Genomic DNA, 55,242 nt, shown 5'->3' on the forward strand with positions numbered 1-55,242 from the left:
TCGAAAATCTCTTTTCTACTCAACCGCTTGCCGCTCCGATCAATCTTCATCTCTCGTCAGCGGGAGGCGAATCATACAGCGTTCAAAACCGCTGTCAACCACCTCTTTCACCGCTTCCGATCAATCCGACCGAAGCCACCAGCAGGGCTCAACCACCAACCTGCCAGCCCGGCGCATTCTACTCGAATCCGCCACCAACGCAACCCTGAATCTCAAAGCAACTTGTTGATTTACAAGAACTTTTAGCAGAGGACCGCGCCAGAAGTGGTGCGCATTATAGGGGGCTGAAAGTGTGCGTCAAGCGCTTTATTGCGCTCATGGCTCAACCACAAGCCGTGGCCATGGGCGGATCTCTCTTGCGGAGTTTCATTCGCGCCGTAAACCCATCGGCTTTACACTTGCCAACTTTGTTATTGCTTTGGCCCTGCTATGTCAGAACTCGACTTCGAACAGCTGGATCTTCTCCTTTTTCCTACCTGGCTCGTTCCGGTCGAGCCAGCGGGCGTAGTTCTCCGGGAGCATGGCCTGGGTATTCGCGACGGACGCATCGTCTTGATCGCTCCGCGGCCGGAGGCAAACAAGCATGCAGCAAGGTGCGTTCTGGAGCTGCCCGACATGCTTCTCGCACCGGGGCTGATCAACGCGCATGGGCATGCTGCGATGACCTTGTTTCGCGGACTAGCTGACGATCTTCCGCTCAAGAGTTGGCTGCACGATCACATCTGGCCTGCCGAAAATCGCTGGGTTGACGAAGCTTTCATTCAGACCGGTACGGAACTGGCAATTGCCGAGCAACTGCTAGGCGGTATCACCTGCATTTCGGACATGTATTTCTTCCCAGAAGTAGCCAGTGAAGTCATACATAGATGTGGGATGCGAGCCCAGATCGCCGTTCCGATAATGGATTTCGCCGTTCCGGGAGCCCGCGACGCAGGCGAAGCGTTACGCAAGGGCGTCGCGCTTTTCGACGATCTCAAGCACCATCCAAGGATCAGCATTGCGTTCGGTCCGCATGCCCCCTATTCAGTCGGCGACGACAGTCTTGAAAAAATGCGCATCCTGGTTGCGGAGACGGATGCAGGCATCCATATGCACCTGCACGAAACCGCGTCGGAGATACATGAAGCGTTGCAGCGTCATGGCGAGCGCCCACTGGCTCGCCTGGCGAAACGACAGCTTCTAGGACCCCGCTTCCAAGCCGTACACATGACGCAGATCGACGACGAAGACCTTGCGCTCCTCGTCGAGAATAATTGCAGCGTAATCCACTGCCCCGAATCGAATCTGAAGCTGGCAAGTGGTTTCTGTCCCGTGGAACGGCTTTGGGCCGCCGGCGTCAATGTGGCGATCGGCACGGACGGCGCAGCAAGCAACAACGATCTCGATCTGCTGGGCGAAACCCGAACCGCGGCGCTTCTTGCCAAAGCCGTCGCCGGATCGGCCAGCGCGCTGGACGCGCATCGCGCCTTGCGCATGGCGACCTTGAATGGCGCTCGAGCGTTGGGTCTGGACGAGCATACGGGTTCGCTGGAGGTTGGTAAGTTTGCGGATCTGGTGGCATTTGATCTTTCCGGCCTGGCACAGCAACCCGTTTACGACCCGGTGTCACAGCTTATATATACCTGTGGCCGGGACTGCGTTCGCCATGTCTGGGTAGCAGGAAAGCAACTGCTCATCGATCGCCGATTGACCCGCATCGATCAGGACGAACTGATGGCGAGCGTGCGTAAGTGGGGCACGAAGATACGCAACGGAAAAAAGCTCTGACTCTTTCTACAGGACGCTGCACCACTGCGACAAACTGCCCCACGAGAGAGAACATTACCTCTCTCCTTTATCGGACTGAGGCTGGCAACATGGGCAATTGCAGCTCAAGCTTCACCTCAAGATCTTAAACGGAACAGACCATGAGCAACGTCGACAACGCCGAAATCGCCAAATTCGAAGCACTCGCCCATCGCTGGTGGGATCGTGAAAGCGAATTCAAGCCGCTGCACGAAATCAATCCACTACGCGTCAACTGGATCGACGAGCACGTCGCCTTGGCCGGCAAGAAAGTGCTCGATGTCGGTTGCGGCGGAGGGATTCTCAGCGAAGCGATGGCTCAGCGCGGCGCCCAGGTTACGGGTATCGACATGGGCGAAGCACCGCTTTCCGTGGCGCGCCTGCACCTGCTGGAGTCGGGACTGGAGATCGATTACCGGCAAATCACTGCCGAAGACATGGCTACGCAATGCCCCGAACAGTTTGATGTCGTAACCTGCCTGGAGATGCTGGAACACGTGCCGGACCCGGCCTCGGTAATTCGCGCCTGCTGCGCGCTGGTCAAACCCGGTGGCCAAGTGTTTTTCTCAACCATCAACCGCAACCCGAAAGCCTATGCGCTCGCTATCGTCGGGGCGGAATACCTGCTGCAACTGCTGCCGCGCGGCACGCACGATTTCAAGAAATTCATCCGGCCGTCGGAGCTGGGCGCCTGGAGCCGCGATGCCGGCTTGGCAGTCAAGGATATCGTCGGCCTCACCTACAATCCGCTAACCAAGTTCTACAAGCTGTCGGCGGATGTCGATGTCAATTATATGGTTCAGACCATCAAGGAGGCTTGATGCGCCTGCGCGCCGTTTTATTCGATATGGACGGAACGCTGCTCGATACCGCCCCTGACTTCATCGCCGTTGCCCAAGCCATGCGACTAGCGCGCGGCCTGACTCCGGTCGCGGATCAGCAGATACGCGATGTGGTTTCTGGCGGCGCCCGGGCGATGGTACTGAGTGCATTCGACGTCGACCCCATGTCAGACGAGTTCGAAACGCTGCGTCTGGAGTTTCTCGAGCGCTACCAATCGCATTGCGCGGTGTACAGCCGCCTGTATGACGGGATGGAGCAACTGCTTCAGGACATCGAGCAAGCGAAGCTCATCTGGGGCGTGGTGACTAACAAGCCGTTGCGTTTTGCCGAACCGATCATGCAGCAGCTCGGGCTCGCTTCGCGCTCCTCGGTGCTGGTCTGTCCCGACCATGTCAGTCGCAGCAAGCCTGATCCAGAGCCGATGCTGCTCGCTTGCAGGAAGCTGCAGCTCGACCCGTCTACCGTGCTCTTCGTCGGCGACGATCTGCGCGATATCGAATCGGGGCGCGCCGCCGGAAGCAAGACTGCCGCGGTGCGTTACGGCTACATCCACCCGGACGACAACCCAGGCCTGTGGGGGGCCGACGTGGTGGTGGACAACCCGCTTGAACTGCGCTCCGTGCTTGACCGGGCACTGTGCAGCTGCTGAGCCGTTAGCGCTTTGCGTCCAGACTTCTGAAACAAGAGAGACTTTTCATGTTTGACTACACCGCCCGCCCCGACCTTCTCGCGGGCCGAATCATCATGGTGACCGGCGCTGGCCGGGGGATCGGCGAAGCGGCCGCGAAGGCTTACGCTGCTCATGGCGCCACGGTGTTGCTGCTGGGCAAGAACGAAGACAATCTCAACCGCGTCTACGACGACATCGAGGCAGCGGGTTACCCACGTCCGGCAGTCATTCCGTTCAACCTCGAGACGGCATTGCCGCACCAGTACGACGAACTCGCCGCAATGATCGAGCGAGAGTTCGGTCGTCTGGACGGCCTGCTGCACAACGCTGCCATTGTCGGTCCTCGTACACCGCTGGAGCAGCTCTCAGGCGACAATTTCATGCGCGTGATGCAGGTGAACGTGAACGCAATGTTCATGCTCACCAGCACGCTGCTGCCGCTGCTCAGGCTATCGGCGGATGCGTCGGTCATCTTCACTTCCAGCAGCGTCGGTCGTAAGGGCCGCGCATACTGGGGCGCTTACGCAGTATCGAAGTTCGCTACTGAAGGGCTGATGCAGGTTCTGGCCGACGAACTCGATGGCACCGCCTCAATTCGCGCAAACAGCGTGAACCCGGGCGCCACACGCACCGATATGCGCGCCAAGGCCTACCCAGGGGAGAATCCGCTGGTCAATCCGCTACCACAGGACATCATGCCGGTCTATCTGTATCTCATGGGTCCCGATAGCGCAGGCATCAACGGCCAAGCATTGAACGCCCAATAACCGAAGCCGCAAAGAGAAACGGGGTGCACCGCATGCGGGCACCCCGTTTTTTGTTAGCGAAGAAGGGAAAATCACTCGCCGGGCCTCGCCACCGCTAGGTGATGCAAGGCTCGGCGGTGCGTTCACGAGCTACGCAGCTGCTCGTCGGCGAGGAAATCCTCCTCCAGCAGCGCATCCTGCATGCCGGCGCCGCCTTCATTTCCTTGTGGCTGGGTGACGGCACGCTTGCTACGCAGCTTGCCGAACTGATGGCTCAGCGCGTTGCCTAGCTTATCGATCGCACCGTCGATGGCCAGCTCCAGCGACTCGGCCTTGTGGGTCACGGAAATCGGCTGCTGCCCTTTCGGGCGTGCCTCGATCTGGCAGCGTTTGTCATGCGCGCCGGCTTTCTCGCCGTTTTCGTCGTTGAGATGCACGACGATTCGGGTCAGTTCGTCGTCGAAACGCTCCAGCTTGCTGGCGACACTGGCACTCACCCAGTCGACTAACCGGGCACTGCCTTCGATGTGGTTATCGCTATGAACCTGGATTTGCATACGTCGTCCTTACTTCCGCTTCGTGAAGGCCATCTTTTCAGATGGCTTGAGACAAGCTATGCCACCGTTGCCGTTTTTAAGCAACGGGGAAATCAGCGCAGCCGTGAAAAGAGCCTGATGACTGCCGACACGGCTCTGCCGTTTAGCAGCGCGATACGGGCAATTACCCGATGATTGGCAAGCGTTCGTCGCCGGCCCCGCTTCTGGAGGGGCCGCATCGAAAAACCAGCCAAACCACGCATCGTTTTCAGGCCGCCTCGGGAAATAACCGTAAGCCGTGATCAAGACATTGATCTACCAGCCATTTTCCATGCGCAAGGGAAAGACGCTGGGCCTTGTCCAGCTCCGCCATGAAGGCGTGCTCGACGGGCAGGGACATGCGGCGGGTAGCATGACCCGACGGGTCGCTGATTCGGCAACCGCCGGCCCAAGGCGTCGGCGAACCGGGATACTCCATCACATCGGCAATGATGTGATAGCCACGGTAGGTGCATTGCATCGTGCTCATGATCGGTACCTCGCAGTCTCGAAGGCATCCATCAGGACGATACGACTGTTCGACAGCAACAAAAGCCCCGCTGGAGTACCAAGCATCCATCCGGCATGCAATCCGAGAACGGATCCTAGTGGATGTGTTCGACAGGCTGCGCGCCTCACCACGGCAATGCAATGTGCGACCGACGAAGGGCGCCTCAGCCATCCAGCGACGGGCCAATCAATTCCGCCAGCTGGTCATAAACGCCCGGACCGGCCACCAGATAAGGATTGCCATCGAGCAAGCCATCGTTGCGAAAGAAGTCGTTGATCCGTCCGCCAGCTTCCGTCACAAGCACAAGGCCGGCGACGCAGTCCCAACTTTTGAGCTGCGTTTCGTAGTAGCCGATCAAGCGCCCGGCGGCGACATAGGCCGTCATCAGCGCACCGGAACCGTTGCGGATGAACATGCCGCCCTCCTCCAGCAGCTTTTGCAGGAAGGGGATGAAATGCTCCTTGCCGCGCGGATGAAAGGTTCCGGTCCCCGTCAACCCCTCACGCACATGTCGCGCCTGACTGACAGCGAGCGGCGTGTCATTGACGAAGGCACCGCTGCCCTTGCAACCGTGGAACAGCTCGCGGTGATTCGGATCGGCGATGGCACCGAGGTACGGCTCGCCGTCGACCAGCAGGCCGACGGACACACACCAGTTATGCAGCCCATTGACGAAGCAGGCGGTGCCATCGATAGGATCGATGACCCAGACGCAGCGTGCATTGAGATCGGCGGAGCCACTCTCCTCGCCGAGAAAGCCATCCTCGGGGAAATGCTCGCTCAGCTGCGCACGAATGAAGGCTTCGATCTGCTTGTCGGCAATGCTGACCACGTCCTGTCGGTCATCCCCCTTGTGCTCTACCGTTAGATCGTTGCGTTGCTGATAGAACTCCATGCCCATTTGCGCTGCCTGCTGTGCCACGCTTTTCGCCCAGGCATAACGCGCCTCGATATCGAGCGTGGTGCCGGTGGAAGAAGCCATCGCAAAATCCTCAGAAGCCGAAGTGAAGGCGGGATTCTAAAGACAGGCAGCGCTCGGGCCTACCGCATCCCAGATATTTCAAGTAGCCCTTATAAGCAACATTTGAATATGTAGCCAATTAGGGCTACTTTCTGACAGGTAGCGTATGTACACAACGGAGCGACTCGTGAACCTGAAGGCTGTCCTGACCGGAGATCTCATCGACTCACGCTCGATGCGCGCCCCCAACGTATTCATCGCTCAGCTGAAGATTTTGCTCAGCGAACTCGGCGAGCACTTTGACGCCCAGGTCGAAACCTTCCGCGGCGATGGCTTTCAGGTTGTCATGCGCCATGCGCAGGACGTGTTCGACTGCGCGGTGGCGATACGCGCCGGCCTGCTTGCCGCCAGCGCGCCAGGCGAGCGCTGGGATGCGCGGCTGGCCTTGGGCATCAGCCAGGACAACACCGCGGCGCAGCCCTACAGCGAAGCCTTCGTTCTCTCCGGCAGGGGGTTGGATGGCATGAAAAAAGAGACGTTCTGCATCTTCAGCGACGAGCCCGAGCTCCAGCGCTGCTCCGAGTTGCCGACCGCGTTTCTCGCCGCACTGATTGATCGCTGGACCCCCGTGGAAGCGCAGACCTATTTCCTGCATCTGGTCCAAGGTCGCGACCACCAGAGCATCGCCGAGCAGCTGGGCAAATCCCGCGTGACGGTGACCAAGGCCCTGCAACGCGCCGACGCGCGCCTGGTGGATCGCTATCTAGCCTGCACTCGCGGCTGGGTCGAGGAGCTGCAGCATGCCTGACTCGACGACGCTGCTGCTGGCGCTACTGCTCGGACACGTCGCCGTGGATTTCCTGCTGCCACTGCGCCAGCGTATTCGGACTCACACGCCAGGGCGCAGCCCGGCGCTCTATCTTCTGGCATTTGCCCAAGGACTCGCGGCGCTGGTGATATTCGCCCTGCTGCGCGGCGGACTGGCGTTCGCCTGCGGTGCGGCCCTGGTATTGGCGTCGGGTCGCCTGCTGACCGCCGGCTGGGCGGCCAGCCGAGGTCCTCGCACTGCCGCCACGCTCCTTCTGGAACATGGCGTGCAGGTGGTACTGGTGCTAGCGCTCTGGCTATCCAGCGAACGACTGTGGACTTCGTTCCCGACCTTCCTGCAGGCGCAGGCCAGCGCCCATCACCTGTCGATCCTGCTGACCTATCTGGTGGCCTTCAAACCAGCCTCGGCGTTAATCGGCGCCCTGCTCAAGCCCTGGCAGGAGCGCCTAGGCACTGACGATTCACTGGTCAACGGCGGCGCGTTCGTTGGCTATCTGGAACGTGGCCTGATCGTGACCTTCGTGCTGCTGGACCAATGGCAGGCGATCGGCTTTTTGCTGACGGCCAAGAGCATCCTGCGCTTCAACGAATTGAAGGGCCGCAACAACCGCCAGCGCAGCGAATACGTACTTCTGGGTACGCTGTTGAGCTTTTCGCTGAGTATCGCGCTGGGGCTGGCCGTAGCGCTTACACAGGATGCATAAGCGTGCCGGAGGTCACGGCGCGTTGTGTTCGTGCAGGCGCACGTTGAGCTCATCGACGATCGGCGCCCACTCGGCGTCCTCCAGCAATTCGCCCTTGAGGAATGCCGCTTGCGACTCGTTCCAGAACGGCGCCTCGGACACCTTCACCTCGTTGGGCAGCGGCGCATGCTGGGCGATGAACGCGTCGATACTGGCCGGATCGGAGTCCAGCCCCAGTTGTTCGAACAGGGTACCGAGGTTTTTATTGGGCAGTTCCATGAAATTCTCCGCATCTATGGCGCAGGCGATCATGCGCGCGCCGTTGCAGATAAGAGGCCGTCGCAAGCGATGCAGTTCCACCACGTTTCCCCGGCACGATGGCATAGCGCACTCCACGACCGCCCTCCTCCCTGCCTCCAGCTACAGCGCCGACAGCGCGCGGTATTCGTCCTGAGCGAGCTGATCGGTCATGCCGCTGACAAGGTCCTGCAGCAGACGGCTGCGGTAGTAGAACTCCCACAGCGGAAAGTCCGGCGAAGCCTGCGGCACATCCTTCAGCGCCTCGTGATAGGCCTTGACCAGCTGATCGGGCAGGCGACGGGCAAGCATCTGCAGTTGCGGCTCGCGCCGACAGTCGCCGGCGGCCAGCGCACGGAAGGTCGCCGGCGCAACCCGTAGCAACGCGCCATAGTCATCCAACAGTCCCTGGAGAATGCGATAGCCCTGCAGTTGCAGTGTTTCCACTTCGCGATGGCAGAACACCCGCTCCATCGCTACATCCTTGAATGTCTGCACGATGGCGTTGGGCAAGCTGCGATCCTCCAGCAACGCCCGATCCAGCGTGCCGTGGAAGATCGCCTCGATGTTGTCGATGAACTGCCGCGCGGCGTGCTGCACCAGCGGGTGAATCATGGTCACCCGCAGCCAGATGAAGAACTCGCCGGTCTTGTTGATCGGCTCGCGCCCGGCGCGCTCCAGTGCGTAGCCAACCATGCTGCGAAAGCTGCGCTCGGCACCGGGAATCGGCTCATCCAGCGCGCCATGCTCGGCGAACTTGACCAGCAGCAGCTGCGCCAACTGCTCGATAGTGAAGATGCCCTTCTCCACCGAATCCTCGATATCGGCCAGGCAGTAGGCGATGTCATCGGCGGCCTCCATGATGTAGGCAAGCGGATGGCGGCTACCGGGCTGCAAGTCGAGCACCTGCTGCAGTTGCTCGATGAACGGCTGCTCCGACAGGTAGAAACCGGGCTTTTTCTGCAGATAGGCGCCGGGACTGCCTTGCGCCGGCCGCTCGGCATACGCGGCACGCACGTACTTGAGCAGTCCGGCGGTCTGGGTATAGGTCAGATTCAACCGCAACAGGCTCACCACCAGACGGATCGCCTGCGCGTTACCCTCGAAGCGCTTGAGATCGGCCAGCATGCGCGCGCGCAGCTCGGCATCGCCTTGCCCAAGCGGTACCGCGGCGCCAAACAGCTCGTCGAGATGACGCGCGAACCATTCGCCGATCGCGAATTCGCCGAAATGGCCAAAGGGCGGGTTGCCGATGTCGTGCATCAGACAGGCCATCTCCACCAGGCTCTGCAAAACGTTTTCGATGCCGTCCAGACCGTAGTCCGACGCTCTGGCACCCAGCTGCTTGTACAGTGTGCGGACGATGAACCGGCCGGTCTGCTGCACCTCCAGCGAATGCGTGAGGCGGCTGCGCACCGCGGCGTTGCGTTCCAGCGGGAAGACCTGCGTCTTCTGCTGCAGCCGGCGCACAGCGGCGGAATTGATGATACGGCCGCGATCGCTTTCCAGCTGGTCGAGGATTGCGCCAATGTCGCCGTCGCTCGCCTTCATGCCGGCCTCGACCCTGCCGTAGGGACGCTGGCGGGAAATCTTTTCCTTGAAATCAACCGGCATAGCTCGCACTCGCGCAACGGAAAGCGCCGAGCCTAACGCGCCGTCGCCGCGATACCAAGCGTGGGCCTGGCATCCGCGCACGCGCTCTGCTATCCAGTCGCCCACATCGACAGGAGGCCCCATGAAACGAGCGGATTTCCATCAGCAGAACGCAGCACGCGCCAAAGCCGAAGCACAGCGACTGCTCGACCAGCGCGCTACGCTGGGTGCGCAATGGCTCGCCTGGGTCGCGACCGAGCTTTATCGGCTCAGTCCCGCCGAATATGCCTCAATGGTCCGTCGCGAACTCGAGCGGCTCAGCCGCGAATCCGAGAATGAGCGCAGCCACCCGTCTCGCTGAGCAGGCTGCCTGACGACAGCGGGTCCATACTATTTGGGCGGGCAGGCACGGCTCGATCATTTCGCCCCCATCCCGCCGAATCGAAGTACCCCGCCACTTACCATCCGAGGTGAACATCATGAGCAAGGGTATGGATGCGAAGAAGCAGGCCAAGAAGAAGCCGCTGAAAAGCGCTCAGGAAAAACGCCTGGCCAAGCGCGCTAAAAAGAGCGATTCCACGCTCCTGGGTAGCCACACCGCAACCCACTAGGCGATATCCCCGCCGACCACGCCCCGCACGATGCGGGGCGTTTGGCTTCGGCAATCAGCCGTGCGGGCGCGCTCCGACCGGACGCATGAGCCCGAACAACCGCGCGCCGCCGACATTAACCAGCAACCCCAGCATGACCAGCAGGGCACCGGTCATCTGCAGCGCATCGAGGCGCTCGTCGAGCAACAGCGCCGACGACGACAGCCCCACCACCGGCACCAGCAGCGAGAACGGCGCCACCTGGCTCGCCGGATAGCGCGACAACAGTCGGCTCCACAGGCTGTAGCCGAGAATGGTCGCGCCGAACGACAGATAGGCCAGCACCAGCAAAGACTTCAGGCCGAAGCCTTGCAGCGCGGCCTCGATGGCTACCGGCCCCTCCAGCCACCACGACAGCCCCAGAAACGGCAACGGCGGCACCAGGCTGCCCCACACCACCAGGCCGACCAGATTCACATCACCGATCTTGCGCGTCACGACGTTGCCCAGCGCCCACATCGACGCAGCGCCGATGGTCAGCATGAAGCCGGCGAGCGTCATTCCCTGTCCGCTCTGCGCGCCGATCAGCGCCAGCCCGCCGGCGGCAACCAACAATCCGAACAGGTTGACCGCGCGCACCCGCTCGCGGAGCAGCAGTGCGGCAAAGAACAGCGTGAAGAACGCCTGCGACTGCAGAACCAGCGAAGCCAGCCCGGCGGGCATGCCTACCTTCATCGCCGAGAACAGGAACGCGAACTGCCCCAGTGAAATGGTCAGGCCATAAGCCAACAACCAGCGCAACGGCACCCGCGGCGGCCTGATGAAGAAAACCGCCGGCAGCGCCGCCAGCAGGAAGCGCAACGCCCCGAGCAGCATGGGCGGCACGTCTTGCAAACCCACCATGATGACGACGAAGTTCAGACCCCAGACCACAATCACGACCAGGGCGAGCAGCAAATCTCTCGGCGACATGACATCCACCCCGCATCGAGTAAAGAAGCATTAGAACCCCCTGTCCGGCAGCACCTCTCCGTACAGTAACCAGGCATTTCGTCGATACAGTTCGCCGCCATTCGCTGTACACAGATGCCGCCGGGACGGCGACCAGCTAGAATTCGTCGCTCGAACGACCTCACACGAGACAGGCTATGGGCGCACAGTGGAAAGCGAAACATAAGGAAGCGGCAGCGAACGCCAAAGGACGGATCTTCGGCAAACTGTCGAAGGAAATCATGATAGCCGCCCGCAGCGGCGCCGACCCTGACATGAACCCTCGTCTACGCCTGGTGGTCGAGCAGGCCAAGAAGGCCTCCATGCCCAAAGACACTCTGGAGCGCGCCATCAAGAAAGGCGCGGGCCTGAGCGGTGAGGTCGTCCATTACGAGCGCACCCTTTACGAAGGATTCGCGCCGCATCAGGTTCCGCTGATCGTCGAATGCCTTACCGACAACCTCAACCGCACCGTGGCGGAAATCCGCGTGCTGTTCCGCAAAGGCCAGCTGGGCTCCTCCGGTTCGGTGAGCTGGGACTTCGAGCATGTCGGCATGATCGAAGCGGCACCCGAAGGCGATGCCGATCCTGAAATGGCCGCCATCGAGGCCGGCGCGCAGGATTTTGAAGCGGCGGATGACGGCGCCACGCTGTTCATCACCGAGCCTACCGATCTCGACGCAGTGTGCAAGGCGCTGCCTGAATTCGGCTTCACCGTGCAATCGGCTCAGTTGGGCTATCGACCGAAAAATCCGGTGAGCCTGTCGGGAGCCGAGCTGGAGGAAGTCGAGGCCTTCCTCGAGGCCATCGATGCACACGACGATGTCCAGCATGTCTACGTCGGCCTGGCCGGCTGACATATAACCGCACCTTCACCGTGAACAGACCTCAGCGAGCCGACCAGCCATGAGCACGAACAAGCCAACCACGCCCTACAGCCAACGCGAACAGGGTTATCGGGAAAAAGCGCTGAAGATGTATCCCTGGGTCTGTGGGCGTTGCGCGCGGGAGTTTTCCGGCAAGCGTCTCAGCGAGCTGACGGTCCATCACAAGGACCACAATCACGACAACAACCCGGAGGACGGTTCCAACTGGGAACTGCTCTGCCTGTACTGTCACGACAACGAACATTCCCGATATACGGACAATCAGTACCAGACAGAGGCCCGCCCCGGCAGCGACCTGGGACCGAAGGAAACCTTCAAGGCCTTCGCCAACCTGGCCGATCTGCTCAAAGGTAAGCAATGACGAAGGGCGGCCAAGCCGCCCGAGCCGTCACTTGACCAGCAGAACCGGAACGGTCACCTCATGGATCACCCGGGTCGCCACAGAGCCCAGCACCAGTCCGGTAAAACTGCCCAGCCCGCGCGTCCCCATCACCACGGTATCGCAACCCAGACGCTTGACCGCATCGTTGATCTGCTCGGAGACGTTGCCGAGCACCGCATGGGTTTCATGGGTGATTCCGGCAGCCTTCAGCTTCTGTGCAGCCTCGTCAAGCACCTCCTGAGCTTGCGCCATCAGGCCGGCGTTCAGATCGTCGATCAGGCTGGCGGTAACGTATTCGCCGTAAATGATAGGTTCGTGCTGGACATTCAGTACCTGCACCTGCAGCGGCAACGACGTATCGCGAACCAAGTCGATCACATACTGCAGAGCGCGTTTGGCGTTTTCCGAACCATCGAATGCAAGCAGAATATTGCGCATAGACACCTCCCTTGTTGAGTGAACTTGAGCATAGCCCAGCAGCATGACAGCGGCTCGCCACCATCGAGGCTGTCTTGATCTGGCGCAAGCAGGCATCATTTCAGGCTAATCACGCGACGCTGAGGTCAGCATGACAACCCCTGAAACTCCCCCTTTCGGCACCGCCGACGCCTCGTTCCAGGCAGCGGGCGGCACCGCCGGTATCGAGCGACTGGTGGATGATTTCTACCACGCCATGACTCAACTCCCCCAGGCGGCGGGTATTCGCGCCATGTACCCCGAGGACTTGACATTGCCACGCGAAAAACTGGCCGCGTTCCTCAGCGGCTGGCTGGGCGGGCCGCGTCACTATGCGCAAAAATTCGGTCCGATCAGCATTCCGCAGTTCCATACACGCTGGGAGATTGGCGACGCCGAGCGCGACGCCTGGCTCGACTGCATGGCCTACGCCATTTCACGACAGCCCTATTCCGCCGAATTCGCCGAATACCTGCTTCAGCAGCTGCGCGTACCCGCCCAGCGTATTCTCCGGGCGCAGCCAGCGCATGGTTGTCCAGGCGCGCAGCAATAACGCGGCACAGCTTCATCGTTCAGCTTCGTCGGGCTTCGATACGAGCGGCTCGAACGCTAGACTAGGCGGCCTCAAAAACCAGCGGACGGCCATGTCAGCCCTCGACTTCCTGCAGCTCTCTGCCGCGCAACACCCCCTGATCGTGAAGTTCTACCGGACCCATCACAGTCGCAACCGGGTGCGGCCACAGGCACGATGCTGGGTTGTACGCCGACGATGCGAGATCATTGGTGGGCTGTGCCTGACACCCGTGGCGTACGGCCATTTCCTGACTGGTCTGCTGATCGCTCCAGATGAGCGTAACCAGGGCATCGGCGCACAATTGATGCGGCAGGCCCTGAAGGGCATCCAGCAGCCAATCTGGCTATTCTGCCAGCCACGTCTTTATGCTTTTTATGCACGTCTCGGATTTACCCTAGCTAGCACCCTGCCCGAGGCGCTGGCTGATCGGCTGGCACGCTACCAGCAAACCAAGACATTGATTGCCCTTCAACGCAACGCGCGGATGACCCCCTTGCCCAGACCAACGCTGACGATATCCATTGCCTGCCTGTTCGATGAATCCGGACGCGTCCTCGTCGTGCGCAAGCGCGGCAGCTCCTATTTCATGTTGCCCGGCGGAAAGTCGGAGCCAGGCGAAACACCCATACAGACGCTGCAACGGGAACTGCGGGAAGAGCTGGGGTTGCAGCTGGATGAAGGCGCGTTCCAGTCGCTCGGTCATCATTCAGCGCCAGCCGCGAACGAGCCGGGACACTGGGTCGAAGCGGAGGTGTTCCAAGCGTTCCTTACCCAGCCCGTACAGGCGCAGGCGGAACTGGAGGAGCTGGGCTGGCTGGACTTGCCACCTGTACGTACCGAGCATCTGGCCCCGCTGCTGCGTGAGAAAATTCTACCGCTACTGCTGGAGCGCGAAGATCAGCCGTCGCTGCGCGCTTTACCACAACCTGCGACGACTGATTAAAGAACTGCCGTTAAACCTGATCGGCGTGGCTGCGGTTGCGGCAAGCCGTGGGTTCGACACTGGCGCTACTTTTTCCGGGCAAAAAAAAAAGGGGCGGGAGTTTATCCCCGCCCGTCTTCTTCCCTGCTCCCTTTGTCCATCATCTTCCTGATGAAATCGCTCCGCGATTGTTCCTTGGCCCTCATCCCTGCTGACCCGTGCTTATCCATAAGCACGGAGGGGATATTAATGACTTTAAGGGCGCCGACAACTCGCAGAGATTCGCGCACCGATGCTGCCTAACAGCCCGGATCTCAGAAAAAGAATTTTAAAATCAATCAGATAAGAAAACTTCTGGCGAATCGAGGAAAACGCAGCATCGCGATTACACGCTTCTCCTACAGTGTGCGTAAGCAAATGCTTACAAAAGAAAGCGACACACGGGAAACTTCTACGACTCGCGATTAATTCCATCGACCGTGAGCCGTCGCATTGGCAAAGGGCATCACCACGGTGAGGCATGCCCGCTATTGGCCCGGCAGAGCGGCCAAGCTAATAGCGGGTAACTCCCTACTGGAACAGCGCCTCGCTAGAAAGACCATTGCGCTCCAGAATCTCGCGCAACCGCCGCAGCGCTTCGACTTGAATTTGCCGAACGCGCTCGCGAGTAAGGCCGATCTCCTGTCCGACTTCCTCCAGCGTGCAACTCTCATGACCGCGCAGCCCGAAACGACGCACAACCACTTCACGCTGCTTTTCGGTCAGATCGGAAAGCCACTGATCGATGCTGGCGGACAGATCGTCATCGAGAAGCAGCTCACAGGGATCGCTCGGTTTGTCGTCCGTCAGGGTGTCGAGCAAGGTCTTGTCGGTATCCGGTCCAAGCGATACGTCCACCGAGGTAACACGTTCATTGAGCCCGAGCATGCGTTTCACCTCGGCCACCGGCTTCTCCAGCAAGTTGGCGATTTCTTCGGGGCTGGGCTCGTGATCAAGCTTCTGGGTCAGCTCTCTGGCCGCGCGCAGGTAGACGTTGAGCTCTTTGACCACATGAATGGGCAGGCGGATGGTGCGGGTCTGGTTCATGATCGCCCGCTCGATGGTCTGCCGAATCCACCAGGTGGCATAGGTCGAGAAGCGGAAACCACGCTCGGGATCGAACTTCTCCACCGCGCGGATCAGCCCCAGGTTGCCCTCCTCCACCAGATCGAGCAGCGACAGACCGCGATTGACGTAACGTCGGGCGATCTTGACGACCAGTCGCAGGTTGCTTTCGATCATGCGTTTGCGCCCCGCCGGATCGCCCTTGCGCGCCAAGCGGGCGAAATGAACTTCTTCTTCGGGGGTCAGGAGGGGGGAAAAACCGATTTCGTTGAGATACAACTGCGTGGCGTCGAGCGCGCGGTTGTAGTCGATGAACTTGTGTTGCTTGCTGGCCGCGAGCTTGCCTTTGCCACTCGCGGGACTACGATGCGCCTCGCCAACCGCCTCGAAGTCCAGGGTGGGTTCCATGAGCAGAACCTCGTCGTCAACGTCAAACTCCAGCGCTTTTTTTTCGAGTGCCATTTTTATTGTCCCGTTCTGAGTTCGACAACGGGCTCAGGCGACGCGCGATCCTTGGCGAAACCAGAGCCCATCCTACTTGGAACGGGTGGCCGTCAGGTCAACGCCTTGGCAGGTACTGCATGGGGTCTACGGGTTTGCCCTGACGGCGGATCTCGAAATGCAGCTTTACACGGTCGGTCCCCGTCGAACCCATCTCGGCAATGCTCTGCCCAGCTTTGACTTGTTGACCCTCCCGTACCAGCAGCCTGCGGTTGTGGCCGTAGGCGCTTACATAGGTATCGTTGTGCTTGATGATTACAAGTTCGCCGTAACCCCGTAAACCACTGCCGGCGTACACAACAGTCCCATCAGAAGCAGCCAAAACAGGCTGGCCTAATTGCCCAGCGATATCAACGCCTTTATTCAAACTCCCGTTTGAGGAAAAACGCCCGATGATCTGGCCGTTCGTTGGCCATGCCCAGCCGCTGGCCGAACGTGCCACCGGTGTGACCTTCGTGGCCGGCACTGGTTGGGCGGGGGCCTTGCTTAGCGTTGGCGGCGACTGCTGAGGGACGGGCGTTGTGACAACGGCAGGCGGCACTGTCCTGGGGGTTGGCGCAGGCGTTGGCGCGGCTCGAGGTGTCGGGGTACTGGCCACGGCGTTGCTTGCACCCCGGTCGAAGCGAATGCGTTGCCCTGGATGGATGACATAGGGCGGTTGAATCCCGTTTGCGCGGGCCAGCGCGCGCCAATCCCACCCGTAGCGACCGGCGATCGACGACAGCGTGTCGCCGCGACGCACCGTGTGATAGCCGCTGGTAACGGCCGGACGGCCGTTACGGTCCACCACCTGCACGCCTCCCTGCTGGGGTGTCGAACAGCCGGTCAGCAACCAGCCGGCCAACAGCGCGCCAGGCACGAAACGGAACAAGGGATCGCGAATCAACCGCTGAATGGCTGTGAGCCTCAATGCTCGCTCCCTGAAGAAGAACTCTCTGTTCAGACGCTTTCTGCAGCCGGCTGGCGGCGACTGGCGAGCCACTCCAGGCTGAGCACCAGCGCGATACCGGCGACCGCCAGAACAACTGCCAATACTAATTGCGGATCCTGCCCGGTGAGTTCGCCATAGGCGCCCGGAAACAGGTTCTGTTCCAGCACCGGCGTACGCTCGCCGTGCGAATTGGTGCGCCAGGTCAGCGTTTCCTTCCACGGCCAGACCTTGTTCAGCGAACCCAACATCAGCCCGGTGAGAAAGGCCAGCGTCAGATCGCGCCAGCGATGCAGCGTCCAGTGAAGCAGTTTGGCGAAGCTGAGCAGCCCTACCGCACACCCGACCGCAAACACGACCAGTACGGCGATGTCGAAGCTCTTTACCGCGGCCAGCACCGTCGGATAGAGACCGAGAAGCACCAGCACGAAGCTGCCCGAGATACCCGGCAGAATCATCGCGCAGATGGCGATGGCTCCTGCGAAGAACAGGCTAAGACTATCGGTTCCCCACTGCATCGGTGCCGCCACGGTGATCCAGTAGGCGAAGGCGATACCCAGCACGAAGCTGATACCGCTCGACAGGTTGCGTTGACGGATTTCCCGAGCGACCAGGTGCACCGAGACCAGAATCAGACCGAAAAAGAACGACCACACTGGAATCGGATACTGCTCCAGCAGATAGGTAATCAAGCGAGCCAGACTGAATACGCTGGTGAGGATACCGGCCAGCAAAGTTATCAGAAACCCGGCATTGGCGATTGTCCAGGCCTCGCCCACCCGGCCACGTAGCAACGATCCCAGCGCCCGGGGAAACGCCGCGATAGAACGCAGCAGTTCGTCATAGATGCCAGTAATGAACGCGACAGTCCCGCCGGATACGCCAGGCACCACATCCGCCGCACCCATCGCCATGCCCTTGGCGTACAGCAACAAAGCGTCTTTCATGCTTCCTTCCACTGATGATCAAACAACCGGTCCATTGAGCAGCGGCACGAAGCGTACGGAATCCAGAAGGCGGCGCGAAAAGCCGGTTTCCTCACGAACGATCAGCATCAGTTGCTGAACCTCGCCGGCCCCGACTGGAATCACCAAACGCCCACCGGGCGCCAGTTGATCGAGCAGGGCCTGCGGTACCTCGGCAGCCGCCGCAGTAACGATGATGCCATTGTAGGGCGCCAGCGCAGGCCAGCCCTCCCAGCCATCACCCCAGCGAAAGACCACGTTACGCAGCTTGAGTTCGGCCAGACGCTCCTTGGCACGCTCCTGCAACGCCTGGATGCGCTCCACGGAAAACACCCGTTCCACCAGCTGCGCCAGCACTGCGGTCTGATAACCCGAACCGGTACCGATCTCCAGTACCTTGTCCAGGGGGCCGTCGGCCAACAGCAACTCGCTCATGTGGGCGACCATGAACGGTTGCGAAATCGTCTGATTATGTCCGATGGGCAGCGCAGTGTCCTCGTATGCCCGGTGCGCCAGTGCCTCGTCGACGAACAGATGCCGTGGCGTGCGGCGGATCACTTCGAGCACATGAGGATTGGAAAGGCCCTCCTCGTACAACCGCTGGATCAACCGATCGCGGGTGCGTTGCGAGGTCATGCCTGTACCGTGTCGCATCAGATCGCCCGATCCGCGATGACTCACAGCAGATCCTCCAGCCAGCGATCAAGGCCCTGGAATGCCTCGCGGAACGTGCGATCCAGCTGCAGCGGCGTGATCGACACATAGCCCTGCATCACGGCATGGAAGTCCGTACCAGGTCCGCCATCCTCGACGTCTCCGGCGACGGAAATCCAATAGCCTTCCTTGCCACGCGGGTTGGCCTGCTTGACCGGCGGCTTGGCGCGGCTGCGATGCCCAAGACGGGTCAACCGAATACCGCGGATGTGATCCAGCGGCAGGTTCGGCACATTGACGCTGAGCACCGTGCGCGGCGGCAGATCGAGCTGATCATGTTTCTCGACCAGCGTCCGGGCGATGGCGGCTGCAGTCGGCAGGTTTTCCGGAGACCGGGAAATCAGCGAGAAGGCGAATGCCGGACGCCCCGTGAACCGTCCTTCGATGGCCGCCGCGACGGTGCCTGAATAAAGCACGTCGTCGCCCAGGTTGGCGCCGAGGTTGATACCCGAGACGACCATGTCTGGCGTTTCGGCCAGCAGCCCGTTGAGCCCGAGGTGCACGCAATCGGTGGGCGAGCCGTTCAGGCCGATGAAGCCGTTGGGCATGCTCACGGGATGCAGCGGGCGATCCAGGGTGAGTGCGCTGCTGGCGCCGCTCATGTCCTGGATCGGGGCAACCACCCGGCACTCGGCATAGTCGGCCAGCGCGTCATAAAGCGCGGCGAGCCCGGGCGCATGCACCCCGTCGTCGTTGGCGATCAGAATACGCATCAGATGTCCATCTGCCCTGCCAGGTTGACCAACTCGCGCACCACAGCGGTGGCGAAACATCCGGTCGGCAGGACGAATTCCAGTTGCAGAATGTCAGGCTCGGGATAATGCCACGACAAACCCCCAATGGGGAGGCGAAGAATGCGCCGTTCGTGCTTCATGCCAGCATCTGCGAGCCACTTGGCGATCACCGGCTCATTGCCAGCAATCCGCTGTTCCAGCGCCTGGACATCGCCTGCGGCCGGCGATTCTCCAGCGCCCCACAGCGGTCCGGTGGGATGCAAATCGAGAATCGCCAGCCGCGGATCATCACATTCAGCCTCACCCGCCGGAAAAAAACTGCGGCTATCGGTGAACGCGAGCAGATCACCCACCTGAGCACGATCCCAGGTTGCCGCAGCGACCCGTTCGGCGAGAACGCGGTTGAACAGGTAGCTGCGGCCGGCCGAGAGTAGCCGCGAACGCAAGTTGCGCTGCTCCGGCAGTTCCCCGCGGCCGGCGAATTCGCGGGCGCCGTGCAGATTGCCACCTTCATGGCCGAACCGCTGCAGACCGAAATAGTTGGGTACACCCTGATCCCGGATGCGCTCCAGGCGCGCGTCGAGCGCTGCACGCTCGCCGCGCAGCTCCGTCAGGCGCAGAGTGAAGCCGTTGGCCGAATGGGCGCCGCGCTGCAATTTGCGCTGGTGGCGGCTGCGCTGGAGGATCTTCAGGCTTTCGTTCTCCGCAGCCGCCAGGTCCGGGTCGCTCTTGCCCGGCAGGTGCAGACTGAACCACTGCCGGGTCAGCGCCTGGCGGTCCTTCAGCCCTGCGTAGCTGACCATCCTCAGCGGCACCCCGGCGGCTCGCGCGATGCGTCGGGCGGCTTCCTCGGTGTTGAGGTTGCGCTTTTCCACCCATAGCCACAGGTGCTCGCCTTCACCGGACAAGGCGATGTCCAGCACCTCGTCGACCTGAAAGTCCTCGGCCACCGCCTTCAGCACCGCACTTCCGCAAGGCTCGCCATGCGCCCGTGGCCCCAGCAGCTGGCTCTCGCTCATGCGCGTACCAGCAAGGCGACCGCATGCACCGCGATCCCCTCCTCGCGCCCGACGAAACCAAGCTTCTCCGTGGTCGTGGCCTTGACGTTGACCTGATCCAGCGCCACCTGCAGATCGGCGGCGATCAGCTCGCGCATGCGCTCGATGTGCGGCGCCATCTTCGGCGCCTGCGCAATGATGGTGGTATCGACGTTGCCGACCGTCCAGCCCTTGGCTTTCACCTGCTCGAGCACATGACGCAACAGCTCGCGACTGTCGGCGCCCTTGAACTGTGGATCGGTGTCCGGGAAATGCTTGCCGATGTCACCCAGTGCCGCCGCGCCGAGCAGTGCATCGCTCAAGGCGTGCAGCAGCACGTCACCATCGGAATGCGCCAGCAACCCGAAGCGATGCGCAATCCGCACACCGCCGAGCGTGATGAAATCGCCCTCACCGAAGCGGTGTACGTCATAACCGTGGCCGATACGCATATGAGAGATACCTTCGAAAGAACGCAGGCGGCCGATTCTACAGGACCCCGTAGCGTCCGGATGACAAAGAGCCGCTGAGCTATCGATATCGGCGATAAACATCATCAACCAGATCAATCATATATCGCCAAATCACGATATATAGTTCGCCTCATTCCGATATACCTTTCAACGGAACCGATATGCCGGACGACCTCGACGACATCATCAAAGCACTCGCCCATCCGCTGCGCCGCGACATTCTGCGCTGGCTCAAGGAGCCGCACCTGCATTTCGCCGAACAGCATCACTCGCTGGAGAACGGCGTCTGTGCCGGGCAGATCGATCAACGGGCCGGGCTGTCGCAGTCGACAGTGTCAGCGCACCTGGCAACGCTGCAGAAGGCCGGCCTGATCAGCAGCCAGAAGGTCGGCCAGTGGCATTTCTTCAAGCGCAACGAAGCCGTGATTCAGGCCTTCGTCGAACGCATCGGCCAGTCACTCTGAAGCTCTTCATTTTCCCAATGCACAGGAGCGGTATCGCTATGCCCACTCTCTTCGACCCGATCAAGATCGGCGATCTGGAACTCACCAACCGCATCATCATGGCGCCTCTGACCCGTTGCCGTGCCGAACCCGGCCGCGTCCCCGGCGACCTGATGGTCGAGTACTACGCGCAGCGCGCCGGTGCCGGCCTGATCATCAGCGAAGCCACCTCGGTCACGCCGATGGGTGTCGGCTACCCGGACACGCCCGGCATCTGGTCGGCTGAGCAGGTGCAAGGCTGGAAGAAGATCACCGAAGCCGTGCATGCCAAGGGCGGCAAGATCGTGCTGCAGCTCTGGCATGTGGGGCGTATCTCCGATCCGCTGTACCTCGACGGCCGGTTGCCGGTCGCTCCGAGCGCCATCAAGCCGGCTGGCCATGTCAGCCTGGTGCGTCCGATGAAGGACTACGAAACCCCGCGCGCGCTGGAAACCAGCGAGATCCCGGCCATCGTCGAGGCCTACCGCAAGGGTGCCGAGAATGCCAAGGAGGCCGGTTTCGACGGCGTGGAAATCCACGGCGCCAACGGCTATCTGCTCGACCAGTTCCTGCAGGACAGCACCAACCAGCGCACCGATGCCTATGGCGGCTCGCTGGAAAACCGTGCGCGACTGATGCTTGAAGTGACCGACGCCGCCATCAGTGTCTGGGGCGCCGGTCGCGTCGGCGTACACCTGGCGCCGCGCGCCGATTCGCATGACATGGGCGATTCCAATCGCGCCGAAACCTTCGGCTACGTCGCCCGTGAGCTGGGCAAGCGTGGCGTCGCGTTCATCTGCACCCGCGAATACGCCGGCGAAGATAGCCTCGGGCCGCAGCTGAAGCAGATCTTCGGCGGCGTGTATATCGCCAACGAGCGTTTCACCAAGGAACAGGGCAATGCCTGGCTGGCAGAAGGCAAAGCCGACGCAGTCGCCTTCGGCATTCCGTACATCGCCAACCCTGATCTGGTCGAGCGTCTACGCCAGGATGCACCGCTGAACGCGCCCAAGCCCGAGCGGTTCTACGCCCAGGGGCCGGTCGGCTACACCGATTATCCGTCGCTCTAAGCTCCGGCGATGGAAAGGCCCGGTCGGGAATTCCGACCGGGCCTTTTTTTGTGCCCGTCTTTGGCGTTCATCCTTCCGGTCCGTCCCGAGTGTGATCAACGCCCCCGGCGTGACAGGCAGACGCTCGATTGAGCCGGCACGTGGATGAGGCTACGCCGTCATTCACCCTATGCGTTCAGCGCCTCGGCATGATGGCGCAGATGGTCCTCGATGAAGCTGGCGATGAAATAGTAGCTGTGGTCATAGCCCGGCTGGATGCGCAGGGTCAGCGGATGCCCGGCGGCCCTGGCGGCGGCTTCGAGCGTCCGGGGCTTCAACTGGCTATCCATGAAATCATCACGATCGCCCTGATCCACCAGAATCGGCAGCTTCTCGCCCGCCTCGGCCAGCAGCGCACAGGCATCCCACTCGCGCCAGCGTGAGCGATCCTCGCCGAGGTAGTGACTAAACGCCTTCTCACCCCACGGACAGTCCAGCGGGTTACTGATCGGCGCGAACGCCGACAGCGACCGGTAACGCCCCGGATTCTTCAGCGCGCAGATCAGCGCGCCGTGCCCGCCCATCGAATGCCCGCTGATGCCTCGGCGATCGGAAACCGGGAAGTTCGCCTCGATCAGCATCGGCAGCTCATGCACCACGTAGTCATACATGCGGTAATGCTGCGCCCAGGGCTGCTCGGTCGCGTTGAGATAGAAGCCAGCGCCCAGGCCTAAGTCCCAGGCGCCGTCGGGGTCGTCCGGCACATCCGCGCCGCGTGGGCTGGTATCCGGAGCGACGATGATCAGCCCAAGCTCGGCGGCCAGACGCTGTGCACCGGCCTTCTGCATGAAGTTCTCGTCGGTGCAAGTCAGCCCTGACAACCAGTACAGCACGGGCAGTCGGGCACCCTGCTCCGCGTGCGGCGGCAGGTAGACGGCGAACACCATATCGCAGTTCAGACTGCTGGACCGATGACGGTAGCGCTTGTGCCAGCCACCGAAACTCTTGTTGCTGGAAACGATTTCTAGAGTCATGGACGTGCCTCGCGCAGGGTGAAAAACCGCAAGGTTTTTCACCGGATAAGGTGGATAAGCCGTGCGGCGGCGTTATCCACCCTACAGGTCAGAAATGGATGACGGTGCGGATGCTCTTGCCTTCGTGCATCAGGTCGAAAGCCTTGTTGATGTCGTCCAGCCCCATGGTGTGGGTAATGAAGGTATCCAGCGGGATCTCGCCGGCTTGCGACTTCTCGACGTAGCTGGGCAGCTCGGTGCGCCCCTTCACGCCGCCAAACGCCGAGCCGCGCCATACGCGCCCGGTCACCAGTTGGAATGGACGGGTGCTGATTTCCGCACCCGCCGGAGCGACGCCGATGACGGTCGACTCACCCCAGCCCTTATGACAGCACTCCAGCGCCGCGCGCATCAACTGGACATTGCCGATGCACTCGAAGCTGTAATCCACGCCGCCGTCGGTCATTTCGATAATCACATCCTGGATCGGCTTGTCATGGTCCTTCGGATTGACGAAGTCGGTGAGCCCCAGCTCGCGAGCCACGGCTTCCTTGGCGGGGTTGATGTCGATGCCGATGATGCGACTGGCCTTGGCCATCCTCGCGCCGATGATCGCCGCCAGCCCGATGCCGCCCAGACCGAAGATCGCCACGGTCGAGCCTTCGGTGACCTTGGCGGTGTTGAGCACCGCACCGATGCCGGTGGTCACGCCGCAGCCGAGCAGGCAAACCTTCTCCAGCGGTGCGTCCTTGGGAATCACCGCCACCGAGACTTCCGGCAGCACGGTGTACTCGGAGAAGGTCGAACAGCCCATGTAGTGGTAGACCGGCTGCCCCTGGTAGCTGAAGCGCGTGGTACCGTCCGGCATCAGACCCTTGCCCTGGGTGGCGCGCACGGCGCTGCACAGGTTGGTCTTGCCGGATTTGCAGAACTTGCACTCGCGACATTCGGCGGTATAGAGCGGAATCACATGATCGCCAACTGCCACCGAAGTCACGCCGTCGCCGACCGCCTCGACGATGCCGCCGCCTTCGTGACCCAGGATGCAGGGAAAAACCCCTTCGGAGTCCTGCCCGGACAAGGTGTAGGCGTCGGTGTGGCAGACACCGCTGGCAACGATGCGTACCAGCACTTCACCAGCCTTGGGCGGAGCGACGTCGACCTCGACGATCTGCAGAGGCTGGTTCGGGCCGAAGGCGACGGCGGCGCGCGATTTGATGGTCATGGGGCACTCTCGAGGTGACAAGGAAAGCCAAGAGTGTAATTGAGCGACAGATTGGTTTAATCAGCCTTTTCTGGAAAACATTATTGCCAATCAGGGACAATGGCCCGTGACGGCAGAATGGGAGATCAACGATGAGTCGCTGGGAAGGCCTGGACGAATTCGTCGCTGTTGCCGAATGCGGCAGTTTCATGCGCGCCGCCGAGCATCTGCGCGTCTCGTCTTCACATGTCAGCCGTCAGGTCGCCCGCCTGGAGGAACGTCTGCAGGCACGCCTGCTCTACCGCACCACGCGCCGGGTGTCGCTGACCGAAGCGGGTCACACCTTCTTTGCGCGCTGCCAGCGATTAATCGAGGAACGCGACGAGGCATTCCTGGCAATCAGCGACCTGCACGCCGCTCCCACCGGGCTGCTGCGCATGACCGCGGCGGTGGCCTACGGCGAGCGCTTCATCGTGCCGCTGGTCAACGAATTCATGGCACAACACCCGCAGCTGCGGGTCGAGATCGAACTGTCCAACCGCACACTGGATCTGGTGCAGGAAGGTTATGACCTGGCGATCCGCCTGGGCCGCCTCGGTGAGTCGCGACTGGTCGCCACCCGTATCGCGCCGCGCGCGATGTACCTGTGTGCGGCGCCATCCTATCTGGAGCGCTACGGGCGACCGCACACGCTTTCCGAGCTGGGCCGACACAACTGCCTGATCGGCACCGGTGATACCTGGACCTTCCAGATCGACGGCCGCGAACAGCACTTCAAGCCAAGCGGCAACTGGCGCTGCAACAGCGGCCAGGCGGTGCTGGACGCTGCCCTGCGCGGCTTCGGACTCTGCCAGCTGCCCGACTATTACGTGCAGGAACCGCTGCGCCACGGCGAGTTGGTTTCGCTGCTGGAGTCTAATCAGCCGCCGGACACCGCCGTGTGGGCCGTTTACCCGCAACGGCGCTATCCGCTACCGAAGGTCCGTTTACTCATCGAGGCGCTGAAGATCGGCCTGGCACAGCGCCCCGAATATGCCGGGACGCTGCTCTAGCGCGTACTTAATCATGATCGCGTCAGACGGGCTGACAATCCGGAGACCTGGGCAAAGAGGTTGACGCTGTGCTCGTGCCGTCGTCCACGCGCGGTGCGGCGGCGCTCTATCGCTATCCAGCGGTAGCGAGCGCGGCGTCTAGCTGTTGTCCGGCGTCTTGACCGGCCAACGCTGCTGCAGCCAGAGCAGGTCCTCCGGCCGGGTGACTTTCAGGTTATCTGCCCGTCCTTCCACCATGAGCGGCGCAAAGCCCGCCCACTCCAGTGCCGAGGCCTCGTCGGTGACGCTTACGCCGCTGCGCAGCGCCCTTTCCAGCGCGTCACGCAGCAAACCGAGACGGAACATCTGCGGCGTGTATGCCTGCCAGATCACACTGCGATCCACCGTTTCCAGCACGCGCCCGTTGGCGCCGACACGCTTGAGCGTATCGCGCGCCGGCACACCCAGAAGCCCGCCGACGGCATCTTCGCCCAACTCGGCCAACAGCGTGTTCAGGTCTTCACGCGTCAGGTTGGGGCGCGCCGCATCGTGCACCAGCACCCAGTCCTGGTCCTGCGCACCCAGCTCGCCAAGTCGCTGCAGACCATTGAGCACCGAGTCACAACGCTCGCGCCCGCCGGCGGCGCGCTGCACGCGTTTGTCGCGGGCACAGGCGAGGCCCGGCCAGTACGGATCGGCGTCGGCCAGGCTGACCACCAGTCCGCGCAATCCCGGATGATCGAGAAAGCAGTCGAGGGTATGTTCGATGATGCAACGCCCACCGAGCGGCAGGTATTGCTTGGGGCGATCGGCACGCATACGGCTGCCCACACCAGCGGCCGGTATCACCACCCAGAAATCAGGCAATGCGCGGCTCATTCGGTCAGCTGATAGAGGGTCTCACCCTCTTTGACCATGCCCAGCTCCTGGCGCGCGCGCTCCTCGACCGTCTCCATGCCGGCTTTCAGCTCCAGCACTTCCGCTTCGAGGATGCGGTTACGTTCAAGAAGGCGTTCGTTCTCGCCCTTCTGCTCGGCGATCTGTTTATTCAGGCTGCTGATCTGGGCAAGGCTGCCCTCGCCTACCCACAGACGATATTGCAAACCGCCCAGCAGCAGGATCAGCACGACGAACAACCAGTAGGGACGGCGCATAGCAAGCATGAAACGAACTTCGGCGGTTTTCAGTATGGAAAGATGGCGAGCGCACCGCTGGCGGCCCGAGTGACTTCCGCGGCGTTGGGCGTCGAGCCGATTGAAACAAAAAAGGGCGACTCGCGCCGCCCTTTTTTAAATGTCGCAACTCAGCCGCGGAATTCGGCACGCCCCTTGTAAGGTGCCTTGCCAGCCAGCTGCTCCTCGATACGCAGCAGCTGGTTGTACTTGGACACCCGGTCGGAACGGCACAGCGAGCCAGTCTTGATCTGGCCGGCTGCGGTACCCACGGCCAGGTCGGCAATGGTGCTGTCTTCGGTTTCGCCGGAGCGGTGCGAGATCACCGCGGTGTAGCCGGCGGCCTTGGCCATCTGAATGGCTTCCAGCGTCTCGGTCAGCGAGCCGATCTGGTTGAACTTGATCAGGATCGAGTTGGCGATGCCCTTGTCGATGCCTTCCTTGAGGATCTTGGTGTTGGTGACGAACAGGTCGTCGCCGACCAGCTGGACCTTCTCGCCGATCTTATCGGTCAGCGCCTTCCAACCAGCCCAGTCGGACTCGTCCATGCCGTCTTCGATCGAGATGATCGGATAGCGCTGGGTCAGGCCGGCCAGGTAGTCGGCGAAGCCGGCGGCGTCGAATGCCTTGCCTTCGCCGGACAGATCGTACTTGCCATCCTTGAAGAACTCGCTGGATGCGCAGTCCAAGGCCAGGGTCACGTCGCAGCCCAGCTGGTAGCCGGCCTTCGCGACCGCCTCGGCGATGGCCGCCAGTGCGTCTTCGTTGGAGGCCAGGTTCGGTGCAAAGCCACCTTCATCACCCACGGCGGTATTCAGGCCACGGGCCTTCAGCACGGCCTTCAGGTGATGGAAGATTTCCGCGCCCATGCGCAGAGCGTCGGCAAAGGTCTTGGCGCCGACCGGCTGGACCATGAATTCCTGGATGTCGACGTTGTTGTCGGCGTGCTCGCCGCCATTGATGATGTTCATCATCGGCACCGGCATGGAGTACTGGCCAGGCGTGCCGTTCAGGTCGGCAATATGCGCATACAACGGCACGCCCTTGGCCTGGGCAGCAGCCTTGGCGGCGGCCAGAGACACGGCGAGGATCGCGTTGGCGCCCAGCTTGGCCTTGTTCTCGGTACCGTCCAGTTCGATCATCGCCTGATCCAGCGCCTTCTGGTCGACCGGGTCCTTGCCCAGCAGCAGATCGCGAATCGGCCCGTTGACATTGGCCACTGCGTTCAGCACGCCCTTGCCCAGGTAGCGACTCTTGTCACCATCGCGCAACTCCAGCGCCTCGCGCGAGCCGGTGGACGCGCCGGACGGTGCACAAGCACTGCCGATGATGCCGTTATCGAGGATCACGTCGGCTTCCACGGTCGGATTGCCGCGGGAGTCGAGGACTTCACGACCCTTGATGTCGATGATCTTTGCCATTGTTATTAACACTCCATAGATAGCTGCAAGGCTTTCAAGCAGTTTCGATTGGCGGAAAACTCTTGACCAGATCATCCAGCTGCTTGAGCTGGGTGAGGAAAGGTTCCAGCTTGTTCAGGCGCAGCGCGCAGGGACCGTCGCACTTGGCATTGTCCGGGTCCGGATGAGCTTCCAGGAACAGTCCGGCCAGCCCTTGGGACAACCCTGCCTTGGCCAGGTCGGTAACCTGGGCACGGCGCCCACCGGCCGAATCGGCGCGGCCACCCGGCATCTGCAGCGCATGGGTGACGTCGAAGAACACCGGATACTCGAACGACTTCATAATGCCGAAACCGAGCATGTCGACGACCAGATTGTTGTAGCCGAAGGACGAGCCGCGTTCGCAGAGGATCAGCTGGTCGTTACCGGCTTCCTCGCACTTCTTCAGGATGTGCTTCATTTCCTGCGGGGCGAGGAACTGCGCCTTCTTGATGTTGATCACCGCACCGGTCTTGGCCATCGCCACCACCAGATCGGTCTGCCGCGAGAGGAAGGCCGGCAGCTGAATGATGTCGCAGACCTCGGCCACCGGAGCGGCCTGGAATGGCTCGTGCACATCGGTGATCACCGGCACGCCGAAGGTCTTCTTCACTTCCTCGAAGATCTTCATACCCTCGTCCAGGCCCGGACCGCGGAACGAGGTGATCGAAGAACGGTTGGCCTTGTCGAAGCTGGCCTTGAACACGTAGGGAATGCCGAGCTTCTCGGTGACCCGCACGTACTCCTCGCAGGCCGTCATGGCCAGGTCGCGCGACTCGAGCACGTTGATACCGCCGAACAGCACGAACGGCTTGTCGTTGGCGATCTCGATATTACCGACGCGGATGGTTTTCTGGGTCATGCCTTGCTCGCCTTGTATTCCAGCGCCGCATTGACGAAACCACTGAACAGCGGATGGCCGTCACGCGGGGTGGAGGTGAACTCCGGGTGGAACTGGCAAGCGACGAACCACGGGTGATCCGGCGCCTCGACCACTTCCACCAGCGCGCCGTCGCCGGAGCGGCCGGTAATTTTCAGACCCGCGGCCTGCAGTTGCGGCAGCAGGTTGTTGTTGACTTCGTAGCGATGGCGATGGCGCTCGACGATGCGCTCCTGGCCATAGCATTCGAATACCTTCGAGCCCGGCTCCAGACCGCACTCCTGCGCGCCCAGACGCATGGTGCCGCCGAGATCGGAGGAGTCGGAGCGCTTTTCCACCGCACCGCTGGCGTCTTCCCATTCGGTGATCAGCCCCACCACCGGGTGAGTACTGTTCTTGTCGAACTCGGTGGAATTGGCGTCCGTCCAGCCCAGCACGTCACGCGCGAACTCGATGACCGCCACCTGCATACCGAGGCAAATGCCCAAGTACGGAATCTTGTTCTCGCGGGCATATTTCACCGTGGTGATCTTGCCTTCCACGCCACGCAGACCGAAGCCGCCGGGTACGAGGATGGCATCTACCCCTTCGAGCAAGCCGGTGCCCTGGTTCTCGATGTCTTCGGAGTCGATATAGCGCAGGTTCACTTTGGTACGGCTCTGGATGCCAGCGTGGCTCATGGCCTCGATCAGAGATTTGTAGGCATCGAGAAGTTCCATGTACTTGCCGACCATGGCGATGGTGACTTCGGTCGAAGGATGCAGCTTGGCATCGACCACGCGGTCCCATTCGGAGAGATCGGCGCCGCTACACTTGAGATCGAAGCGCTCGACGACGTAATCATCCAGGCCCTGCGCATGCAGGATGCCCGGAATCTTGTAGATGGTATCGGCGTCCGGCAGGCTGATCACCGCGCGCTCTTCGACGTTGGTGAACAGCGCGATCTTGCGCCGCGAGGAGACATCGATGGCGCGATCGGAACGGCAAACCAGCACGTCCGGCTGCAGGCCGATGGAGCGCAATTCCTTCACCGAGTGCTGAGTCGGCTTGGTCTTGGTTTCGCCGGCGGTGGCGATATACGGAACCAGCGTCAGGTGCATCAGCATGGCGCGCTTGGCGCCCACTTCCACACGCAGCTGACGGATCGCCTCGAGGAAGGGTTGCGACTCGATGTCACCGACGGTGCCGCCGACTTCCACCAGCGCCACGTCCGCATCGCCAGCGCCCTTGATGATGCGGCGCTTGATCTCGTCGGTGATATGCGGAATGACCTGAATGGTCGCGCCCAGATAATCACCCCGACGCTCGCGGCGCAGTACGTCCTCGTAGACGCGTCCGGTAGTGAAGTTGTTGTTCTGGGTCATGCGCGTGCGGATGAACCGCTCGTAGTGGCCCAGGTCCAGGTCGGTCTCGGCGCCGTCGTGGGTGACGAACACCTCACCGTGCTGGAACGGGCTCATGGTGCCTGGATCGACGTTAATATAAGGGTCCAGCTTGAGCATCGTGACCTTCAGGCCCCGCGCCTCCAGGATGGCCGCCAATGAAGCCGAAGCGATGCCTTTCCCCAAAGAAGAAACAACACCACCCGTGACGAAGATGTAGCGCGTCATGAAAAACCCTAGAAGTCTGCGTTAAGCGGCCAGCGCCGCCGGGGGAAAGCGAAGATGCCATTGCGCACCGGGCGGCAATAGCGCAACTACCACGGATTCGAAGAAACCGCAGAAGCTGTATTGAGACGGGAGCGTAGTCTACTGGAAAGCACCTACCAGCTCAAACCTGCGTCGTCCGGCGGCGGCTGCCAGTCGAACGCCAGCGGCAGCGCGCGCAGACCGGGCAGATTCGCCACGCCGACCAGTTGGCCATCAACGTAGAGCAATGGCAGGCGCGCTCTGACGAACCGCGGCACACCCACCTCATTGAGCAAGCGCTTGAGGTCGCGGCTACCCCGCCCCGGCACCTGCAGCACTTCACCACCCTGCCGGTAGCGCACCTCGTAACGCGCCGGCGCGGCGACACCCGCGATCCGCACCGAGCCGTTGTCAGGCAGTTGCAGCGATTGATTGGGATCATGCCAGAAGACCGGACCGACCACCGGGCGCAACCAGCATCCCGACAGCCACCACAGGCGATCGCCACAGCGGTGCAGTTCGCCAGCGGCCAATCGCCACACGGGCGTCGCATCCACGGCAGCGCTGCACAGCGACTCCCAGCCCTGCCAATGTTCGCTGTCAGGCAACGCGGTGAACGACGCTAGCCAGTGTCGCAATGCATTGCGCTGCCGGGCGGGACTGAGCGACAGCATGGGCCCAAGCATAAGGCTCGGCACCGGCAGCCAGGCGTAAGCGGTGGGCGGCGCCATCATCGCAAGATCCATCTCCGCCAGCTCGTCCAGCAACCTCTGCGCCTCGGTCATGTGCGCGGCTGTGCGCGCCAGCGTCGTTGCGCTCTGCGGCCAGCGTTGCGCAAGCATTGGCATCACCTGATGACGCAGATAATTACGTGAGAAATCTAGGCTGTCATTGCTGGGATCCTCGACCCAGGCCAGTCCCAGGCGCCGAGCATGAGCCTCCAGCTCGCCCCTGCTTACATCAAGCAGCGGCCGCATCAGCCAACCGCGACCGAGCCTGCGCCTGGCAGGCATGGCAGCCAGCCCGCGCACACCGGCACCGCGCAGCAGGCGGAACAGCAACGTTTCGGCCTGATCGTCGCGATGCTGGGCCGTCAGCAGCACCTCGCCTTCTTCGAGGCGCATTTCGATGGCGGTGTAGCGTGCCTGCCGCGCCGCCTGCTCCAGGCTGCGCCCCGCCTCGACCTGCACGCGCACCACCTCGAGCGGAATCCCAAGCGCCGTGCAAACGCGCCGGCAGTGCTCAGGCCAGGCATCCGCCGCGGACTGCAAACCGTGATGAACATGGATCGCCCGCAACGGGGGAAGCGCTTCGCGCCGCGCAAGGTCGGCCAAGAGCTGCAGCAGCACCGTGGAGTCGAGCCCGCCGGAGAACGCCACGCACCAACGCGGCGCATGACGGGCGCAACTCAACGCAGACGACAAACGGGCTTCAAGAGACATATCGATCACGGCGCAAATTCACAGAGCGCAATGCCCCAAATGAAAACGGACAGGGCACATCAGTGCACCTGTCCGTTGGTATCGCCTGGATGATGGCGCAATCAGGCGATGCCGTAGCTCATCAGACGCTCGTAACGACGCGCCAACAGCTTGTCGGTGTCCAGCGACTTGAGCATATCGAGCTGCTTGATCAGCTCCTGGCTCATCGAGGCCGCCATCGCCGCCGGATTGCGATGTGCGCCGCCGAGTGGCTCGGGAATCACCTTGTCGACGATGCCCAGGTCCTTCAGACGCTCAGCGGTCACACCCATCGCCTCGGCCGCCTCCGGTGCCTTCTCGGCGGTGCGCCAGAGAATCGAGGCGCAGCCTTCCGGCGAGATCACCGCGTAGGTGGAATATTGCAGCATGTTCAGCTGGTCGCAGACGCCAATGGCCAACGCACCGCCGGAACCGCCCTCGCCAATTACCGTGGCGATGATCGGCGTCTTCAGGCGCGCCATCACACGCAGATTCCAGGCAATAGCCTCACTCTGGTTGCGCTCCTCGGCGTCGATGCCCGGATAGGCGCCTGGAGTGTCGATGAAGGTCAGGATCGGCAGCTTGAAGCGCTCGGCCATTTCCATCAGGCGGCAAGCCTTGCGATAGCCTTCTGGACGCGGCATGCCGAAATTGCGGCGCACCTTTTCGCGCACTTCACGACCCTTCTGGTGACCGATCACCATTACCGGCTGACCGTTCAGGCGAGCCGTGCCACCAACGATGGCCGCGTCATCGGAGAAATGACGATCTCCGTGCAGCTCTTCGAACTCGGTAAACAAATGATTGATGTAATCCAGCGTGTAAGGACGCTGCGGGTGGCGGGCCAGGCGGGCAATCTGCCAGCTGGTCAGATTGCCGAAAATGCTTTCGGTGAGCGATTCGCTCTTGTCCTGCAGGCGGGCAATCTCGTCGCCGATGTTCAGCGAGTTATCGTTGCCGACCAGGCGCAACTCTTCGATCTTGGCTTGCAGGTCGGCAATCGGCTGTTCGAAATCGAGAAAATTCGGGTTCATAGGCATCCGTCATGCGTCGACGGCCAGGCGGCCGGGAGGCTGTTCCGTTTTTTGCGCCATACCTTACGGGAGCGGCGCTTCGAGGTCGAACAAAAATTGTTCGGAACCATGACCCGATCGAGACCGGGCCGTTCTGGCACTACGCGAGCAGTGCCAAGAGGATCAGGGTGCTCGGCAGCGACCACCCGTCATCGGTATTGCAGGAAGACGTTGTCGCGTCCGAACTGGTCACGCAACGCCTGAATCAAGTTGTCTGCCGGATCGATACGCCAGTTCTCGCCGAACTGCAGCAGCGCACGCGCATCGGCCCCGGTGTACTCGAGCGTGATTGGACAGGCACCACGATGCCGCCCGAATACATCGGCAAGCCAGCGCATCCGATCGCCTTTGAGCGCCTCGCTGGCAACCTTGACCCGCAGGCTTTCGGCCAACCCGGTACGCGCCTCCTCCAGACTCATCACCCGCTTGGCCCGCAGGCGCAGGCCTCCAGAGAAATCGTCGTTGCTGACTTCGCCTTCAACCACCACTAACGCATCCGTCTGCAGCAGCGCCTGAGCGGTGTTGAAGGCTTCAGCGAACAGCGATGCCTCGATACGTCCGGAGCGGTCATCAAGAGTGATGAACCCCATCTTGTCGCCTTTCTTGTTCTTCATCACCCGCAGGTTGACGATCAGCCCGGCGACGGTCTGGGTGTCACGCGCCGGCCGCAGGTCGACGATGCGCTGCCGGGCGAAGCGCCGCACCTCGCCCTCGTACTCGTCGATGGGATGGCCGGTGAGATACAGCCCGAGGGTATCTTTCTCCCCCTTCAAACGCTCCTTGAGCGACAGTTCACGCGCCTTGCGGTGATTGGCGTAGACATCCGCCTCGGGTTCGGCGAACAGCCCGCCGAACAGGTCCATGTGGCCGCTTTCTTCGCTGCGTGCCGTCTGCTCGGCGGCCTGCACCGCCTCTTCCATCGCCGCCAGCAGCACCGCGCGATTACGGTCGATGTTGGCTTGATAGGCCTTGGCTTCCTCATGGAAGTACGGCCCGAGGCGATCCAGCGCACCGGAACGGATCAGCGCTTCCAGCGTGCGTTTGTTGATGCGTTTCAGGTCCACGCGACTGCAGAAATCGAACAGATCCTTGAATGGTCCGCCTGCGGCGCGGCACTCGGCGATCGCTTCGACCGGGCCTTCGCCGACGCCCTTGACCGCGCCCAAGCCGTAGACGATGCGGCCATCGTCGTTGACGGTGAACTTGAACTCGGAGACGTTCACATCGGGCGGATCGATGCGCAGCTTCATGCTGCGGCATTCCTCGATGAGGATCACCACCTTGTCGGTGTTGTGCATATCCGCCGAGAGCACTGCGGCCATGAACGGCGAGGGGTAATGCGCCTTGAGCCAGGCGGTCTGGTACGAGACCAGGCCGTAGGCGGCCGAGTGCGACTTGTTGAAACCGTAGCCGGCAAATTTCTCCACCAGATCGAAGATGTTGCCCGCCAGCTCCCCATCGATACCGTTATTGGCGCAGCCCTCGATAAAGCCGCCGCGCTGCTTGGCCATTTCTTCCGGCTTCTTCTTGCCCATGGCGCGACGCAGCATGTCTGCGCCGCCAAGGGTATAGCCGGCCATGACCTGGGCGATCTGCATCACCTGTTCCTGATACAGGATGATGCCGTAGGTGGGCTTGAGCACTGGCTCCAGGCCCGCGTACTGGTAGTCCGGGTGCGGATAGGAAACTTCGGCACGACCGTGCTTGCGGTTGATGAAATCGTCCACCATGCCCGACTGCAGCGGGCCGGGGCGGAACAGTGCCACCAGTGCGATGAGGTCTTCCAGACAGTCGGGCTTGAGCTTCTTGATCAGCTCCTTCATGCCGCGCGATTCGAGCTGGAACACGGCCGTGGTCTCGGCCTTCTGCAGCAGCTGGTAGGTCGGCTTGTCGTCCAGCGGGATGAAGTCGATATTGACCGGTTCCAGCCCCTTCTTAGCCTGCTCGCGGTTGATGGTCTCCAGCGCCCACTTGATGATGGTCAGGGTGCGCAAACCGAGGAAGTCGAACTTGACCAGGCCGGCCTGCTCGACATCGTCCTTGTCGAACTGGGTCACCAGGCCGCCACCCTCCTCGTCACAGGCGATCGGCGCGAAATCCGTGAGTTTGGTCGGAGCGATGACCACACCGCCAGCGTGCTTACCGGTGCCGCGGGTGATGCCTTCGAGCTTGAGCGCCATGTCCCAGATTTCCCGGGCGTCCTCGTCGACGGCAAGGAAATCGCGCAGCGGCTCCTCCATCTCGTAGGCCTTTTCCAGGGTCATACCGACTTCGAAGGGAATCATCTTCGACAAGCGATCGGCCAGACCATAGGACTTGCCCTGCACCCGCGCGACGTCGCGTACCACTGCCTTGGCCGCCATCGAGCCGAAGGTGATGATCTGGCTCACGGCGTTGCGCCCATAGGCTTCGGCCACGTAGTCGATCACCCGGTCGCGGCCATCCATGCAGAAGTCGACGTCGAAGTCGGGCATCGAGATCCGCTCGGGGTTGAGGAAGCGCTCGAACAGCAGATCGTAGGCCAGCGGGTCGAGGTCGGTGATCTTCAGCACGTAGGCAACCAGCGAGCCAGCGCCCGAACCCCGGCCAGGCCCCACCGGCACGCCGTTGTTCTTCGCCCACTTGATGAAGTCCATTACGATCAGGAAGTACCCTGGGAAGCCCATCTGGATGATGGTGCCCAATTCGAACTCGAGGCGGTCGATGTACACCTGCTTCTTCGCCGCGTAATCGGGCGTGTCCTTGGGCAGCAGGACTTCCAGACGCTCTTCCAGCCCCTCGTAAGAGACCTGGCGCAAGTAGTCATCAATGGTCATCCCGGCGGGCACCGGGAAGTTGGGCAGGAAGTAGGTGCCCAGCTGGACTTCGATGTTGCAGCGCTTGGCAATTTCGACGGTGTTTTCCAGTGCCTCCGGCAGATCGGCGAACAGCTCGGCCATCTCCGCCGGGGTCTTCAGATACTGCTGGTCGGAATAGTTGCGCGGGCGACGCGGGTCATCGAGGGTGCGCCCCTCGCCGATGCAGACTCGCGTCTCATGGGCCTCGAAATCTTCCTGCCGGAGAAAGCGCACGTCATTGGTCGCCACCAGCGGCGCACCGCAGCGCCCGGCGAGCGCCACCGCGGCATGGAGATACTCCTCGTCGTTGACCCGGCTGGTGCGCTGAACTTCAAGGTAGAAGCGCTCGGCAAACACTTCGCTCCATTCCTTCAGCAACGCCTCGGCCAGCCCTTCGTCACCATTGAGCAGGGCCTGGCCGATCTCCCCCTCCTTGGCTCCTGACAGTGCGATCAAACCTTCCGCCGCTTGCTTGACCCAGTCGCGCTCGATGACGACCAGGTCGTTGCGCTGGCCTTCGGTCCAGCCACGAGAAACCAGCTCGGTGAGGTTGCGATACCCCTTGGCGTCCATCACCAGCAACGTCAACCGACTCAGCGGACCATCCTCCTCACGGCTGGCCAGCCAGATGTCGGCGCCGCAGATGGGCTTGATCCCGGCGCCCTGCGCCGCCTTGTAGAACTTGACCAGCGAACACATGTTGCTTTGATCCGTCACCGCCACGGCCGGCATGCCGGTGCCGGCGACTGCCTTGGTCAGTGGCTTGACGCGCACCAGACCGTCGACCAGCGAAAACTCGGTATGCAGACGAAGATGGACGAACGAAACAGACATGAACGAATCCCGGAAGCGACGGTGACAAGCCGGCGATTGTAACGGAAAGTCGGTCAACGGGCCGCGGAATGGCGCCAGAAGGCGCTGTGACAGCTGGCGATCAGCTGACCAGTTCGCCAACCGCCGCGGCGGTGCATGTGAGTGCGGCTCGCTCAAGCAGCACGCGCACCGGCGCGAAGGAGCGCCGATGGATGGGCGTCGGCCCTAGACTTTCCAACGCCTGGAGGTGCGCCGGAGTCGGGTACCCCTTGTGACCGGCCAGCCCGTAGCCCGGGTAAACCAGATCCAGGGCCTGCATTTCCCGGTCGCGGCTGACCTTGGCGAGAATCGAGGCGGCAGCGATCGCCGGCACGCTGGCATCGCCCTGCACCACCGCCGCGCTGGGCACCGACAGAACCGGGCAGCGGTTGCCATCGATCAGCGCCAGTCGCGGCAACACACTGAGCCCTTCTACCGCTCGCTGCATTGCCAGCATGGTGGCGTGCAGAATGTTCAGTCGATCGATCTCTTCCACCTCGGCGCGAGCGATGCACCATGCCAGCGCCTTTTCCTGAATCTCGTCGAACAGCACCTCACGCCGGGCTTCGCTGAGTTTCTTCGAATCATTGAGCCCCTGAATCGGTCGCAATGGATCGAGGATCACCGCCGCGGTGACCACCGGGCCGCACAGCGGGCCGCGCCCGACCTCGTCGACGCCAGCCACCAGCTCCTGCACCAGATCGAAGTCGAGTCCTAACTGCATCAGCCTTGCCCGATCAGGCCAAGCACCGCGTCGGCCGCCTGGCGGGAGGCCTCGCAGCGCAGGGTGCGGTGGATCCGGTCGAAGTCCTCGGTCTGCACATCGCCGTTGTCGAGCAGTGGTGACAGAGCTTGGGCCAGCGCCTCGGGCGTCGCCGCTTCCTGCAGCAGCTCAGGCACCAACAGGCGCTGCGCCAGCAGATTAGGCAAGGCCACGTAAGGGCTTTTCACCAGCCGCTTGAGAATACGGTAAGTCAACGGTGCCACACTGTAGGCGACAACCATCGGGCGCTTGAACAGCAAGGCCTCCAGCGTTGCCGTGCCCGACGCGATCAGCACAGCGTTGCACGCTGCCAGCGCTTCGTGAGAACGTCCATCCACCAGGGTCAGCGGCAAGTCACGCCCGGCCAGCATGGCCTCCAGCTGCGTACGACGTTCAGGGCTGGCACAGGGCAGCACAAAACGCACCCCCGGACGCACCGCACGCAGGCGCTCGGCTGCAGCCAGGAATAGCTCGCCGAGACGTGCCACTTCGCCGCCCCGACTTCCCGGCAACAAGGCAACAACCATTCCCTGCGCAGGCAGACCCAGCGCCTGACGCGCCGGTTCACGCTCGGTGTGCAGCGGAATCGTGTCGGCCAGCGGATGTCCAACGAAGCGCACCGGAACCCGGTGCTCCTCATAGAACTTTGCCTCGAACGGAAACAACGTCAGCATGAGGTCGCAGGCATCGCGAATCTTGAAGACCCGCTTCTGCCGCCAGGCCCATACCGAGGGACTGACGTAGTGAACGGTGCGAATACCCGCACGACGCAGCTTGAGCTCGAGATCCAGATTGAAGTCCGGTGCATCGATACCGATGAACACATCCGGCCGCGCCTCAAGCAGGTCACGCAATAGCCGCCGGCGTCGCGCCAGCAACTCGGGAAGTCGCCCCAGCACCTCCACTAGCCCCATCACTGCCAGACGCTCGAGCGGAAAGAACGACGTCAGGCCTTCGGCTTCCATTCGAGCGCCACCGACGCCAATGAACTGCACATCGGGATGACGCGCCTTGAGCGCCTGCATCAATCCAGCGCCGAGAATGTCACCGGACGACTCACCGGCAACCAGCGCAACCTTCAGCGGCACGCGCATATCAGCGGGTAATACCGCGGGTCGAGGCCTGGATGGAGTCACGAAACATCGCCACCTCCGCAAACGTCTTGGCGTCCTCCGCCAGCTCCGCCAGCGCCGCCTCGACAGTCAACCCCTTGCGGTAAACCACCTTGTAGGCACAGCGCAGCGCATGAATGGCCTCATCGCTGAAGCCGCGCCGGCGCATGCCCTCGAAGTTCATGCTGCGCGCCTCGGCAGGGTTGCCGAACACGGTGACGAACGCCGGCACGTCCTTACCGATGGCGGTTCCCATGCCGGAAAAGCTGTGCGCGCCGATATGGCAGAACTGATGCACCAACGTGTAGCCGGAAAGAATCGCCCAGTCGCCAACGTGGACATGGCCCGCCAGTGCCGTGTTGTTGACCAGAATACAGTGGTTGCCGATCACGCTGTCGTGGCCGATATGCGCGTAGGCCATGATCAGGTTGTGATCGCCGAGCGTCGTCTCGGAACGATCCTGTACGGTACCGCGATGGATCGTCACGCCTTCACGAATCACATTGTGATCGCCGATCACCAGCCGTGTCGGCTCGCCCTTGTACTTGAGATCCGGCGTATCCTCGCCGACGGAGGAAAACTGGAAGATCCGGTTATGCCGGCCGATCACGGTCGGCCCCTTGATGACCACGTGCGACGCGATCACCGTTCCCTCACCAATTTCGACATTCGGCCCGATGATTGACCACGGTCCGACCTGGACGTCATCCGCCAGTCTGGCCGTGGGATCGACGATGGCACGAGGGTCGATCAAAGTCATAGTTCGCGTTCCGCACAGATGATTTCGGCCGAGCAAACCGCCTTGCCATCGACGCTGGCCTGGCACTCGAACTTCCAGATGCCGCGTTTAACACTGAGGAACTTCGCCTCGAGGACCAGCTGGTCGCCCGGCAGCACCGGCTGGCGAAAGCGCAGCTTGTCGGAACCGACGAAGTAGTACAAGGTCCCATCCGAAGGCGTCGCGCCCATCATCTTGAAGCCCAGCAGACCGGCGGCCTGCGCCATCGCCTCGATGATCAGAACGCCCGGCATGATCGGATGCTGCGGGAAATGGCCATTGAAGAACGGCTCGTTGATGGTCACGTTCTTGTATGCGCGAATGCGCTTGGCGTCCGTATCCAGCTCGACCACACGGTCTACCAGCAAGAACGGGTAGCGGTGAGGCAGGTATTCGCGAATCTCGTTGATATCCATCATGTCAGCAAAAAGCCCGTAAATGAGTATGGGAGCCGCCATCGCCCGCGCCGCCGGCGCAGGCAGGCACTACCCTTGAAAAAGACGGCGATCGGGGAGATAGCTCAGGCATCAGAAGCCGTATCCCCATCCGGGGTCACGGCGGCGAGGCGCTTTTCCAACTGTTGCAGGCGACGCGCCATATCATCGAGGTGGCGAATACGCGCCGCGCTCTTGCGCCATTCGGCTGCCGTTTGCATCGCCGTACCGGACGAATAGCTGCCCGGTTCGGTGATCGAACGCGTCACCATCGTCATACCGGTCACGAAGACGTTATCGCAGACTTCGATGTGTCCAACCATGCCGACACCGCCCGCGATCATGCAGTTACGGCCAATCTTGGTGCTGCCGGAGATACCCGCGCAGCCCGCCATCGCGGTGTTGTCTCCGATCTGCACGTTGTGCGCGATCATGATCTGGTTATCCAGCTTGACGCCGTTGCCGATCAGCGTATCGGATAACGCTCCGCGATCGATGGTGGTATTGGAGCCAATCTCAACATCATCGCCGATGGTAACGCCGCCAATCTGAGCGATCTTTTGCCACACGCCCTTTGCGTTGGCGAAGCCGAAGCCCTCGCCGCCGATCACCGCGCCGGACTGAATAACCACCCGCTTGCCGATCCTGACATCGTGGTACAGCGTGACACGCGGCGCCAACCGCCCACCCTCGTCGATACGGCAGCGTGCACCGATGTAGCACTGGGCGCCGATTACCACATCAGGGCCGATCCAGGCGCCCGCCTCGATGACCGCATAGGCACCGATGCAGACCGAAGGATCGACCTGAGCGTCCGCTGCGATGATCGCGCTCGGATGAATGCCGGCCGCAACCGCCGGTCGCGTCTCGAACAGATGCGAGGCTCGGGCGTAGGCCAGATAGGGGTTCTCGATAACTAATGCGGCGCCGCTATAGCCGGCGGCATCCTCCGGCGTTAGCAGCACCGCGCCGGCACAGGTATCTTCAAGGAACTTGCGATACTGGGCATTGGCCAGAAAGGTGAGATGCTGCGGTCCCGCGTCCTGCAGCGTGGCCAGACCGTGGATCGGCAGAGCCGCATCGCCACGCAGCGTGGCTCCCAGCAGCTCGGCCAGCTGGCCGAGCGTATACACGATAGAAGACATGATCAGCGCAGCTGGTTCATACGCTCGATGACCTGGCGGGTGATGTCGAACTGGGGTTTGACATCGACCACCGCGCCACGCTCGAACACCAGATCGTAATTACCCTTCTTGATGACCTCTTCCACTGCCTGATCAAGCTTCGGCTTGAGCTGCTTGAGCATGTCCCGATCAGCAACCGCCTTGGCCTCGTTCAGCTCCTTCGACTGGAACTGGAAGTCGCGAGCCTTCTGCTTGAACTCCAGCTCCAGACGCTCGCGCTCAGCCTGCTGCATCTTGTCGCCATCCTTGACCAGACGATCCTGGATGCGTTTGGCATCGCTCTCCAAGGTCTTGAGCTTGTTCAGCTGGGGGCCAAACTTCTTCTCGGCATCCACTGCGTAACGCTTGGCCGCATCGGATTCGAGCAAAGCCATCTGATAGTTCATCACCGCGATCTTCATCTCGGCGAAGGCCGGAGTCGCAACCAGAGCCGCGACGACGAGGAACAACTGAGTCAACTTACGCACGGTATACACCACTCCTGAAAAGACACTGAAGCGCAGCGCTGCAGTATTAGAATGTTTGCCCAAGCGAGAACTGGAAGACTTGGGTATCGGCATCGTCCGGCTTCATCACCGGCATCGCCAGGCTGAAGCTCAGCGGCCCCATCGCCGTGATCCAGGTCAGACCGACGCCCACCGAGCTGGCCATATCGCCGAAGTCGATATCGCTGCATTCTTCCGAGCCGGAAGGACAGTTGGTATCGAAGACGTTACCGACGTCCCAGAACACGGAAGTGCGAAGCGAGCGCTGATCCTTGACGAACGGCATCGGGAACAGCACCTCCAGACCGCCCTGGACGAGCACGTTGCCGCCGAAGGGCAATGGATCCTGATCATCGGTGCAGCGCCCCGAGGAGTCACAGGAGCCTTCCGGCAACAGGTTCCCAGAAGAATCATACGCTCGGCTTGGCGTACTACGTGGTCCAAGACTGCTGTCTTCGAAGCCGCGCACGGAGTTGAAACCGCCTGCGTAGTAGTGCTCATAGAACGGCAGCCGCGAGGTCGAGCCGTAGGCGTCACCGTAACCCAGACGGGTGTGCATGCGCAGCGTGTAATCCTTGCTCATCGGAACGAACAGCTGGCCGTTGTAGTCGAGCTTGTAGAACGACAGATCGCTGCCGGGTAGCGTCGTTTCGAAGACCAGGCTCTGCGAGTGACCGCGCGTGGCGAGAACGCCGCGATTGAGCGTCGATTCCGACCAGCCTATCGAACCCTTGAAATTGAGGAAGCTATCGCCCTCTTCGTCCATGAAGTCGTAGATTTCATCGACCGTGTAACGACCGGTGTCCAGATCGTCCTGCTGCACCGACAAACCGAACGACAGGCGCGCCGTTTCACTGATCGGGTAGCCGATATTCACACCGCCACCCAAGCTATCGACGGAATAGCTGGAAACGTCGTAATCCAGCTCATCGTAGTCAGTGGTGCGATAAAACGCATTGTAGCCCAGGCTGACACCGTCTTCGGTCCAGTAGGGATCGACGAAACCAAAGTTGTAGCGCGACTGGTACTCACTGCGCGTCAGACCGAGTGACACACGGTTACCAGTGCCCAGGAAGTTGTTTTGGCTGATCGAACCACCCAGGATCAGGCCGGCGTTCTGAGCGAAACCAACACTGGCCATGATCGAGCCGGACGGCTGTTCTTCGACGCTGTAGTTGACGTCGATCTGGTCCTCGGTGCCCGGCACCTGCGGAGTCTCGACGTTAACTTCCTTGAAGAAACCAAGACGCTCCAGACGGGTCTTGGACTGATCGATCAGATAGGTCGAGGCCCAGCCACCCTCCATCTGGCGCATTTCACGCCGCAGTACTTCGTCCTCGGTCTTGGTATTGCCTCGGAAGTTGACGCGATTGACATAGGCACGATTACCCGGATCGACCACGAAGGTGATCGAAACGGTATTGTCTTCGTCATGTGCCTGCGGCACGCCGTTGACGTTGGCGAACGTGTAGCCCTCGTTGCCCAGACGACGAGTGATCAGCTCGGACGTAGTGGTCATTACCTTGCGTGAGAAGACCTGCCCTTCCTTGGCCAGCAGCAGTGCCTCTACCTCCTGCTGGGGCACCTTGAGGTCACCGCTGAGTTTGACTTCGCGCACGGTATAACGCTCGCCTTCGGCGATGTTGACCGTGACGTAGACATCCTTCTTGTCGGGGGTGATGGATACCTGGGTAGAAGTGATATCCATGTTGATGTAGCCGCGATCCAGGTAATAGGAGCGCAGCCGTTCGAGGTCGCCGGAGAGCTTTTCGCGGGCGTACTTGTCATCGTTGCGGAAGAAGGACAACCAGTTGGAGGTCTTCAGCTCGAACAGGTCGATCAGGTCCTCTTCAGGAAAAACCGTATTACCTACGACGTTGATGTGCTTGATGGCGGCGACCGAGCCTTCATTGATCTTGATCTTGAGGGCCACGCGATTGCGTGGTTGCGCAACCGCCTCGGTTTCGATGGTAGCCGAGTAGCGGCCTTGCGCGACGTACTGACGCTGCAGCTCGTTGCGTACTCCCTCGAGGGTGGCGCGCTGGAAGATCTCGCCCTCGGCAAGACCCGACTGCTGCAGTCCGGCTAGCAGGTCCTCCGTTTTGATTGCCTTGTTGCCTTCGATTTCGATGGCCGAAATTGATGGTCGCTCGACCACGCTGACTACCAGCACGTTACCTTCGCGACCGAGCTGGATGTCTTGAAAGAAGCCAGTCTTGAATAACGCGCGGGTGGCCTCGACCAGGCGTCCGTCATCGGCGGCATCGCCCACATTCAGCGGCAGCGCGCCGAATACGCTACCGGCGGAAACCCGCTGCAAACCGTTAACCCGGATATCGGAGATGGTAAAGGACTCAGCGTGAACTTCGGCGATCATCAACGCGGAAATTACCGCAGGTAGCAGCAGACGTTTCATGAAGTCCTTTCTTATTCAAACCTGAAAAAATGAACTCGCGATTGGTGCAACGACATTCAGAAGCCCGCGTCACAGACGGCCGATATCGTTGACCAGCGCCAGCAGCATCACTCCGACGACCAGTGTGATACCGATCTGCATCCCCCACCCCTGGACTCGATCAGACAAAGGCCGGCCTCGAACCCACTCGACCAAATAGAAGAGCAGATGGCCCCCGTCGAGTACCGGGATAGGCAGAAGATTGAGAACCCCCAGACTAATGCTCAAATAGGCGAGGAAATTCAGGAAATCCCCCAGACCCGACTGGGCAGAAGCGCCCGCCACTTTAGCAATGGTTATCGGGCCGCTCAAGTTTTTTACCGACAGCTCTCCGAGCAGCATTTTCTTCAGCGAATCGAGCGTCAGAAGGCTCATTGCCCAGGTTCGCCTGCCCCCTTCGGCCAATGCCTCGAGCGGGCCGAAGCTAACCTCGCGCAGCATCTCGGCGGGCCACTCGCCCGCAGCGACACCCGCACCGAGATAACCTCGAGCAGCCGCCCCCTCGCCGCGGACGCCGAGCGTCAATGTGATTTCCTCTTGTCGGCCTTCCCGCTCAACAATCAAGCGAACCGGTTGACCTGGCAGGCTCCCGACCCGGTCGATAACCTGCTGCCAGTCCGCCAGCGACTGGTCATTCAGGCTCAGCAGACGATCGCCAAGAGCGACGCCGGCCGCTTGTGCCGGCCCCTCGGGGTCAAGCTGCGCGATTACAGGGACCACCTGCGGACGCCACGGACGAATACCGAGCGCACCGATCGGGTCCGGCTCCTCGACGCCCTTCAGCCACTCATGCAGCACAATCCGGCGGTGCTGCTCCTGCGAAGCGCCCAGCTCGCGCACCGTCAGGTCCAGCTGGCCGCTTTCACCGAGACGCCGAACCAGCTGCAGATTGACCTCTCCCCAGCCCGCCACCCGCTTGCCATTGACGGCCAGGATTTCCTCGTCTGCCGCCAGCCCCGCCTGTTCGGCAAGACTGCCTGCCTCTACCGCGCCGATGACGGGCCTCACCTGTTCACTGCCGAGCATTGCCAGCAGCCAGAAGAACACCAGGGCGAGTAGAAAATTGGCCAGAGGTCCGGCCGAAACAATAGCGAAGCGCTGACGCACGGACTTGCGATTGAACGCGCCACCGAGCAATGCCTCCGGCACCTCGGCCTCTCGCTCGTCGAGCATCTTGACGTAGCCGCCCAAGGGAATCGCGGCAATCACGAACTCGGTGCCGTGACGATCCGACCAGCACAGTAGCGGTTTACCGAAGCCGACCGAAAAGCGCAGGACCTTGACGCCGCAGCGCCGCGCTACCCAGAAATGCCCGAACTCGTGAAACGTAACCAGCACACCCAGGGCGACCAGAGTGCCGACAATCATGTAAAGCGTGCCCATCGAATCCTCCAGGCTAACGCCCGTGACGATCGAGCCAGGATCCGGCGAGAGCCCGAGCCTGCCGATCTGCTGTCAGTACGTCCTCAAGGCAGCGAGCCGGAACCGATGCCTCGCGATCCAGCACATCACCGATGATACCCGCGATTTCAGTGAAACGAATTCGCCGATCGAGAAACGCGTCGACAGCCACTTCGTTGGCCGCATTAAGCATCGCCGGACTGGTACCGCCCGCCTCCGCGGCGTGTCGGGCGAGGCGTAGACAAGGAAAGCGCTGTTCATCCGGAGCTTGAAACTCGAGCCTACCGATGCGCAGCAAATCGAGCGCGGATACGCCAGAGTCCATACGCTCGGGCCAGGCCAGCGCATGGGCGATGGGCGTACGCATATCGGGATTACCCAACTGCGCGAGCACCGAGCCGTCGACATAGTCGACCATCGAATGAATCACGCTTTGCGGGTGCACCACCACTTCGACTTGATCAGGGCGGGCATCGAACAGCCAGCACGCCTCGATCAGTTCGAGTCCTTTATTCATCATACTGGCGGAGTCGACCGATATCTTGCGTCCCATGGACCAGTTCGGATGCGCACATGCCTGCTCGGGCGTGACACTGGCGAGAGCCGCTGCCGGTAGTTCGCGAAAAGGACCGCCGGATGCGGTTAGCAGAATCCGCCGCACACCGACCTCAGCCATACCCCGCGCATAATCGCGCGGCAGGCACTGAAAGATCGCGTTGTGCTCGCTGTCGATAGGCAACAGCACCGCTCCACTGTCACGCAGCGCCTGCATGAACAGACCGCCGGACATCACCAGCGCTTCCTTATTGGCAAGCAGGACGCGCTTGCCAGCCTGTACGGCAGACAGGGTGGGACGCAGGCCTGCGGCGCCAACAATCGCAGCCATCACCACATCCGCCTCCGGATGAGCCGCCACCTCGCACAGCCCGCCTTCACCCACCAAAACCCGCGTGGACACGCCATCGCGCGCCAGTTCCGACTGCAGGACACGCGCCTGCGCCTCCTCCGCCACCACCGCGTAGCGTGGCTGATGCAACAAGCACAGCTTGTGCAAATCAGCCATCCGTGTGAATGCCGTCAGGGCAAATATCTGGTAACGCTCTGGATGGCGCGCCACCACATCGAGCGTACTGAGTCCGATAGAGCCGGTAGCGCCCAGCACCGTAACGAGCAGCGGTCGCGTCACCTTGCACCCCATCCTGCCAGCCAAAGCAGCACTGCGAACAGGGGAATGGCTGCGGTGAGGCTATCGATGCGATCCATCACCCCGCCATGGCCCGGCAGGAGCTGACTGCTGTCCTTGATTCCGGCGCTACGCTTGAACATGCTTTCGGTCAGGTCACCAATCACCGAAACACTCACCACCAACGCCGCCCCAAGCAGGGCCAGCACCAACTCGCGTGCGCTCCAGTCACGATTGAGTCCGATTGCCAGCGTGATGGCCAGACTGGCCAGCAGGCCGCCGATGAGGCCTTCCCAGCTCTTACCCGGACTAACCGCGGGCGCCAGCTTCCGCCGACCGAATGCCTTGCCGGAAAAGTACGCACCGATATCCGCCGCCCAGACCAGAACCATCACCGCGATGATCAGCCAGTTGCCGGACGGCCATTGCTTGAGTATCAGGAGTGCCTGCCAGGCCGGCAGCAGAATCAGCAAACCGATCAGCAGACTGCCTGGCGCTCCACCCCAGAAACGTCGGCTCCGCGGATAGCCGATCACCAGCGCGGTCGCCGCGCCCCACCAGAGCACCGCCGCAACCAACAACCAGGGCGCCAGCACTGGAAGCTGATAAAGCACCGCCAGCAGCAGTACGACCAGAACAGCGTAAGCCACGCGTGCCGGCTGTGCATTGAAACCCGCGAGATGAGCCCACTCCCAGGCGGCCAGTGTCACGACCAGGCCAATGAATAGTGCGAAGGCGATGCCATCGAGATAGAAAAAACCCACGATGGCTACGGGCAGCAATAGCGCCGCCGTGATGATCCGCTGCTTCAGCATTCGGCTCTAACCTCGTTTTCTACTTGTTCGCCGGTCTTGCCGAAACGGCGTTGACGCGAGGCGAAATCGACCAGGGCGCGACGCATCGCCTGATGCTTGAAGTCAGGCCAGAACAGATCGGAGAAATAGAGCTCCGCGTAAGCCAGCTGCCACAGCAGGAAATTACTGATGCGTCGCTCGCCGCCGGTGCGGATGCACAAGTCAGGTGGCGGCAGATCGCCCGTGGCGAGGTAGCCCTGAAACAGCGCAGGCGTAATCTCATCCGGATTCAAGCGACCGGCCTGAGCCTCGGCCGCCAGATGACGCGTGGCCTGGAGAATGTCCCATTGCCCGCCATAGTTGGCCGCGACCTGCAGGATGAAACGATGGTTGTGCGCGGTAATCGCTTCGGCCTCGAGCATCGCCGCCTGCAATTCGGGGTGAAATCGCGAGCGGTCGCCAATAATCCGCAGGCGGATACCATTGTCGTTCAGCTTGCGCGCTTCTCGGCGCAGCGCCCTGAGAAACAGCTCCATCAGCGCACCGACCTCGTCGGCGGGACGCTGCCAGTTCTCGCTGGAGAAAGCGAACAGCGTCAGCACCTCCACGCCGGACTCGGCACACACCTCGATGACCGCGCGCACCGCGTCGACACCCGCCTTGTGCCCAGCCACACCCGGCAACAAGCGCCTCTTTGCCCAGCGGTTATTGCCATCCATGATGATCGCCACGTGACGGGGAATATTCCGCCCAGCGATCTGCCTGACCTTTTCCATCAAACAACTCTACTTGCGCTGAAACACGCTTAGAACGATGAGAGGCGCAGCAAAAGCCGGCCAAATGCATCGATTGGACTGCCGCGCCCGGCAGCGGTTTCGTCCATTGTGCCGGCTAGAGATCGAGGATGGCGATTAGACCGCCATCAGATCGGCTTCCTTGCTTTCCAGCGCCTTGTCGATCTCTGCAACGAACTTGTCGGTGAGCTTCTGGACATCATCCTGCCCGCGGCGCTCGTCGTCTTCGCTGATTTCCTTCTCTTTCACCAGCTCCTTGAGCTGCGCCAGAGCATCCCGGCGAATGTTGCGCACGGCGACGCGGGCATTCTCCGCTTCGGCGCGAGCCTGCTTGGTGAAGCCCTTGCGGGTCTCTTCGGTAAGCGCCGGCATCGGTACGCGAATGGTGGTACCGGCGGTTGCCGGGTTAAGCCCGAGATCGGAGGTCATGATCGCCTTCTCGACCGCCTGGATCATGCTCTTGTCGAACACGGTCAGAGCAAGCGTACGCGAATCCTCGGCGATCACGTTGGCAACCTGGCGCAGCGGCGTATCGGCGCCGTAGTAGGACACCATGACACTGTCGAGAATGCTTGGGTGCGCTCGGCCGGTACGAATCTTGGAAAACGCGTTATCCAGCGATTCCAGAGTCTTCTTCATGCGCTCCTGCGCGTCTTGCTTGATCTCGTTGATCATTCGTTCGATTCCTCGATCAGGGTTCCTTCGGCGCCACCGAGCACAATGTTCAGCAGGGCCCCAGGCTTGTTCATATTGAAGACGCGCAGCGGCATGTTGTGGTCGCGGCACAGGCAGATGGCTGTGAGGTCCATGACACCCAGCTTGCGGTCAAGCACGTCATCATAGGTCAATTGCGCAAATTTCTCGGCGTTTGGATCCTTGAATGGATCGGCTGTATAGACGCCGTCCACCTTGGTCGCCTTCAGCACGACATCCGCCTGGATCTCGATGGCGCGCAGGCAGGCTGCCGAATCGGTGGTAAAGAACGGATTGCCGGTGCCAGCCGAGAAAATCACGACCTCGCCAGACTTGAGATGGCGCATCGCCTTGCGCCGGTCGTAATGATCGGTCACACCAACCATGGAAATCGCAGACATCACCAATGCCGGGATATTCGAACGCTCCAGCGCATCACGCATCGCCAGCGCGTTCATAACCGTTGCCAGCATGCCCATGTGGTCGCCAGTGACGCGATCCATGCCCGCAGCGGAAAGCGCGGCACCGCGGAACAGGTTGCCCCCACCGATGACCAGGCCGACCTCCACACCGATACCGACCAGCTGGCCGACTTCCAGCGCCATACGATCCAGCACCTTGGGATCGATGCCGAAGTCTTCGGACCCCATCAGGGCCTCGCCGCTCAGTTTGAGCAAAATGCGCTTGTAGCGAGGATTGCGTGAACTCATCTGCTGAGCCATTGGCATGTGTCTCCTGCGGCGTTCAAATGACTAGATTGATTGGCCAGACAAAAAAATATCTGCGCTAGGACACTGCGTGAGCAGTTTGGTGCCCGGCGGCGAGCATAAAGCGAAAAAACAATTTGTGCGCTTCTCTGAAAAAGAGGCCGCGCGCGTAAGCGGGCAGCCTCTTCGGGGACAGCGGAACCGAGGTATTACTGCTTGCTGGCTGCGACCTGAGCGGCCACTTCCGCAGCGAAGTCGACTTCAGCCTTCTCGATGCCTTCACCCACTTCGTAGCGAACGAAGGAAACGATCTGTGCGCCGGCTTTCTTGGCCAGATCGCCGACCTTGACTTCCGGATCCTTGACGAAAGGCTGCTCAACCAGGCTGGCTTCAGCCAGGAACTTGTTGATACGGCCCTTGATCATGTTCTCGACGATGTTCTCCGGCTTGCCGGCGATCTTATCGGCGTTGAGCTGCAGGAAGATTTCCTTCTCCTTGGCGATCAGCTCCTCGGAAACGTCCGCCGGGCTCAGAACAGCCGGATTGCTGGCCGCCACATGCATGGCGATGTCCTTGGCCAACTCAGCGTCGCCGCCCTTCAGAGTGACCAGCACACCGATACGATGGCCGTGCAGGTAAGCTCCCACCACTTCGCCTTCGACCGCAGTCAGACGACGAATGTTGACGTTCTCGCCACACTTGGCAACCAGCGCCTCGCGAGCGGATTCGCGCGAAGCGATCAGCGGAGCGGCTTCAGTCAGCTTCTGCTCGAAAGCTTCGTCCAGGCTGTCCTTGACGAACGCTTTGAAGTCGTCCTGCAGGGCCAGGAAGTCGGTCTGCGAGTTGACTTCGATGATCAGGCCACGACCGCCTTCAACGCGAACAGCGATGGCGCCTTCGGCCGCGATGTTGCCGGACTTCTTGGCCGCCTTGATGGCGCCGGAAGCGCGCATGTCGTCGATGGCCTTCTCGATGTCACCGCCAGCAGCGACCAGCGCCTTCTTGCATTCCATCATGCCCTGGCCGGTGCGCTCGCGCAGTTCTTTGACCATCGCCGCAGTGATTTCTGCCATGTTCGGAATCCTCTCGATTGGTTTCTAACCATTCGCCCGACAGCGCGGACGATCAATTCGGAAGTGGCAAAAAGGGGGCCTAGCCCCCTTTTTGTCCATCGGGTGTCACGCTAGAGCGTCACTCTCAGCCTTGAGCGGCTTCGGAAGCGACTTCCTCGACGAACTCATCGGCACCGGCACCAGCATTCTGGCGACCGCGCAGGACAGCGTCAGCCATCGAGCCCAGATAGAGTTGCACGGCGCGGATGGCGTCATCATTACCGGGGATAATGTAGTCAACGCCTTCCGGACTGCTGTTGGTATCGACGATGCCGATGACCGGAATGCCCAGCTTGTTGGCTTCGGAGATGGCGATGCGCTCGTGGTCGACGTCAATGACGAACATCGCATCCGGCAAACCGCCCATGTCCTTGATACCGCCCAGGCTGCGCTCGAGCTTCTCGAGGTCGCGGGTGCGCATCAGGGCTTCTTTCTTGGTCAGCTTGTCGAAGGTGCCGTCCTGGGACTGAACTTCCAGCTCACGCAGGCGCTTGATCGAGGCGCGGATGGTCTTGTAGTTGGTCAGCATGCCGCCCAGCCAACGATGATCGACATACGGCGAGCCACAACGAGCGGCTTCTTCGCGGACGATCTTGCCAGCGGAACGCTTGGTACCGACGAACAGAATCTTGTTCTTGCCAGCTGCCAGTTTCTCAACGAAACGCAGAGCGTCGTTGAACATCGGCAGGGTCTTTTCCAAGTTGATGATGTGGATCTTGTTACGCGCGCCGAAAATGTACTTGTCCATTTTCGGGTTCCAGTAACGGGTCTGGTGGCCGAAGTGCACACCGGCCTTCAGCATATCGCGCATGGTGACTTGAGACATGATACGTCCTCGAATAAGTCGGGTTAGGCCTCCACGCGTCCCGATATCCAACTCTTTCGAGCACCCAGGATACCGTGTCGACGCGTGTGTGGGTTCAAGCGCAACGGGGAGGTCCCCGCTGAGCGGCGCGTTTTATAGCATAGAAAACCTGCGCGGGCTACAAGCGAACGCTGGATGCTCGGCTCGGGCCAGCGACGGCGAGCGCCCAGCTTCAGGCTTGCTGCCTCAAGCTGCTACCATACCGCCCTTTCCTTTCGTGCCCGAGAGTTCCCATGACAGTCACCATCAAGACGCCCGAAGACATCGAGAAAATGCGTATCGCCGGCCGGCTCGCCGCCGAGGTGCTGGAAATGATCGAAGAGCATGTCAAGGCCGGCGTCACCACCGATGAACTGGATCGCCTCTGCCACGACTACATCGTCAACGTGCAACAGGCGATTCCGGCGCCGCTCAACTACAAGGGCTTCCCCAAATCGATCTGCACGTCGCTCAATCATGTCGTCTGCCACGGAATTCCAAACGACAAGCCGTTGAAGGATGGCGACATCCTCAATATCGATATCACCGTGATCAAGGACGGCTACCACGGCGACACCAGCCGGATGTTCATCGTCGGCCAAGTGCCGGAATGGGCGCAGCGGCTGTGCAAGGTGACTCAGGAGTGCCTATATATAGGCATCGAAATGGTCCGTCCCGGTGTTCGCCTGGGCGACATTGGCGAGGCGATCCAGAAACACGCCGAAAAGAACGGCTTCTCCGTCGTGCGCGAGTACTGCGGCCATGGCATCGGCAAGGTCTTCCACGAGGAGCCTCAGGTGCTGCACTACGGCCGCGCCGGCACAGGCATGGAACTCAAGGAAGGCATGACCTTCACCATCGAGCCGATGATCAACCAGGGCCGCGCCGAAACACGCCTGCTCGGTGACGGCTGGACCGCGATTACCAAGGATCGCAAGCTGTCCGCACAGTGGGAGCACACCATCCTGGTCACCGCCACTGGCTACGAGATCTTTACCCTGCGCCGGGACGACACCATCGCGCGCACCTCGGCCTGAACTTTCCATTTCTAACGGCATCGGGGGGTACGCATGCCTCAGGTTGATCCAGAGCTGTTCGATCGTAGCCAGTTCCAGGCCGAACTGGCGCTCAAGGCCAGCCCGATTGCCGCATTCAAGAAAGCCCTCCGCCAGGCCCGCGAAGTCCTCGACAGACGCTTTCGGGACGGCCGAGAGATTCGCCGGCTGATCGAAGACCGCGCCTGGTTCACCGATCAGATCCTGCGCGCCGCTTGGAGCCGCTTCGACTGGAGCAAGGGCGCGGATATCGCCCTGGTTGCGGTCGGCGGTTACGGTCGCGGCGAGCTGCACCCCTACTCCGACATCGACCTGCTGATCCTGCTCGACGATAGCGATCACGAAATATTCCGAGAGTCGATCGAGGGGTTTCTGACCCTGCTCTGGGACATCGGGCTGGAAGTCGGCCAGAGCGTGCGCTCGATCGCCGAGTGCGCCGAAGAGGCGCGCGCCGACCTCACCGTCATCACCAACCTGATGGAAAGCCGTACCATCGCCGGTCCCGAGCATCTGCGTAAAAAGATGCTGGAAGTCACCCGACCCGATGTGATGTGGCCAAGCAAAGACTTCTTCCTCGCCAAGCGCAACGAGCAGCGCCAGCGGCATTCCAAGTACAACAACACCGAATACAACCTGGAGCCGAACGTGAAGCGCTCGCCTGGCGGCCTGCGCGACATCCAGACGATCCTCTGGATCGCCCGTCGGCAATTCGGCACGCTCGATCTGCAGGCCATGGTCGATCAGGGCTTCCTCACCGAGGGCGAACTCAGCCTGCTGACCGCCGCTCAGGAGTTTCTCTGGAAGGTACGCTACGGCCTGCACATGCTGGCCGGACGTGCGGAGGATCGCCTGCTGTTCGACCACCAGCGCTCGCTCGCCGCCCTGCTCGGCTACGAGGATAGCGACGCCAAGCTGGCCATCGAACGCTTCATGCAGAAGTACTATCGGGTGGTGATGAGCGTCGCCGAGCTGAGCGATCTGGTCGGCCAGCACTTCGCCGAGGCCATCCTCTGGGAAGGCGACTCCGGCCCGAGCATCAAGCTCAACAGCCGTTTCCTGGTGCGCGACGACTATCTCGAAGTCCGCGACCCGGCGGTCTTCAAGCGCACCCCGTTCGCAATCCTGGAAACGTTCGTCCTGCTCGCCCAGCATCCGCAGATTCAGGGCGTACGCGCCAACACCATCCGCCTACTACGCGATCATCGCTACCTGATCGACGACGATTTTCGCAGCGACATTCGCAACACCAGCCTGTTCATCGAGCTGTTCAAGTGCAAGGAAGGCATCCATCGCAACCTGCGGCGAATGAACCGCTACGGCATTCTCGGCCGCTACCTCCCGGAATTCGGCCATATCGTCGGACAGATGCAGCACGACCTGTTCCACATCTATACGGTCGACGCCCACACGCTCAATGTCATCAAATACCTGCGCAAGCTAACCAAGCCGGGCGTGGCGGAGAAGTATCCGCTGGCCAGCGCGCTGATCGAGCGCCTGCCCAAGCCGGAGCTGATCTATATCGCGGGGCTCTATCACGACATAGCCAAGGGCCGCGGCGGCGATCACTCCGAGCTGGGCGCAGTGGACGCTGAGCAGTTTTGCAACCGGCACAAGCTGCCGGCCTGGGATACGCGACTGGTCGTCTGGCTGGTACAGAATCACCTGGTCATGTCCACGACCGCCCAGCGCAAGGACCTTTCCGATCCGCAGGTGATCATCGATTTCGCTCAGCAGGTAGGCGACGAGACGCATCTCGACTATCTCTACGTGCTGACCGTCGCGGACATCAACGCGACCAATCCGACGCTGTGGAATTCCTGGCGTGCGAGCCTGCTGCGCCAGCTGCACACCGCCACCCAGCGCGCGTTGCAGCGCGGCCTGGAGAATCCGCTGGGGCGCGAGGAGCAGATCCGCCAGACCCAGCGCGCCGCACTGGACGAACTGGTTCGCAACGGCAGCGACCCCGACGAGGCCGAGCAGCTCTGGGCGCAACTGGGTGACGACTATTTCATGCGCCACTCGGCCAGCGACGTGGCCTGGCATACCGCGGCGATCCTCGCGCACGGCGAAGACAACGGCCCGCTGGTGCTGATCAAGGAAACCACGCAGCGCGAATTCGAGGGCGGCACGCAGATCTTCATCTATGCGCCGGACCAGCACGACTTCTTCGCCGTGACAGTGGCGGCGATGGACCAGCTCAACCTGAACATCCACGATGCCCGCATCATCACTTCGAGCAGCCAGTTCACGCTCGACACCTACATCGTGCTGGACGCCGACGGCACGCCGATCGGCGACAATCGCGAGCGGATCGAGGAAATTCGCCAGGGTCTGATCGACGCGGTACGCAATCCCGACGAGTACCTCACCATCATCCAGCGCCACGTGCCGCGCCAGCTCAAGCACTTCGCCTTCCCGCCGCAGGTCACGATCCACAACGATACCCAGCGCCCGCAGACGATCATCGAGATCATCGCACCGGATCGCCCCGGCCTGCTTGCCCGAGTCGGGCAGTTGTTCCTGGCCTTCGACCTGTCGGTGCAGAACGCCAAGATCGCCACGCTGGGCGAGCGGGTCGA

At 61.5% G+C, this 55,242-nt stretch carries 57 protein-coding genes (1 of these 57 only partly in view); 18 read left to right on the forward strand and 39 right to left on the reverse strand.

Going from position 1 to position 55,242, the window contains the following annotated elements:
- The 5 genes from U8L64_RS12750 to U8L64_RS12770 form a co-directional block, all read left to right on the forward strand.
- A partial coding sequence (locus U8L64_RS12750; protein WP_333397901.1) for a hypothetical protein occupies positions 1 to 229 on the forward strand: 229 nt, incomplete at its 5' end.
- Positions 230 to 429: 200 nt separating this feature from the next.
- Complete coding sequence (locus tag U8L64_RS12755) at positions 430 to 1,767, forward strand: TRZ/ATZ family hydrolase (RefSeq protein ID WP_333397903.1); 1,338 nt, start codon at positions 430 to 432, stop codon at positions 1,765 to 1,767.
- 140 nt (positions 1,768 to 1,907) lie between these two features.
- Positions 1,908 to 2,606 carry a bifunctional 2-polyprenyl-6-hydroxyphenol methylase/3-demethylubiquinol 3-O-methyltransferase UbiG gene (gene ubiG, locus U8L64_RS12760; RefSeq protein WP_043296454.1) on the forward strand — a complete coding sequence of 233 codons (699 nt, stop codon included), beginning with the start codon at positions 1,908 to 1,910 and terminating at the stop codon, positions 2,604 to 2,606.
- Positions 2,606 to 3,277, forward strand: a complete 672-nt coding sequence (mupP, locus tag U8L64_RS12765; protein WP_043296456.1) for an N-acetylmuramic acid 6-phosphate phosphatase MupP — start codon at positions 2,606 to 2,608, stop codon at positions 3,275 to 3,277. The genes ubiG and mupP overlap by 1 nt, the downstream gene beginning before the upstream one ends.
- Before the next feature lie 47 nt (positions 3,278 to 3,324).
- On the forward strand, positions 3,325 to 4,065 hold the full coding sequence (locus U8L64_RS12770) for a YciK family oxidoreductase (protein ID WP_043296458.1): 741 nt from the start codon (positions 3,325 to 3,327) through the stop codon (positions 4,063 to 4,065).
- 122 nt (positions 4,066 to 4,187) lie between these two features.
- On the opposite strand, the gene U8L64_RS12775 is transcribed toward U8L64_RS12770, so the two are convergent.
- The 3 genes from U8L64_RS12775 to U8L64_RS12785 all read right to left on the reverse strand — a co-directional run bounded on the left by U8L64_RS12775 (position 4,188) and on the right by U8L64_RS12785 (position 6,112).
- Entirely contained in the window at positions 4,188 to 4,601 is a 414-nt protein-coding gene (locus tag U8L64_RS12775; protein ID WP_043296461.1) for an HPF/RaiA family ribosome-associated protein, read from the reverse strand.
- Between the two features lie 247 nt (positions 4,602 to 4,848).
- The gene (locus U8L64_RS12780; RefSeq protein ID WP_043296463.1) at positions 4,849 to 5,109 is read right to left on the reverse strand and encodes a hypothetical protein; all 261 of its coding nucleotides are present in this window, start codon (positions 5,107 to 5,109) and stop codon (positions 4,849 to 4,851) included.
- A gap of 184 nt (positions 5,110 to 5,293) precedes the next feature.
- Complete coding sequence (locus U8L64_RS12785; RefSeq protein WP_043296464.1) at positions 5,294 to 6,112, reverse strand: inositol monophosphatase family protein; 819 nt, start codon at positions 6,110 to 6,112, stop codon at positions 5,294 to 5,296.
- Positions 6,113 to 6,278: 166 nt separating this feature from the next.
- Here U8L64_RS12785 and U8L64_RS12790 point away from each other — a divergent pair, with 166 nt between their 5' ends.
- Both U8L64_RS12790 and U8L64_RS12795 read left to right on the forward strand, forming a co-directional pair.
- Positions 6,279 to 6,899, forward strand: coding sequence for a sigma-70 region 4 domain-containing protein (locus tag U8L64_RS12790; RefSeq protein ID WP_333397908.1), 621 nt, complete (start codon positions 6,279 to 6,281; stop codon positions 6,897 to 6,899).
- Positions 6,892 to 7,623: a hypothetical protein gene (locus U8L64_RS12795; RefSeq protein WP_333397910.1), complete on the forward strand. Its 732-nt coding sequence runs from the start codon at positions 6,892 to 6,894 to the stop codon at positions 7,621 to 7,623. Before U8L64_RS12790 ends, U8L64_RS12795 begins: the two co-directional genes overlap by 8 nt.
- Positions 7,624 to 7,635: 12 nt before the next feature.
- On the opposite strand, the gene U8L64_RS12800 is transcribed toward U8L64_RS12795, so the two are convergent.
- Complete coding sequence (locus U8L64_RS12800) at positions 7,636 to 7,881, reverse strand: DUF2789 domain-containing protein (protein WP_333397912.1); 246 nt, start codon at positions 7,879 to 7,881, stop codon at positions 7,636 to 7,638.
- Between the two features lie 141 nt (positions 7,882 to 8,022).
- On the reverse strand, positions 8,023 to 9,513 hold the full coding sequence (gene dgt / locus U8L64_RS12805; RefSeq protein ID WP_138299717.1) for a dGTPase: 1,491 nt from the start codon (positions 9,511 to 9,513) through the stop codon (positions 8,023 to 8,025).
- Between the two features lie 121 nt (positions 9,514 to 9,634).
- On the opposite strand from dgt, the gene U8L64_RS12810 reads away from it, so the two are divergent.
- Together U8L64_RS12810 and U8L64_RS12815 are read left to right on the forward strand one after the other, a co-directional pair.
- Entirely contained in the window at positions 9,635 to 9,853 is a 219-nt protein-coding gene (locus U8L64_RS12810) for a hypothetical protein (RefSeq protein WP_333397914.1), read from the forward strand.
- Between the two features lie 118 nt (positions 9,854 to 9,971).
- Positions 9,972 to 10,103 carry a hypothetical protein gene (locus tag U8L64_RS12815; protein WP_333398019.1) on the forward strand — a complete coding sequence of 44 codons (132 nt, stop codon included), beginning with the start codon at positions 9,972 to 9,974 and terminating at the stop codon, positions 10,101 to 10,103.
- Between the two features lie 54 nt (positions 10,104 to 10,157).
- On the opposite strand, the gene U8L64_RS12820 is transcribed toward U8L64_RS12815, so the two are convergent.
- The gene (locus U8L64_RS12820) at positions 10,158 to 11,054 is read right to left on the reverse strand and encodes an EamA family transporter (RefSeq protein ID WP_333397916.1); all 897 of its coding nucleotides are present in this window, start codon (positions 11,052 to 11,054) and stop codon (positions 10,158 to 10,160) included.
- Positions 11,055 to 11,230: 176 nt separating this feature from the next.
- Between U8L64_RS12820 and U8L64_RS12825 the strand changes: the two genes are divergently transcribed.
- Together U8L64_RS12825 and U8L64_RS12830 are read left to right on the forward strand one after the other, a co-directional pair.
- Positions 11,231 to 11,929, forward strand: a complete 699-nt coding sequence (locus U8L64_RS12825) for a YebC/PmpR family DNA-binding transcriptional regulator (RefSeq protein WP_138299715.1) — start codon at positions 11,231 to 11,233, stop codon at positions 11,927 to 11,929.
- Positions 11,930 to 11,978: 49 nt separating this feature from the next.
- Positions 11,979 to 12,320 carry a YajD family HNH nuclease gene (locus U8L64_RS12830; RefSeq protein WP_273526712.1) on the forward strand — a complete coding sequence of 114 codons (342 nt, stop codon included), beginning with the start codon at positions 11,979 to 11,981 and terminating at the stop codon, positions 12,318 to 12,320.
- Positions 12,321 to 12,347: 27 nt separating this feature from the next.
- On the opposite strand, the gene U8L64_RS12835 is transcribed toward U8L64_RS12830, so the two are convergent.
- On the reverse strand, positions 12,348 to 12,779 hold the full coding sequence (locus U8L64_RS12835; RefSeq protein WP_043296478.1) for a universal stress protein: 432 nt from the start codon (positions 12,777 to 12,779) through the stop codon (positions 12,348 to 12,350).
- A gap of 130 nt (positions 12,780 to 12,909) precedes the next feature.
- Here U8L64_RS12835 and U8L64_RS12840 point away from each other — a divergent pair, with 130 nt between their 5' ends.
- A complete protein-coding gene (locus tag U8L64_RS12840) occupies positions 12,910 to 13,350 on the forward strand; it encodes a group II truncated hemoglobin (protein ID WP_138299714.1) in 441 nt (146 codons plus the stop codon).
- A 91-nt stretch (positions 13,351 to 13,441) separates the two neighbouring features.
- Entirely contained in the window at positions 13,442 to 14,314 is an 873-nt protein-coding gene (locus U8L64_RS12845; RefSeq protein ID WP_333397919.1) for a GNAT family N-acetyltransferase, read from the forward strand.
- A 549-nt stretch (positions 14,315 to 14,863) separates the two neighbouring features.
- On the opposite strand, the gene rpoS is transcribed toward U8L64_RS12845, so the two are convergent.
- The 7 genes from rpoS to ispF all read right to left on the reverse strand — a co-directional run bounded on the left by rpoS (position 14,864) and on the right by ispF (position 20,728).
- Positions 14,864 to 15,859, reverse strand: coding sequence for an RNA polymerase sigma factor RpoS (gene rpoS / locus U8L64_RS12850; RefSeq protein ID WP_054095300.1), 996 nt, complete (start codon positions 15,857 to 15,859; stop codon positions 14,864 to 14,866).
- Positions 15,860 to 15,956: 97 nt separating this feature from the next.
- Positions 15,957 to 16,808: a peptidoglycan DD-metalloendopeptidase family protein gene (locus U8L64_RS12855; protein WP_333397922.1), complete on the reverse strand. Its 852-nt coding sequence runs from the start codon at positions 16,806 to 16,808 to the stop codon at positions 15,957 to 15,959.
- A gap of 29 nt (positions 16,809 to 16,837) precedes the next feature.
- Positions 16,838 to 17,773 (reverse strand): DUF368 domain-containing protein, encoded by a 936-nt coding sequence (locus tag U8L64_RS12860; RefSeq protein WP_333397924.1) that lies wholly within the window; start codon positions 17,771 to 17,773, stop codon positions 16,838 to 16,840.
- A gap of 18 nt (positions 17,774 to 17,791) precedes the next feature.
- Positions 17,792 to 18,427 carry a protein-L-isoaspartate(D-aspartate) O-methyltransferase gene (locus tag U8L64_RS12865; protein ID WP_008566909.1) on the reverse strand — a complete coding sequence of 212 codons (636 nt, stop codon included), beginning with the start codon at positions 18,425 to 18,427 and terminating at the stop codon, positions 17,792 to 17,794.
- Between the two features lie 41 nt (positions 18,428 to 18,468).
- Positions 18,469 to 19,218 carry a 5'/3'-nucleotidase SurE gene (gene surE / locus U8L64_RS12870; protein WP_008566907.1) on the reverse strand — a complete coding sequence of 250 codons (750 nt, stop codon included), beginning with the start codon at positions 19,216 to 19,218 and terminating at the stop codon, positions 18,469 to 18,471.
- Positions 19,218 to 20,258, reverse strand: coding sequence for a tRNA pseudouridine(13) synthase TruD (gene truD / locus U8L64_RS12875; RefSeq protein ID WP_043296487.1), 1,041 nt, complete (start codon positions 20,256 to 20,258; stop codon positions 19,218 to 19,220). The genes surE and truD overlap by 1 nt, the downstream gene beginning before the upstream one ends.
- On the reverse strand, positions 20,255 to 20,728 hold the full coding sequence (ispF, locus tag U8L64_RS12880) for a 2-C-methyl-D-erythritol 2,4-cyclodiphosphate synthase (RefSeq protein WP_043296489.1): 474 nt from the start codon (positions 20,726 to 20,728) through the stop codon (positions 20,255 to 20,257). The genes truD and ispF overlap by 4 nt, the downstream gene beginning before the upstream one ends.
- Before the next feature lie 182 nt (positions 20,729 to 20,910).
- Between ispF and U8L64_RS12885 the strand changes: the two genes are divergently transcribed.
- Positions 20,911 to 21,213, forward strand: a complete 303-nt coding sequence (locus U8L64_RS12885; protein WP_003290692.1) for an ArsR/SmtB family transcription factor — start codon at positions 20,911 to 20,913, stop codon at positions 21,211 to 21,213.
- Between the two features lie 38 nt (positions 21,214 to 21,251).
- Entirely contained in the window at positions 21,252 to 22,301 is a 1,050-nt protein-coding gene (locus U8L64_RS12890; protein WP_138299711.1) for an alkene reductase, read from the forward strand.
- 167 nt (positions 22,302 to 22,468) lie between these two features.
- Here U8L64_RS12890 and fghA read toward each other — a convergent pair whose 3' ends face one another.
- Both fghA and U8L64_RS12900 read right to left on the reverse strand, forming a co-directional pair.
- A complete protein-coding gene (gene fghA, locus U8L64_RS12895) occupies positions 22,469 to 23,314 on the reverse strand; it encodes an S-formylglutathione hydrolase (RefSeq protein ID WP_138299710.1) in 846 nt (281 codons plus the stop codon).
- A gap of 88 nt (positions 23,315 to 23,402) precedes the next feature.
- Positions 23,403 to 24,518, reverse strand: coding sequence for an S-(hydroxymethyl)glutathione dehydrogenase/class III alcohol dehydrogenase (locus U8L64_RS12900; RefSeq protein WP_333397932.1), 1,116 nt, complete (start codon positions 24,516 to 24,518; stop codon positions 23,403 to 23,405).
- 131 nt (positions 24,519 to 24,649) lie between these two features.
- Between U8L64_RS12900 and U8L64_RS12905 the strand changes: the two genes are divergently transcribed.
- The gene (locus U8L64_RS12905) at positions 24,650 to 25,549 is read left to right on the forward strand and encodes a LysR family transcriptional regulator (protein WP_156716553.1); all 900 of its coding nucleotides are present in this window, start codon (positions 24,650 to 24,652) and stop codon (positions 25,547 to 25,549) included.
- A gap of 138 nt (positions 25,550 to 25,687) precedes the next feature.
- On the opposite strand, the gene ispD is transcribed toward U8L64_RS12905, so the two are convergent.
- The 23 genes from ispD to rpsB form a co-directional block, all read right to left on the reverse strand.
- Positions 25,688 to 26,407 carry a 2-C-methyl-D-erythritol 4-phosphate cytidylyltransferase gene (gene ispD, locus U8L64_RS12910; protein WP_333397936.1) on the reverse strand — a complete coding sequence of 240 codons (720 nt, stop codon included), beginning with the start codon at positions 26,405 to 26,407 and terminating at the stop codon, positions 25,688 to 25,690.
- A complete protein-coding gene (ftsB, locus tag U8L64_RS12915; protein WP_333397938.1) occupies positions 26,404 to 26,691 on the reverse strand; it encodes a cell division protein FtsB in 288 nt (95 codons plus the stop codon). Before ftsB ends, ispD begins: the two co-directional genes overlap by 4 nt.
- A gap of 140 nt (positions 26,692 to 26,831) precedes the next feature.
- On the reverse strand, positions 26,832 to 28,121 hold the full coding sequence (gene eno, locus U8L64_RS12920; protein ID WP_333397940.1) for a phosphopyruvate hydratase: 1,290 nt from the start codon (positions 28,119 to 28,121) through the stop codon (positions 26,832 to 26,834).
- A 34-nt stretch (positions 28,122 to 28,155) separates the two neighbouring features.
- Positions 28,156 to 29,001 (reverse strand): 3-deoxy-8-phosphooctulonate synthase, encoded by an 846-nt coding sequence (kdsA, locus tag U8L64_RS12925; protein WP_043296503.1) that lies wholly within the window; start codon positions 28,999 to 29,001, stop codon positions 28,156 to 28,158.
- On the reverse strand, positions 28,998 to 30,629 hold the full coding sequence (locus U8L64_RS12930; RefSeq protein WP_333397943.1) for a CTP synthase: 1,632 nt from the start codon (positions 30,627 to 30,629) through the stop codon (positions 28,998 to 29,000). Before U8L64_RS12930 ends, kdsA begins: the two co-directional genes overlap by 4 nt.
- Positions 30,630 to 30,781: 152 nt before the next feature.
- Complete coding sequence (gene tilS, locus U8L64_RS12935; protein WP_333397945.1) at positions 30,782 to 32,089, reverse strand: tRNA lysidine(34) synthetase TilS; 1,308 nt, start codon at positions 32,087 to 32,089, stop codon at positions 30,782 to 30,784.
- Positions 32,090 to 32,190: 101 nt separating this feature from the next.
- Entirely contained in the window at positions 32,191 to 33,141 is a 951-nt protein-coding gene (locus U8L64_RS12940; protein ID WP_043296507.1) for an acetyl-CoA carboxylase carboxyltransferase subunit alpha, read from the reverse strand.
- Positions 33,142 to 33,329: 188 nt separating this feature from the next.
- A complete protein-coding gene (gene dnaE / locus U8L64_RS12945) occupies positions 33,330 to 36,851 on the reverse strand; it encodes a DNA polymerase III subunit alpha (RefSeq protein WP_333397947.1) in 3,522 nt (1,173 codons plus the stop codon).
- A gap of 100 nt (positions 36,852 to 36,951) precedes the next feature.
- Complete coding sequence (gene rnhB, locus U8L64_RS12950; protein WP_043296511.1) at positions 36,952 to 37,593, reverse strand: ribonuclease HII; 642 nt, start codon at positions 37,591 to 37,593, stop codon at positions 36,952 to 36,954.
- Complete coding sequence (lpxB, locus tag U8L64_RS12955) at positions 37,593 to 38,726, reverse strand: lipid-A-disaccharide synthase (protein ID WP_333397950.1); 1,134 nt, start codon at positions 38,724 to 38,726, stop codon at positions 37,593 to 37,595. Before lpxB ends, rnhB begins: the two co-directional genes overlap by 1 nt.
- Position 38,727: 1 nt before the next feature.
- Positions 38,728 to 39,504, reverse strand: coding sequence for an acyl-ACP--UDP-N-acetylglucosamine O-acyltransferase (gene lpxA / locus U8L64_RS12960; RefSeq protein WP_008566889.1), 777 nt, complete (start codon positions 39,502 to 39,504; stop codon positions 38,728 to 38,730).
- A complete protein-coding gene (gene fabZ, locus U8L64_RS12965) occupies positions 39,501 to 39,941 on the reverse strand; it encodes a 3-hydroxyacyl-ACP dehydratase FabZ (RefSeq protein WP_043296514.1) in 441 nt (146 codons plus the stop codon). The genes lpxA and fabZ overlap by 4 nt, the downstream gene beginning before the upstream one ends.
- A 101-nt stretch (positions 39,942 to 40,042) precedes the next feature.
- Positions 40,043 to 41,104, reverse strand: a complete 1,062-nt coding sequence (gene lpxD / locus U8L64_RS12970; RefSeq protein WP_156716548.1) for a UDP-3-O-(3-hydroxymyristoyl)glucosamine N-acyltransferase — start codon at positions 41,102 to 41,104, stop codon at positions 40,043 to 40,045.
- A complete protein-coding gene (locus U8L64_RS12975) occupies positions 41,104 to 41,607 on the reverse strand; it encodes an OmpH family outer membrane protein (RefSeq protein WP_003290720.1) in 504 nt (167 codons plus the stop codon). The genes lpxD and U8L64_RS12975 overlap by 1 nt, the downstream gene beginning before the upstream one ends.
- 46 nt (positions 41,608 to 41,653) lie before the next feature.
- Positions 41,654 to 44,041: an outer membrane protein assembly factor BamA gene (gene bamA / locus U8L64_RS12980; protein ID WP_333397954.1), complete on the reverse strand. Its 2,388-nt coding sequence runs from the start codon at positions 44,039 to 44,041 to the stop codon at positions 41,654 to 41,656.
- A gap of 69 nt (positions 44,042 to 44,110) precedes the next feature.
- Positions 44,111 to 45,463, reverse strand: coding sequence for an RIP metalloprotease RseP (gene rseP, locus U8L64_RS12985; protein WP_333397956.1), 1,353 nt, complete (start codon positions 45,461 to 45,463; stop codon positions 44,111 to 44,113).
- Between the two features lie 13 nt (positions 45,464 to 45,476).
- The gene (ispC, locus tag U8L64_RS12990) at positions 45,477 to 46,679 is read right to left on the reverse strand and encodes a 1-deoxy-D-xylulose-5-phosphate reductoisomerase (protein WP_138299698.1); all 1,203 of its coding nucleotides are present in this window, start codon (positions 46,677 to 46,679) and stop codon (positions 45,477 to 45,479) included.
- Positions 46,664 to 47,479, reverse strand: coding sequence for a phosphatidate cytidylyltransferase (locus U8L64_RS12995; RefSeq protein ID WP_138299697.1), 816 nt, complete (start codon positions 47,477 to 47,479; stop codon positions 46,664 to 46,666). Before U8L64_RS12995 ends, ispC begins: the two co-directional genes overlap by 16 nt.
- Complete coding sequence (uppS, locus tag U8L64_RS13000; RefSeq protein ID WP_043296526.1) at positions 47,473 to 48,234, reverse strand: polyprenyl diphosphate synthase; 762 nt, start codon at positions 48,232 to 48,234, stop codon at positions 47,473 to 47,475. Before uppS ends, U8L64_RS12995 begins: the two co-directional genes overlap by 7 nt.
- Before the next feature lie 135 nt (positions 48,235 to 48,369).
- Complete coding sequence (gene frr / locus U8L64_RS13005; protein ID WP_043296528.1) at positions 48,370 to 48,927, reverse strand: ribosome recycling factor; 558 nt, start codon at positions 48,925 to 48,927, stop codon at positions 48,370 to 48,372.
- Positions 48,924 to 49,667 (reverse strand): UMP kinase, encoded by a 744-nt coding sequence (gene pyrH, locus U8L64_RS13010; RefSeq protein ID WP_043296530.1) that lies wholly within the window; start codon positions 49,665 to 49,667, stop codon positions 48,924 to 48,926. Before pyrH ends, frr begins: the two co-directional genes overlap by 4 nt.
- A 194-nt stretch (positions 49,668 to 49,861) precedes the next feature.
- A complete protein-coding gene (tsf, locus tag U8L64_RS13015; protein ID WP_054095316.1) occupies positions 49,862 to 50,725 on the reverse strand; it encodes a translation elongation factor Ts in 864 nt (287 codons plus the stop codon).
- A gap of 124 nt (positions 50,726 to 50,849) precedes the next feature.
- Positions 50,850 to 51,590, reverse strand: coding sequence for a 30S ribosomal protein S2 (rpsB, locus tag U8L64_RS13020; RefSeq protein ID WP_008566876.1), 741 nt, complete (start codon positions 51,588 to 51,590; stop codon positions 50,850 to 50,852).
- Between the two features lie 272 nt (positions 51,591 to 51,862).
- Here rpsB and map point away from each other — a divergent pair, with 272 nt between their 5' ends.
- Together map and U8L64_RS13030 are read left to right on the forward strand one after the other, a co-directional pair.
- Positions 51,863 to 52,645 (forward strand): type I methionyl aminopeptidase, encoded by a 783-nt coding sequence (gene map, locus U8L64_RS13025; RefSeq protein WP_043296536.1) that lies wholly within the window; start codon positions 51,863 to 51,865, stop codon positions 52,643 to 52,645.
- A 33-nt stretch (positions 52,646 to 52,678) separates the two neighbouring features.
- Positions 52,679 to 55,242: the 5' portion of a [protein-PII] uridylyltransferase gene (locus tag U8L64_RS13030; RefSeq protein ID WP_333397964.1), read on the forward strand. Its footprint extends 139 nt past the window's final position; the window shows 2,564 of its 2,703 coding nt (coding positions 1–2,564); its start codon is at positions 52,679 to 52,681; its stop codon lies off the right edge, out of view.

The organism is Pseudomonas sp. FIP_A4, assembly GCF_036701605.1.
Lineage (GTDB): Bacteria > Pseudomonadota > Gammaproteobacteria > Pseudomonadales > Pseudomonadaceae > Stutzerimonas > Stutzerimonas phenolilytica.

What these genes read in the sequence shown, in the direction of transcription:
- lpxB (WP_333397950.1), bottom strand. Translation starts at nt 38,726, where the DNA reads ATGCGCGTGCCGCTGAAGGTTGCGCTGGTTGCCGGTGAGTCGTCCGGT.
- U8L64_RS12785 (WP_043296464.1), bottom strand. Translation starts at nt 6,112, where the DNA reads ATGGCTTCTTCCACCGGCACCACGCTCGATATCGAGGCGCGTTATGCC.
- rseP (WP_333397956.1), bottom strand. Translation starts at nt 45,463, where the DNA reads ATGGGCACGCTTTACATGATTGTCGGCACTCTGGTCGCCCTGGGTGTG.
- map (WP_043296536.1), top strand. Translation starts at nt 51,863, where the DNA reads ATGACAGTCACCATCAAGACGCCCGAAGACATCGAGAAAATGCGTATC.
- rnhB (WP_043296511.1), bottom strand. Translation starts at nt 37,593, where the DNA reads ATGCAGTTAGGACTCGACTTCGATCTGGTGCAGGAGCTGGTGGCTGGC.
- ispD (WP_333397936.1), bottom strand. Translation starts at nt 26,407, where the DNA reads ATGAGCCGCGCATTGCCTGATTTCTGGGTGGTGATACCGGCCGCTGGT.
- U8L64_RS12830 (WP_273526712.1), top strand. Translation starts at nt 11,979, where the DNA reads ATGAGCACGAACAAGCCAACCACGCCCTACAGCCAACGCGAACAGGGT.
- U8L64_RS12800 (WP_333397912.1), bottom strand. Translation starts at nt 7,881, where the DNA reads ATGGAACTGCCCAATAAAAACCTCGGTACCCTGTTCGAACAACTGGGG.
- U8L64_RS12940 (WP_043296507.1), bottom strand. Translation starts at nt 33,141, where the DNA reads ATGAACCCGAATTTTCTCGATTTCGAACAGCCGATTGCCGACCTGCAA.
- U8L64_RS12835 (WP_043296478.1), bottom strand. Translation starts at nt 12,779, where the DNA reads ATGCGCAATATTCTGCTTGCATTCGATGGTTCGGAAAACGCCAAACGC.
- tsf (WP_054095316.1), bottom strand. Translation starts at nt 50,725, where the DNA reads ATGGCAGAAATCACTGCGGCGATGGTCAAAGAACTGCGCGAGCGCACC.
- U8L64_RS12860 (WP_333397924.1), bottom strand. Translation starts at nt 17,773, where the DNA reads ATGAAAGACGCTTTGTTGCTGTACGCCAAGGGCATGGCGATGGGTGCG.
- U8L64_RS12885 (WP_003290692.1), top strand. Translation starts at nt 20,911, where the DNA reads ATGCCGGACGACCTCGACGACATCATCAAAGCACTCGCCCATCCGCTG.
- ftsB (WP_333397938.1), bottom strand. Translation starts at nt 26,691, where the DNA reads ATGCTTGCTATGCGCCGTCCCTACTGGTTGTTCGTCGTGCTGATCCTG.
- bamA (WP_333397954.1), bottom strand. Translation starts at nt 44,041, where the DNA reads ATGAAACGTCTGCTGCTACCTGCGGTAATTTCCGCGTTGATGATCGCC.
- uppS (WP_043296526.1), bottom strand. Translation starts at nt 48,234, where the DNA reads ATGGAAAAGGTCAGGCAGATCGCTGGGCGGAATATTCCCCGTCACGTG.
- truD (WP_043296487.1), bottom strand. Translation starts at nt 20,258, where the DNA reads ATGAGCGAGAGCCAGCTGCTGGGGCCACGGGCGCATGGCGAGCCTTGC.
- U8L64_RS12770 (WP_043296458.1), top strand. Translation starts at nt 3,325, where the DNA reads ATGTTTGACTACACCGCCCGCCCCGACCTTCTCGCGGGCCGAATCATC.
- ubiG (WP_043296454.1), top strand. Translation starts at nt 1,908, where the DNA reads ATGAGCAACGTCGACAACGCCGAAATCGCCAAATTCGAAGCACTCGCC.
- U8L64_RS12780 (WP_043296463.1), bottom strand. Translation starts at nt 5,109, where the DNA reads ATGAGCACGATGCAATGCACCTACCGTGGCTATCACATCATTGCCGAT.
- frr (WP_043296528.1), bottom strand. Translation starts at nt 48,927, where the DNA reads ATGATCAACGAGATCAAGCAAGACGCGCAGGAGCGCATGAAGAAGACT.
- U8L64_RS12775 (WP_043296461.1), bottom strand. Translation starts at nt 4,601, where the DNA reads ATGCAAATCCAGGTTCATAGCGATAACCACATCGAAGGCAGTGCCCGG.
- U8L64_RS12865 (WP_008566909.1), bottom strand. Translation starts at nt 18,427, where the DNA reads ATGACCTCGCAACGCACCCGCGATCGGTTGATCCAGCGGTTGTACGAG.
- U8L64_RS12840 (WP_138299714.1), top strand. Translation starts at nt 12,910, where the DNA reads ATGACAACCCCTGAAACTCCCCCTTTCGGCACCGCCGACGCCTCGTTC.
- pyrH (WP_043296530.1), bottom strand. Translation starts at nt 49,667, where the DNA reads ATGGCTCAGCAGATGAGTTCACGCAATCCTCGCTACAAGCGCATTTTG.
- U8L64_RS12755 (WP_333397903.1), top strand. Translation starts at nt 430, where the DNA reads ATGTCAGAACTCGACTTCGAACAGCTGGATCTTCTCCTTTTTCCTACC.
- U8L64_RS12820 (WP_333397916.1), bottom strand. Translation starts at nt 11,054, where the DNA reads ATGTCGCCGAGAGATTTGCTGCTCGCCCTGGTCGTGATTGTGGTCTGG.
- U8L64_RS12995 (WP_138299697.1), bottom strand. Translation starts at nt 47,479, where the DNA reads ATGCTGAAGCAGCGGATCATCACGGCGGCGCTATTGCTGCCCGTAGCC.
- eno (WP_333397940.1), bottom strand. Translation starts at nt 28,121, where the DNA reads ATGGCAAAGATCATCGACATCAAGGGTCGTGAAGTCCTCGACTCCCGC.
- U8L64_RS12825 (WP_138299715.1), top strand. Translation starts at nt 11,231, where the DNA reads ATGGGCGCACAGTGGAAAGCGAAACATAAGGAAGCGGCAGCGAACGCC.
- dnaE (WP_333397947.1), bottom strand. Translation starts at nt 36,851, where the DNA reads ATGTCTGTTTCGTTCGTCCATCTTCGTCTGCATACCGAGTTTTCGCTG.
- U8L64_RS12810 (WP_333397914.1), top strand. Translation starts at nt 9,635, where the DNA reads ATGAAACGAGCGGATTTCCATCAGCAGAACGCAGCACGCGCCAAAGCC.
- fabZ (WP_043296514.1), bottom strand. Translation starts at nt 39,941, where the DNA reads ATGATGGATATCAACGAGATTCGCGAATACCTGCCTCACCGCTACCCG.
- dgt (WP_138299717.1), bottom strand. Translation starts at nt 9,513, where the DNA reads ATGCCGGTTGATTTCAAGGAAAAGATTTCCCGCCAGCGTCCCTACGGC.
- kdsA (WP_043296503.1), bottom strand. Translation starts at nt 29,001, where the DNA reads ATGACCCAGAAAACCATCCGCGTCGGTAATATCGAGATCGCCAACGAC.
- U8L64_RS12815 (WP_333398019.1), top strand. Translation starts at nt 9,972, where the DNA reads ATGAGCAAGGGTATGGATGCGAAGAAGCAGGCCAAGAAGAAGCCGCTG.
- tilS (WP_333397945.1), bottom strand. Translation starts at nt 32,089, where the DNA reads ATGTCTCTTGAAGCCCGTTTGTCGTCTGCGTTGAGTTGCGCCCGTCAT.
- ispC (WP_138299698.1), bottom strand. Translation starts at nt 46,679, where the DNA reads ATGGGGTGCAAGGTGACGCGACCGCTGCTCGTTACGGTGCTGGGCGCT.
- U8L64_RS12890 (WP_138299711.1), top strand. Translation starts at nt 21,252, where the DNA reads ATGCCCACTCTCTTCGACCCGATCAAGATCGGCGATCTGGAACTCACC.
- U8L64_RS12900 (WP_333397932.1), bottom strand. Translation starts at nt 24,518, where the DNA reads ATGACCATCAAATCGCGCGCCGCCGTCGCCTTCGGCCCGAACCAGCCT.
- ispF (WP_043296489.1), bottom strand. Translation starts at nt 20,728, where the DNA reads ATGCGTATCGGCCACGGTTATGACGTACACCGCTTCGGTGAGGGCGAT.
- U8L64_RS12905 (WP_156716553.1), top strand. Translation starts at nt 24,650, where the DNA reads ATGAGTCGCTGGGAAGGCCTGGACGAATTCGTCGCTGTTGCCGAATGC.
- U8L64_RS12795 (WP_333397910.1), top strand. Translation starts at nt 6,892, where the DNA reads ATGCCTGACTCGACGACGCTGCTGCTGGCGCTACTGCTCGGACACGTC.
- surE (WP_008566907.1), bottom strand. Translation starts at nt 19,218, where the DNA reads ATGCGTATTCTGATCGCCAACGACGACGGGGTGCATGCGCCCGGGCTC.
- U8L64_RS12930 (WP_333397943.1), bottom strand. Translation starts at nt 30,629, where the DNA reads ATGACGCGCTACATCTTCGTCACGGGTGGTGTTGTTTCTTCTTTGGGG.
- rpsB (WP_008566876.1), bottom strand. Translation starts at nt 51,590, where the DNA reads ATGTCTCAAGTCACCATGCGCGATATGCTGAAGGCCGGTGTGCACTTC.
- rpoS (WP_054095300.1), bottom strand. Translation starts at nt 15,859, where the DNA reads ATGGCACTCGAAAAAAAAGCGCTGGAGTTTGACGTTGACGACGAGGTT.
- mupP (WP_043296456.1), top strand. Translation starts at nt 2,606, where the DNA reads ATGCGCCTGCGCGCCGTTTTATTCGATATGGACGGAACGCTGCTCGAT.
- U8L64_RS12845 (WP_333397919.1), top strand. Translation starts at nt 13,442, where the DNA reads ATGTCAGCCCTCGACTTCCTGCAGCTCTCTGCCGCGCAACACCCCCTG.
- lpxA (WP_008566889.1), bottom strand. Translation starts at nt 39,504, where the DNA reads ATGACTTTGATCGACCCTCGTGCCATCGTCGATCCCACGGCCAGACTG.
- fghA (WP_138299710.1), bottom strand. Translation starts at nt 23,314, where the DNA reads ATGACTCTAGAAATCGTTTCCAGCAACAAGAGTTTCGGTGGCTGGCAC.